The organism is Bradyrhizobium lablabi, from assembly GCF_018129385.1.
GTDB classification, from domain to species: Bacteria; Pseudomonadota; Alphaproteobacteria; order Rhizobiales; family Xanthobacteraceae; genus Bradyrhizobium; species Bradyrhizobium lablabi_C.
In genome coordinates, this window is record NZ_JAFCLN010000006.1 from 279,796 (window position 1) to 335,695 (window position 55,900).

Annotated in this window: 54 protein-coding genes and 2 pseudogenes (1 of these 56 cut by a window edge); 25 read left to right on the plus strand and 31 right to left on the minus strand. The window is 63.0% G+C overall.

What is annotated here, in order from left to right; translation table 11 throughout:
• The 10 genes from ureC to urtA form a co-directional block, all read right to left on the minus strand.
• Positions 1–1,157: the 5' portion of an urease subunit alpha gene (gene ureC, locus JQ628_RS15370; RefSeq protein ID WP_212223417.1), read on the minus strand. The gene continues 559 nt to the left of window position 1, outside the view; the window shows 1,157 of its 1,716 coding nt (coding positions 1–1,157); the start codon lies at positions 1,155–1,157; the stop codon falls past the left edge of the window.
• Between the two features lie 23 nt (positions 1,158–1,180).
• Positions 1,181–1,720: an HD domain-containing protein gene (locus JQ628_RS15375; RefSeq protein WP_212223418.1), complete on the minus strand. Its 540-nt coding sequence runs from the start codon at positions 1,718–1,720 to the stop codon at positions 1,181–1,183.
• 66 nt (positions 1,721–1,786) lie between these two features.
• The gene (locus JQ628_RS15380) at positions 1,787–2,092 is read right to left on the minus strand and encodes an urease subunit beta (protein WP_212223488.1); all 306 of its coding nucleotides are present in this window, start codon (positions 2,090–2,092) and stop codon (positions 1,787–1,789) included.
• Between the two features lie 170 nt (positions 2,093–2,262).
• Positions 2,263–2,565, minus strand: coding sequence for an urease subunit gamma (locus JQ628_RS15385; RefSeq protein WP_212223419.1), 303 nt, complete (start codon positions 2,563–2,565; stop codon positions 2,263–2,265).
• Positions 2,566–2,587: 22 nt separating this feature from the next.
• Positions 2,588–3,415 carry an urease accessory protein UreD gene (locus JQ628_RS15390; protein WP_212223420.1) on the minus strand — a complete coding sequence of 276 codons (828 nt, stop codon included), beginning with the start codon at positions 3,413–3,415 and terminating at the stop codon, positions 2,588–2,590.
• A 43-nt stretch (positions 3,416–3,458) separates the two neighbouring features.
• Positions 3,459–4,154, minus strand: coding sequence for an urea ABC transporter ATP-binding subunit UrtE (gene urtE / locus JQ628_RS15395; protein WP_212223421.1), 696 nt, complete (start codon positions 4,152–4,154; stop codon positions 3,459–3,461).
• Between the two features lie 156 nt (positions 4,155–4,310).
• On the minus strand, positions 4,311–5,072 hold the full coding sequence (gene urtD, locus JQ628_RS15400) for an urea ABC transporter ATP-binding protein UrtD (RefSeq protein ID WP_212223422.1): 762 nt from the start codon (positions 5,070–5,072) through the stop codon (positions 4,311–4,313).
• Between the two features lie 4 nt (positions 5,073–5,076).
• Positions 5,077–6,249 carry an urea ABC transporter permease subunit UrtC gene (gene urtC, locus JQ628_RS15405; protein ID WP_212223423.1) on the minus strand — a complete coding sequence of 391 codons (1,173 nt, stop codon included), beginning with the start codon at positions 6,247–6,249 and terminating at the stop codon, positions 5,077–5,079.
• On the minus strand, positions 6,246–7,859 hold the full coding sequence (gene urtB / locus JQ628_RS15410; protein ID WP_212223424.1) for an urea ABC transporter permease subunit UrtB: 1,614 nt from the start codon (positions 7,857–7,859) through the stop codon (positions 6,246–6,248). Before urtB ends, urtC begins: the two co-directional genes overlap by 4 nt.
• A 100-nt stretch (positions 7,860–7,959) precedes the next feature.
• On the minus strand, positions 7,960–9,243 hold the full coding sequence (gene urtA, locus JQ628_RS15415) for an urea ABC transporter substrate-binding protein (protein ID WP_212223425.1): 1,284 nt from the start codon (positions 9,241–9,243) through the stop codon (positions 7,960–7,962).
• Positions 9,244–9,820: 577 nt separating this feature from the next.
• Between urtA and JQ628_RS15420 the strand changes: the two genes are divergently transcribed.
• The 3 genes from JQ628_RS15420 to JQ628_RS15430 all read left to right on the plus strand — a co-directional run bounded on the left by JQ628_RS15420 (position 9,821) and on the right by JQ628_RS15430 (position 12,049).
• Positions 9,821–11,245, plus strand: coding sequence for a DEAD/DEAH box helicase (locus JQ628_RS15420; RefSeq protein ID WP_212223426.1), 1,425 nt, complete (start codon positions 9,821–9,823; stop codon positions 11,243–11,245).
• A gap of 24 nt (positions 11,246–11,269) precedes the next feature.
• Complete coding sequence (infA, locus tag JQ628_RS15425; RefSeq protein WP_212223427.1) at positions 11,270–11,563, plus strand: translation initiation factor IF-1; 294 nt, start codon at positions 11,270–11,272, stop codon at positions 11,561–11,563.
• Positions 11,564–11,836: 273 nt separating this feature from the next.
• Positions 11,837–12,049 (plus strand): cold-shock protein, encoded by a 213-nt coding sequence (locus tag JQ628_RS15430; protein ID WP_006612155.1) that lies wholly within the window; start codon positions 11,837–11,839, stop codon positions 12,047–12,049.
• 103 nt (positions 12,050–12,152) lie between these two features.
• Here the strand turns inward: JQ628_RS15430 and JQ628_RS15435 are convergent, their stop codons facing one another.
• Both JQ628_RS15435 and JQ628_RS15440 read right to left on the minus strand, forming a co-directional pair.
• Positions 12,153–12,698, minus strand: a complete 546-nt coding sequence (locus JQ628_RS15435) for a TadE/TadG family type IV pilus assembly protein (protein WP_249127914.1) — start codon at positions 12,696–12,698, stop codon at positions 12,153–12,155.
• Between the two features lie 78 nt (positions 12,699–12,776).
• Complete coding sequence (locus JQ628_RS15440; protein ID WP_249127916.1) at positions 12,777–13,259, minus strand: TadE family protein; 483 nt, start codon at positions 13,257–13,259, stop codon at positions 12,777–12,779.
• Between JQ628_RS15440 and JQ628_RS34515 the strand changes: the two genes are divergently transcribed.
• Positions 13,258–13,440 (plus strand): hypothetical protein, encoded by a 183-nt coding sequence (locus JQ628_RS34515; protein WP_249127918.1) that lies wholly within the window; start codon positions 13,258–13,260, stop codon positions 13,438–13,440. The two genes, JQ628_RS15440 and JQ628_RS34515, sit on opposite strands and share 2 nt — an antisense overlap.
• A gap of 77 nt (positions 13,441–13,517) precedes the next feature.
• On the opposite strand, the gene JQ628_RS15445 is transcribed toward JQ628_RS34515, so the two are convergent.
• Together JQ628_RS15445 and JQ628_RS15450 are read right to left on the minus strand one after the other, a co-directional pair.
• Positions 13,518–14,036 carry a pilus assembly protein N-terminal domain-containing protein gene (locus tag JQ628_RS15445; protein ID WP_212223430.1) on the minus strand — a complete coding sequence of 173 codons (519 nt, stop codon included), beginning with the start codon at positions 14,034–14,036 and terminating at the stop codon, positions 13,518–13,520.
• Between the two features lie 125 nt (positions 14,037–14,161).
• Positions 14,162–15,007: a sterol desaturase family protein gene (locus tag JQ628_RS15450; protein WP_212223431.1), complete on the minus strand. Its 846-nt coding sequence runs from the start codon at positions 15,005–15,007 to the stop codon at positions 14,162–14,164.
• 309 nt (positions 15,008–15,316) lie between these two features.
• On the opposite strand from JQ628_RS15450, the gene JQ628_RS15455 reads away from it, so the two are divergent.
• From JQ628_RS15455 to JQ628_RS15500, 11 genes are all read left to right on the plus strand, one after another.
• Complete coding sequence (locus tag JQ628_RS15455; RefSeq protein ID WP_212223432.1) at positions 15,317–15,481, plus strand: Flp family type IVb pilin; 165 nt, start codon at positions 15,317–15,319, stop codon at positions 15,479–15,481.
• 99 nt (positions 15,482–15,580) lie between these two features.
• Positions 15,581–15,712 (plus strand): hypothetical protein, encoded by a 132-nt coding sequence (locus JQ628_RS34730; RefSeq protein ID WP_283815798.1) that lies wholly within the window; start codon positions 15,581–15,583, stop codon positions 15,710–15,712.
• A 114-nt stretch (positions 15,713–15,826) separates the two neighbouring features.
• Entirely contained in the window at positions 15,827–15,973 is a 147-nt protein-coding gene (locus JQ628_RS15460; RefSeq protein WP_212223433.1) for a hypothetical protein, read from the plus strand.
• Positions 15,974–16,058: 85 nt separating this feature from the next.
• Positions 16,059–16,583 (plus strand): A24 family peptidase, encoded by a 525-nt coding sequence (locus JQ628_RS15465; RefSeq protein ID WP_212223434.1) that lies wholly within the window; start codon positions 16,059–16,061, stop codon positions 16,581–16,583.
• Positions 16,584–16,729: 146 nt separating this feature from the next.
• Positions 16,730–17,530, plus strand: coding sequence for a Flp pilus assembly protein CpaB (gene cpaB, locus JQ628_RS15470; RefSeq protein WP_212223435.1), 801 nt, complete (start codon positions 16,730–16,732; stop codon positions 17,528–17,530).
• 44 nt (positions 17,531–17,574) lie between these two features.
• A complete protein-coding gene (locus JQ628_RS15475) occupies positions 17,575–19,038 on the plus strand; it encodes a type II and III secretion system protein family protein (RefSeq protein WP_433996138.1) in 1,464 nt (487 codons plus the stop codon).
• A 14-nt stretch (positions 19,039–19,052) separates the two neighbouring features.
• Positions 19,053–19,799: a CpaD family pilus assembly protein gene (locus tag JQ628_RS15480; protein WP_212223436.1), complete on the plus strand. Its 747-nt coding sequence runs from the start codon at positions 19,053–19,055 to the stop codon at positions 19,797–19,799.
• On the plus strand, positions 19,796–21,067 hold the full coding sequence (locus tag JQ628_RS15485; protein ID WP_212223437.1) for an AAA family ATPase: 1,272 nt from the start codon (positions 19,796–19,798) through the stop codon (positions 21,065–21,067). The genes JQ628_RS15480 and JQ628_RS15485 overlap by 4 nt, the downstream gene beginning before the upstream one ends.
• Before the next feature lie 21 nt (positions 21,068–21,088).
• Positions 21,089–22,555, plus strand: a complete 1,467-nt coding sequence (locus tag JQ628_RS15490; RefSeq protein WP_212223438.1) for a CpaF family protein — start codon at positions 21,089–21,091, stop codon at positions 22,553–22,555.
• Between the two features lie 14 nt (positions 22,556–22,569).
• Complete coding sequence (locus JQ628_RS15495) at positions 22,570–23,826, plus strand: type II secretion system F family protein (protein ID WP_212223439.1); 1,257 nt, start codon at positions 22,570–22,572, stop codon at positions 23,824–23,826.
• 9 nt (positions 23,827–23,835) lie between these two features.
• Complete coding sequence (locus tag JQ628_RS15500; RefSeq protein WP_212223440.1) at positions 23,836–24,810, plus strand: type II secretion system F family protein; 975 nt, start codon at positions 23,836–23,838, stop codon at positions 24,808–24,810.
• A gap of 588 nt (positions 24,811–25,398) precedes the next feature.
• Here JQ628_RS15500 and JQ628_RS15505 read toward each other — a convergent pair.
• The 5 genes and pseudogenes from JQ628_RS15505 to JQ628_RS15525 all read right to left on the minus strand — a co-directional run.
• A pseudogene (locus JQ628_RS15505) lies at positions 25,399–25,848 on the minus strand (IS110 family transposase); the annotation flags it as partial.
• A 291-nt stretch (positions 25,849–26,139) separates the two neighbouring features.
• On the minus strand, positions 26,140–26,448 hold the full coding sequence (locus tag JQ628_RS15510; RefSeq protein WP_212223441.1) for a hypothetical protein: 309 nt from the start codon (positions 26,446–26,448) through the stop codon (positions 26,140–26,142).
• 22 nt (positions 26,449–26,470) lie between these two features.
• A complete protein-coding gene (locus JQ628_RS15515) occupies positions 26,471–27,133 on the minus strand; it encodes a hypothetical protein (protein WP_212223442.1) in 663 nt (220 codons plus the stop codon).
• 7 nt (positions 27,134–27,140) lie between these two features.
• Positions 27,141–27,677: a toxin-activating lysine-acyltransferase gene (locus JQ628_RS15520; protein ID WP_212223443.1), complete on the minus strand. Its 537-nt coding sequence runs from the start codon at positions 27,675–27,677 to the stop codon at positions 27,141–27,143.
• A 556-nt stretch (positions 27,678–28,233) separates the two neighbouring features.
• Positions 28,234–29,046 (minus strand): tetratricopeptide repeat protein, encoded by an 813-nt coding sequence (locus JQ628_RS15525; RefSeq protein WP_212223444.1) that lies wholly within the window; start codon positions 29,044–29,046, stop codon positions 28,234–28,236.
• A gap of 126 nt (positions 29,047–29,172) precedes the next feature.
• Between JQ628_RS15525 and JQ628_RS15530 the strand changes: the two genes are divergently transcribed.
• Positions 29,173–30,552 carry a leucyl aminopeptidase family protein gene (locus JQ628_RS15530; RefSeq protein ID WP_212223490.1) on the plus strand — a complete coding sequence of 460 codons (1,380 nt, stop codon included), beginning with the start codon at positions 29,173–29,175 and terminating at the stop codon, positions 30,550–30,552.
• Positions 30,545–31,390 (plus strand): C40 family peptidase, encoded by an 846-nt coding sequence (locus tag JQ628_RS15535; RefSeq protein ID WP_212223445.1) that lies wholly within the window; start codon positions 30,545–30,547, stop codon positions 31,388–31,390. The genes JQ628_RS15530 and JQ628_RS15535 overlap by 8 nt, the downstream gene beginning before the upstream one ends.
• A 141-nt stretch (positions 31,391–31,531) precedes the next feature.
• Here JQ628_RS15535 and JQ628_RS15540 read toward each other — a convergent pair whose 3' ends face one another.
• From JQ628_RS15540 to JQ628_RS15565, 6 genes are all read right to left on the minus strand, one after another.
• Entirely contained in the window at positions 31,532–33,157 is a 1,626-nt protein-coding gene (locus JQ628_RS15540; RefSeq protein WP_212223446.1) for an ABC transporter ATP-binding protein, read from the minus strand.
• Between the two features lie 3 nt (positions 33,158–33,160).
• Positions 33,161–34,345 (minus strand): ABC transporter permease, encoded by a 1,185-nt coding sequence (locus tag JQ628_RS15545; RefSeq protein ID WP_212223447.1) that lies wholly within the window; start codon positions 34,343–34,345, stop codon positions 33,161–33,163.
• Entirely contained in the window at positions 34,345–35,457 is a 1,113-nt protein-coding gene (locus JQ628_RS15550) for a microcin C ABC transporter permease YejB (protein ID WP_212223448.1), read from the minus strand. The genes JQ628_RS15545 and JQ628_RS15550 overlap by 1 nt, the downstream gene beginning before the upstream one ends.
• Entirely contained in the window at positions 35,457–37,340 is a 1,884-nt protein-coding gene (locus tag JQ628_RS15555) for an extracellular solute-binding protein (protein ID WP_212223449.1), read from the minus strand. Before JQ628_RS15555 ends, JQ628_RS15550 begins: the two co-directional genes overlap by 1 nt.
• A 14-nt stretch (positions 37,341–37,354) precedes the next feature.
• A complete protein-coding gene (locus JQ628_RS15560) occupies positions 37,355–39,205 on the minus strand; it encodes an extracellular solute-binding protein (protein WP_212223491.1) in 1,851 nt (616 codons plus the stop codon).
• Between the two features lie 296 nt (positions 39,206–39,501).
• Positions 39,502–40,053 carry a c-type cytochrome gene (locus tag JQ628_RS15565; protein WP_212223450.1) on the minus strand — a complete coding sequence of 184 codons (552 nt, stop codon included), beginning with the start codon at positions 40,051–40,053 and terminating at the stop codon, positions 39,502–39,504.
• A 211-nt stretch (positions 40,054–40,264) separates the two neighbouring features.
• Here JQ628_RS15565 and JQ628_RS15570 point away from each other — a divergent pair, with 211 nt between their 5' ends.
• Together JQ628_RS15570 and JQ628_RS15575 are read left to right on the plus strand one after the other, a co-directional pair.
• Complete coding sequence (locus tag JQ628_RS15570) at positions 40,265–41,005, plus strand: 3-deoxy-manno-octulosonate cytidylyltransferase (protein ID WP_212223451.1); 741 nt, start codon at positions 40,265–40,267, stop codon at positions 41,003–41,005.
• A 22-nt stretch (positions 41,006–41,027) separates the two neighbouring features.
• Positions 41,028–41,885 carry a prephenate dehydratase gene (locus JQ628_RS15575; protein ID WP_212223452.1) on the plus strand — a complete coding sequence of 286 codons (858 nt, stop codon included), beginning with the start codon at positions 41,028–41,030 and terminating at the stop codon, positions 41,883–41,885.
• Between the two features lie 149 nt (positions 41,886–42,034).
• Here JQ628_RS15575 and JQ628_RS15580 read toward each other — a convergent pair whose 3' ends face one another.
• Positions 42,035–43,054: an LLM class flavin-dependent oxidoreductase gene (locus JQ628_RS15580; RefSeq protein ID WP_212223453.1), complete on the minus strand. Its 1,020-nt coding sequence runs from the start codon at positions 43,052–43,054 to the stop codon at positions 42,035–42,037.
• Between the two features lie 381 nt (positions 43,055–43,435).
• On the opposite strand from JQ628_RS15580, the gene metF reads away from it, so the two are divergent.
• The 3 genes from metF to maiA all read left to right on the plus strand — a co-directional run bounded on the left by metF (position 43,436) and on the right by maiA (position 49,047).
• Entirely contained in the window at positions 43,436–44,350 is a 915-nt protein-coding gene (gene metF, locus JQ628_RS15585) for a methylenetetrahydrofolate reductase [NAD(P)H] (RefSeq protein ID WP_212223454.1), read from the plus strand.
• Between the two features lie 3 nt (positions 44,351–44,353).
• Positions 44,354–48,223, plus strand: coding sequence for a methionine synthase (gene metH / locus JQ628_RS15590; protein WP_212223455.1), 3,870 nt, complete (start codon positions 44,354–44,356; stop codon positions 48,221–48,223).
• Positions 48,224–48,381: 158 nt separating this feature from the next.
• The gene (gene maiA / locus JQ628_RS15595; RefSeq protein WP_212223456.1) at positions 48,382–49,047 is read left to right on the plus strand and encodes a maleylacetoacetate isomerase; all 666 of its coding nucleotides are present in this window, start codon (positions 48,382–48,384) and stop codon (positions 49,045–49,047) included.
• A 111-nt stretch (positions 49,048–49,158) separates the two neighbouring features.
• Here maiA and JQ628_RS15600 read toward each other — a convergent pair.
• Positions 49,159–49,424 (minus strand): annotated as a pseudogene (locus JQ628_RS15600) (glutathione S-transferase C-terminal domain-containing protein); the annotation flags it as partial.
• Between the two features lie 274 nt (positions 49,425–49,698).
• On the opposite strand from JQ628_RS15600, the gene JQ628_RS15605 reads away from it, so the two are divergent.
• The gene (locus JQ628_RS15605; protein ID WP_212223457.1) at positions 49,699–51,024 is read left to right on the plus strand and encodes an MFS transporter; all 1,326 of its coding nucleotides are present in this window, start codon (positions 49,699–49,701) and stop codon (positions 51,022–51,024) included.
• A 101-nt stretch (positions 51,025–51,125) separates the two neighbouring features.
• Here JQ628_RS15605 and JQ628_RS15610 read toward each other — a convergent pair whose 3' ends face one another.
• Positions 51,126–51,488, minus strand: a complete 363-nt coding sequence (locus tag JQ628_RS15610; RefSeq protein WP_212223492.1) for an SPW repeat domain-containing protein — start codon at positions 51,486–51,488, stop codon at positions 51,126–51,128.
• 148 nt (positions 51,489–51,636) lie between these two features.
• Positions 51,637–52,266 (minus strand): glutathione S-transferase family protein, encoded by a 630-nt coding sequence (locus JQ628_RS15615; RefSeq protein ID WP_212223458.1) that lies wholly within the window; start codon positions 52,264–52,266, stop codon positions 51,637–51,639.
• A 224-nt stretch (positions 52,267–52,490) separates the two neighbouring features.
• Here JQ628_RS15615 and JQ628_RS15620 point away from each other — a divergent pair, with 224 nt between their 5' ends.
• Both JQ628_RS15620 and JQ628_RS15625 read left to right on the plus strand, forming a co-directional pair.
• A complete protein-coding gene (locus tag JQ628_RS15620; RefSeq protein WP_212223459.1) occupies positions 52,491–52,934 on the plus strand; it encodes a hypothetical protein in 444 nt (147 codons plus the stop codon).
• Positions 52,935–52,946: 12 nt separating this feature from the next.
• Positions 52,947–53,363 (plus strand): DUF6636 domain-containing protein, encoded by a 417-nt coding sequence (locus JQ628_RS15625; RefSeq protein ID WP_212223460.1) that lies wholly within the window; start codon positions 52,947–52,949, stop codon positions 53,361–53,363.
• A gap of 130 nt (positions 53,364–53,493) precedes the next feature.
• On the opposite strand, the gene JQ628_RS15630 is transcribed toward JQ628_RS15625, so the two are convergent.
• On the minus strand, positions 53,494–54,087 hold the full coding sequence (locus JQ628_RS15630) for a GNAT family N-acetyltransferase (RefSeq protein ID WP_212223461.1): 594 nt from the start codon (positions 54,085–54,087) through the stop codon (positions 53,494–53,496).
• 121 nt (positions 54,088–54,208) lie between these two features.
• Entirely contained in the window at positions 54,209–55,711 is a 1,503-nt protein-coding gene (glpK, locus tag JQ628_RS15635; RefSeq protein ID WP_212223462.1) for a glycerol kinase GlpK, read from the minus strand.
• Positions 55,712–55,900: the final 189 nt, after the last annotated feature.

A 55,900-nucleotide genomic window follows, 5' to 3' on the forward strand; every position in this document is an offset into this window, starting at 1 on the left:
TGCTTCTTCATCTTGTCGGCGGTCTGCCACGTCCGGATGATGACTTCCCCGAGCCGGCCCATCGCCTGCGAGTCCGAGGACATCATCGAGAGCGCGCCGAGGTCATGCAGGATGTCTTCCGCGGCAATGGTCTCTTTCCGGATGCGGCTTTCGGCAAAAGCGAGGTCTTCGGCGATCGAGGGATCGAGGTGGTGGCACACCATCAGCATGTCCAGATGTTCGTCGATGGTGTTGCGGGTGAACGGCCGCGTCGGGTTGGTGGAGGACGGCAGCACGTTCTTCAGCCCGGCGATCTTGATGATATCAGGCGCGTGACCGCCGCCGGCGCCTTCGGTGTGGAAGGCATGGATGGTGCGGCCCTTGAACGCCTTCACCGTGTCCTCGACGAAGCCCGACTCATTCAGCGTATCCGAATGCAGCATCACCTGGACGTCGTGGTCATCAGCGACGGCGAGACAATTGTCGATCGCGGCCGGCGTGGTGCCCCAGTCCTCATGCAGTTTCAGCGCGCAGGCGCCGGCCTTGATCATCTCCACCAGGGCCGCGGGCCGCGCCGCGTTGCCTTTGCCCGAAATGCCGAGATTGACCGGAAAAGCGTCGAACGACTGGATCATCCGCCCCATATGCCAGGGGCCGGGCGTGCAGGTCGTGGCAAAGGTGCCGTGCGACGGGCCGGTGCCGCCGCCCAGCATCGAGGTGACGCCGCTCATCAGCGCGTGCTCGATCTGCTGCGGGCAGATGAAATGGATGTGGCTGTCGAACCCGCCGGCGGTGAGGATCTTTCCTTCGCCCGCGATCACGTCGGTGCCGGGGCCGATGATGATGGTGACGTTTGGCTGGATGTCGGGATTGCCGGCCTTGCCGATCGCGCTGATCATGCCCTCCTTGATCGCAACGTCGGCTTTCACGATGCCCCAGTGATCGACGATCAGCGCATTGGTGATGACGGTATCGGCCGCGCCCTGCCGGTTGGTCGCCTGCGACTGCCCCATGCCGTCGCGGATCACCTTGCCGCCGCCGAACTTCACCTCTTCGCCATAGGTGGTGAAATCCTTTTCGACCTCGATGATGAGATCGGTGTCGGCCAGCCGCACCTTGTCGCCGGTGGTCGGGCCGAACATGTCGGCATAGACGGAACGTTTGATTTTCACGGACATGACAGCCCCCCATTCCCCTGCGGTCAGAACGCGCTCTTCGCGCGTCTTACGGCTTCATCAAATTCGGCATCGAGTTTTGCATTGACGCCGCGGCAGCCCGCGACGACTTTTTCGGCCCATATCGTATAGGCGGCGAGATCGTTGCGCTCGTCCCCGCTCGGGTCGGGGACGATGCGCGCGCGGATATTGCTGATCTTGTCGGCGATCTTGATCAGCTTTGCGCCCGGCGATTTATGCGGCGCGTCCTCGATCTGCTTTTGCTGGCGTTGCGGCTTGGGCAGCGACATGTCGTCGGTCACCTCCACCACCAGCGCGGCAACGCGTTCGCTGAATTTTTGCGCCAGCTCCTCGCGCGTCGTGTCGGTGTCTTCGACCGTGTCGTGCAGCCAACCGGCTGCCACCAGCTCGGCATCCGCGCCATCCGTAACCGCGGCGAGGATGTTCGCGACCTCGGCGAGATGGTTGATATAGGGCTCGTTGCCGCGCCCCTTGCGCGCCATGCCGTTATGACGGCGCGCGGCGAGATCGGCGGCTTCGGAGACGAGGCGGATCGGTGGGAGCATGGCAACCTCCGTTTTTGCCTCAACGGCACCATTGCCTGCATCGTTCCTCATGTTGCGCCTTCGAAACTACAGCTTGCCCATGACGTCGCCGCGAAAGCCGTACACCGTGCGTTTTCCCGCGAGCGCGACCAGTTGCACGTCGCGGGTCTGGCCGGGTTCGAAGCGGACGGCGGTGCCGGCGGCGATGTCGAGGCGCATGCCGCGGGCTTTCTTGCGGTCGAATTTCAGGGCGGGGTTGGTCTCGAAGAAATGGTAGTGCGAGCCGACCTGGATCGGGCGGTCGCCGGTATTGGCGACCGTCAGCGTAATGGTCTTGCGGCCGGCATTGAGCTCGATCTCGCCGTCCTTGATGAAGCGTTCGCCGGGGATCATGTCTGTTACCTCGTATTGCCCTGTTTCCGTCATGGCCGGGCTTGTCCCGGCCATCCACGTCTAGCCGCACGCTCCGAAAGACGTGGATGCCCGGGACATAGGCGAGCGAAGCGACGCCGTCCTTCGGACGACTATGCCCGGGCACGACGGCGTTGATGATTGTGCGCCCCTCACCGGATCGGCTCGTGCACGGTGACCAGCTTGGTCCCGTCGGGGAACGTTGCCTCCACCTGGATGTCGTGGATCATCTCGGCAATCCCGTCCATCACCTGCGCGCGGGTCAGCACCTGCGCGCCGGCCTGCATCAGGTCCGCCACCGTGCGGCCGTCGCGGGCGCCCTCGACGATGAAGTCGGAAATGATCGCGATCGCCTCGGGATGGTTGAGCTTGACGCCGCGCTCGAGCCGGCGGCGCGCCACCATCGCGGCCATCGAGATCAGAAGCTTGTCCTTTTCGCGGGGGGAAAGATTCATGCGAGCACTCTGGTTGCGGGAATTAGTTCAGCCACAGGCGGGGCAGCGGCGAAGGCGAGGCGCGGCCGAGCACCGTCATCATGTCAGCGCGCAGCCGGGCGGCATCTTGGGCACAGAAGCGCGCCATTGCAAATCCGTTCCAGGCAGAGATGCCGACTTCCCCGCCGAATGACTCCGAGGCTTCGCGGATGCGCTCCACCAGGGCTTCGTCGCCGGGCACGACCAGCGCCGTGCCGATGGCGACGCCGCCATTTGCAACGGCCGGCTTTGCGAGCTTATCGCCGATATTGCCATCGAGCCGCACGGTCTCGGCAAACACCAGCCGGCCGCCGCGGCGCAGCCGCCAGCGGTCGATGAATTCGCCATTTTGCATGCGCTCGCCCATGGCGGAGCGGCCGAACACGACGATTTCGCACAGCAAAAGAGATGCGTCCTCGGCCAGATCGATGTCGATCCGCCGGCTGATCCGGGCGTGGTCGAACAGGATGGTTTCCTGCGGCAGCCAGCCGAGATGCGCGCCGCTTTGCGCCTTGAGGGCAATACTGAGCCGGGCGGCTTCGTCAGGCGCGCGGTAGACCTTTTCCGCCGCCGCCGTGGTCAGCGTCAGCCGCGCCCCCTCGCCTGCCGCTATCTCGATGTCGAAGCGGTCGCCGCCGGCAACACCTCCCGCGGTGTTGACGAACACCGCCGACAGACCCTCGGCTTCGGGAGATGGAAACCGCACGCGCAGTGAGCCGGATTCATGCAAGGCCCCGCGGCGGGTGACACCGCCCTCGCTTCGCACGTCGAAGCGCACGGCGCCGCGGGCGCGGTTGGCCGCAAAGATCGCCGAGGCCGCGCCTGACTGCATGTCTCCCCCGGAAAGCGCGGCCGAGGGCCGCGTCAAATGATGATCACAGAGCCATCTGGCGGCTGATCTCGCCGGGATCGAGGGTCGAGCGATCACAGGCGAATTTCACCGCGCCACGGTCCATGACCGCGAAATTGTCGCCGAGCTCGCAGGCAAAGTCGAGATATTGTTCGACCAGCACGATCGCGATATTGCCGAGGTTGCGAAGATAGGAGATCGCGCGGCCGATATCCTTGATGATCGAAGGCTGGATGCCCTCGGTCGGTTCGTCCAGCAGAAGCAGCTTTGGCCGCATCACCAGCGCCCGGCCGATCGCGAGTTGCTGCTGCTGGCCGCCGGAGAGGTCGCCGCCGCGGCGGCCCAGCATCGACGACAGCACCGGAAACAACGAAAACACGTCGTCCGGGATATTGCGGTCCTCGCGCTTCAGTGGGCCGAACCCGGTCTTCAAATTTTCTTCGACCGTGAGCAGCGGAAAGATCTCGCGGCCCTGCGGCACAAAACCGATACCCTTGCGGGCGCGCTCATAGGGTTTTAGCCCGGTGATGTCGGCGCCGTCGAAATTGATCGAGCCGGAGGCAATCGGATATTGCCCGACCAGCGCGCGCAGCAGCGAGGTCTTGCCGACACCGTTGCGGCCGAGCACGCAGGTGACCTTGCCGGGTTCGGCCGCAAGCGATACGCCGCGCAGCGCCTGCGCCGCGCCGTAATAGAGGTTGATGTTGTCGACCTTCAGCATGCGTCTACGCTCCGACGAATTGGATCGTCATGCCCCGTGAAGGCGGGGCATCCAGTACGCCGAGGCTGCGCGGCAAGAACTCATCTTCTCGGAATACTGGATCGTCCGCCTTCGCGGACGATGACAGCCTTGTTGGTGAAACGGTTGTAACGCTCATCAGCGCCCCAGATAGACTTCGATAACGCGTTCGTTCGACGAGACATCGTCGATGCTCCCTTCCGCCAGCACCGTGCCCTCGTGCAGGCAGGTGACCTTGACGCCGAGTTCGCGCACGAAGGTCATGTCGTGCTCGACCACCATGACGGTCTTTTCCTTGTTGATCTCCTTCAGGAGCTCGGCGGTCTGATGGGTCTCGACGTCGGTCATCCCGGCGACGGGCTCATCGACCAGCAGCAGTTTTGGATCCTGCGCCAGCAGCATGCCGATCTCCAGCCACTGCTTCTGGCCATGCGACAGGCTGCCGGCCATCTTGCGGCGGACGTCCTTCAAACGGATGGTTTCCAGCACGCGGTCGATGCGCTCGGATTCATCCTTGCTGCCGCGCCAGAACAGCGTGCCCTTGACGCTGTGGTCGACATTGAGCGCCAGCAGCAGATTGTCCTCGATGGTCTGGCTCTCGAACACCGTCGGCTTCTGGAATTTGCGGCCGATGCCGAGTTCGGCGATGCGGGTCTCGTCGAGACGCGTCAGGTCGGTGCTGCCGTCGAACAGCACGACACCCTCGTCCGGCTTGGTCTTGCCGGTGATGATGTCCATCATGGTGGTCTTGCCGGCGCCGTTCGGGCCGATGATGGCGCGCATCTCGCCGGGCTCCAGCGCCAGCGACAAATTGTTGATGGCGTGGAAGCCGTCGAACGAGACGTGCACGCCGTCGAGATACAGGATGGCGGAGGTGACGCGCGGGTCCATGACGTTCATGCGCCTACTCCGCCGGATTCGGTTTCGGCTCGATGCCGTCTTCGCGAGCGGCGCTTTCGTCCGCGTCCGAAATGCGCTGCGCCTTCCATGGCTCCCACCATGCGTTGAAGGTGCCGACGATGCCCTTTGGCAGCAGCAGCGTCACCAGGATGAACAGCGCACCCAGCATGAACAGCCAATAGGGCGCGAGCGGGCCCGAGGTGAAATAGGTCTTGGCGTAGTTGACGACGACCGCGCCGAGCGCGGCGCCGGTCAGCGTGCCGCGGCCGCCGACCGCGACCCAGATCACCGCCTCGATCGAGTTGCCCGGCGCGAATTCGGATGGATTGATGATGCCGACCTGCGGCACATAGAGCGCGCCGGCCACACCGGCCATGCAGGCCGACAGCGTGAACACGAACAACTTGTAGGATTCGACGCGATAGCCGAGGAAGCGGGTGCGGGATTCGGCATCGCGGATCGCGATCAGCAGTTTTCCGAGCTTTGAGGTCACCACCGCCCGGCAGATCAGGAAGGCCAGGATCAGCGAGAAACAGGAGAGCAGGAACAGCGCCACACGCGTGCCGTCCGCCTGCACGTTGAAGCCGAGGATGTCCTTGAAGTCGGTCAGGCCGTTGTTGCCGCCAAAGCCGAAATCGTTGCGAAAGAAGGCGAGCAGCAACGCGTAGGTCATCGCCTGCGTGATGATCGACAGATACACGCCGGTGACGCGGGAACGGAACGCCAGCCAACCGAAGCAGAAGGCGAGCAGGCCGGGCACCAGCAGCACCATCAGTGCGGCGAACCAGAACATGTCGAAGCCATGCCAGTACCAGGGCAGCTTCGGATAGTTCAGGAACACCATGAAGTCCGGCAGGATCGGATTGCCGTAAACGCCGCGGCTGCCGATCTGGCGCATCAAATACATGCCCATGGCGTAGCCGCCGAGCGCGAAGAAGGCGCCGTGACCGAGCGAGAGGATGCCGCAATAGCCCCAGATCAGGTCGATCGAGAGCGCGAGGATGGCGTAACAGACATATTTGCCGAACAGCGCGACCAGATAGGTCGGCACCTGGAAGAAGGAGCCGGCCGGCAGGAGGATGTTGGACAGCGAGATCAGGATGCCGAGGCCCGCGACCACCAGGATGAAGGTGGTTGCGGCGCGGTCGAGCGAACGGGTGAGGATGTGCTGCATCATGCTTCCACCGCCCGCCCCTTCAGCGCGAACAAGCCACGCGGACGTTTCTGGATGAACAGGATGATCAGCACCAGGATCGCGATCTTGCCGAGCACCGCGCCGGCCACCGGCTCCAGAAACTTGTTGGCGATGCCGAGGGTGAAGGCGCCGACCAGCGTGCCCCAGAGATTGCCGACGCCCCCGAACACCACGACCATAAAACTGTCGATGATGTAGCTCTGGCCGAGGTTCGGGCTGACGTTGTCGATCTGCGACAGTGCCACGCCAGCGATGCCCGCAATCCCGGAGCCGAGGCCGAAGGTCAGTGCATCGACCCGCGAGGTGGCGATGCCCATCGAGGCCGCCATGCGGCGGTTCTGGGTCACCGCACGCATCTCGAGGCCGAGTGCGGTGTAGCGGAGCATGGCGAGCAGGATGCCGAACACGGCCAGCGTGAAGACCAGGATCCAGAGCCGGTTATAGGTGATGGTGATCTGGCCGAGCTCGAAAGCGCCGCTCATCCAGGAGGGATTGCCGACTTCGCGGTTGGTCGGGCCGAAGGCGGTGCGCACCGCCTGTTGCAACACCAGCGACAGGCCCCAGGTCGCCAGCAGCGTTTCCAGCGGCCGACCGTAGAGGAAGCGGATGATGCCGCGCTCGATCGCCACCCCGATCGCGCCCGCGACCACGAAGGCAAGCGGCACCGCGATCAGCAGCGAGACGTCGAACAGGCCGGGATAGCGGGTGCGGATCACTTCCTGCACCACGAAGGTGGTGTAGGCTCCGATCATCACCATTTCGCCATGAGCCATGTTGATGACGCCCATCACGCCGAAGGTGATGGCAAGCCCGATCGCCGCCAGCAGCAGCACCGAGCCGAGCGAGATTCCATACCAGGCGTTCTGCACCATCGACCACATTGCGAGGTCGCTCTGGATCGAGGAGATCGCACCGGCCACCGCCGTCTTGATCAGCGGCGGCTGGTCGGGACCGAGGCTGGTCAGCAACGCCATCGCCTCCTGGTCGCCCTTGGCTTTGACTACCGCGATGGCGTCAAGCTTGTCGGCTTCGGAGACGTCGGGCTTGAACAGCAGGATCGCCGCGCGCGCCTCCGTGAAGGCGGCCTTTGCGGACCTGTTGGTTTCCTTGGCCAGCGCCTCCTCGACGACGGGCAGCGCGTTCGCGTCATGCGACTTGAAGACGGACTGCGCAGCCGCGATGCGTCGTGCAGGATCCGGCGATAGCAGGGTCAGGCTGCCGAGCGCGGCCTCCACCGCCCGGCGCAGGCGGTTGTTGAGGCGCACATCGGCCACGCCATCGGGCAGCTTGTCGACGGCAGCACCCGTCGCGGCATCGATGATCTTGCCGTCGGCCTGCTTGACGAAAACTTTTTTGCTTCCGGGATCGGCGACCAGCCGCCCCTCCTGGAGCGCGCTGATAATGGGAAGAGCCAGCGGATTGCCCGAGGCAGCGACCGCCTCGACCGCGGCTGCGGTGTCGGAGAAATCGTCGTTGGCGAATTTGGCGACCGCATCCTCGAACGGGCCTGCAAGTGCGGGCGCCGCGAAGGCCACGGTCAGGAGCAATGCAAGAACGGCCGCGCGAAGGCGGTCAATGATATTGGTCGACACTGGAATTCCCCGGCAGGAGACCTGGAGAAGGCGGCGGTATCGCCGCCCTCTCCGTTGTCGTCGGCACCTTGCGGGTGCGTTTCAGATCAGCAGCCTTCCATCAGGAGCCCTGACCGCCGCACTTGTTGGTCTTGGTGTTGTAGTTGCCGCACTTCTTCTCGACCCAGTCGCCGATCAGGTCCTTGGAGCCGTCGAGCTCCTTCGACCAGGCATCGCCGGCCACCAGGCCCGGGGTCTTCCACACCACGTCGAACTGGCCGTTGGCCTTGATCTCGCCGATGAACACCGGCTTGGTGATGTGATGGTTCGGCAGCATCTTCGAGGTGCCGCCGGTCAGGTTCTTGGCTTCGATGCCCGGAAGAGCGTCGATCACCTTGTCCGGATCGGTCGACTTCACCTTCTCGACCGCCTTGACCCACATGTCGAAGCCGATGACGTGCGCTTCCATCGGATCATTGGTCACGCGCTTCGGATTCTTGGTGTAGGCCTGCCAGGCCTTGATGAACTTCTCGTTCTCGGGGTCCTTGATCGACTGGAAGTAGTTCCAGGCAGCGAGGTGGCCAAGCAGCGGCTTGGTGTCGATGCCGGCGAGTTCTTCCTCGCCCACCGAGAACGCCACAACCGGGATGTCGGTCGCCTTGATGCCCTGGTTGCCGAGCTCCTTGTAGAAGGGAACGTTGGCGTCGCCATTGATGGTGGAGACAACAGCGGTCTTCTTGCCGGCCGAGCCGAACTTCTTGATGTCGGCCACGATCGTCTGCCAGTCACTGTGACCGAACGGCGTGTAGTTGATCATGATGTCTTCCTGCTTGACGCCCTTCGACTTCAAGTAGGCTTCCAGAATCTTGTTGGTGGTGCGCGGATAGACGTAGTCGGTGCCCGCCAGCACCCAGCGCTGCACCTTCTCGTCCTTCATCAGGTAATCGACGGCGGGGATCGCCTGCTGGTTCGGGGCAGCGCCGGTGTAGAACACGTTGCGCTCGCTCTCCTCACCCTCGTACTGCACGGGGTAGAACAGGATCGAGTTCAGCTCCTTGAATACCGGGAGCACAGACTTGCGCGACACCGAGGTCCAGCAGCCGAATACGACCGAGACCTTGTCCTTGGTGATGAGTTCGCGCGCCTTTTCGGCGAACAGCGGCCAGTTCGAAGCGGGGTCGACCACGACCGCCTCGAGCTTTTTGCCCATCACGCCGCCCTTCTTGTTCTGCTCCTCGATCAGGAAGAGGATGGTGTCCTTCAGCGTGGTTTCGCTGATGGCCATGGTGCCCGACAGCGAATGCAGCACGCCGACCTTGATGGTGTCCTGCGCCCTGGCGTCGCCAAACGCGGCCAAGCCCAGAACCAGGCCGGCAGTGGCCGCCAGCCAGCGACGGCGGGTCATCGTCGCTATTTCGTGAGTCAATTGAATAAGCATGAGGTGTCATCTCCCTGACGCAGGCGTTTGAACGCTGCGAAACGGCCCCACGGCCGCCTGCGGTTAACGGAATCGCAAGAACCGTGCCACGGTGCTGTGGTACGGTAAGCCGCTGACAGAGAAGGCGAATTTGTCGCAGCGCACCAAAAGAATGGGATTGATCGCCTATAAATCGAGCACAAAAAATGTATGCTTCGTTGGCAGACGGCCTAAATGATAGGCAAAATGTCACAATTGTCTAAAATTCTGGCACGCTTGGATGACTCAAAAAGAGGCCGTGCTGTACTGTGCATGGGGTTGTTTTCCAGTTTTTACCTTGAAAGCGCCGCCTTCCTGTTCCATATCAGCCGCGACCCGGTGAATCGTGTTTGCGCGAGCCGGAGTTAACCGCAAGCCGCGTGTTCTGAGCCCGTTTGACGGCCTCTGGCTTGCTTTTCAGCCAACACATCCGGCGCCCCCAACACGCGGGTGTCACTGACACACCCGCGCGCTCCCGGCTGATAACGCCGGGCGGCTCGTTGTTTTGATGGAAAGAACTGACCTTTTGACCTCCTTTCAGGATTTCGGCCTTGCCGATCCAATCTCGCGTGCGCTCAAGGAAGAGAACTACCTGACGCCCACGCCCATCCAGGCCCAAACCATTCCCCTCGCGCTTACCGGCCGTGACGTCGTCGGCATCGCCCAGACCGGCACCGGCAAGACTGCGGCGTTCGCGCTGCCGATCCTGCATCGCCTGCTCGAGCATCGCGTGCGGCCGCAGCCAAAAACCTGCCGCGTGCTGGTGCTCTCGCCGACCCGCGAATTGTCCGGCCAGATCCTCGACAGCTTCAATGCTTATGGACGCCACATCCGGTTGTCCTCCGCGCTCGCCATCGGCGGCGTGCCGATGGGCCGCCAGGTTCGTTCGGTAATGCAGGGCGTCGAGATCATGGTGGCCACACCCGGCCGCCTGCTCGATATGGTCCAGAGCAATGCGCTGAAGCTCAACTCCGTTGAATTCCTGGTGCTGGACGAAGCCGACCGCATGCTCGACATGGGCTTCATCAACGACATCCGCAAAATCGTGGCGAAGCTCCCGATCAAGCGGCAGACACTGTTCTTCTCGGCCACCATGCCGAAGGACATCGCCGACCTTGCCGAATCCATGCTGCGCGATCCCGCCCGCGTGGCGGTGACGCCGGTATCCTCGACCGCCGAGCGCGTCGAGCAGCGCATCATCCAGGTGGATTTTACGGCCAAGCCCGCGATCCTGGCCCAGCTTCTGAAGCAGGAGCCGGTCAACCGTGCGCTGGTGTTCACCCGCACCAAGCATGGTGCGGACAAGGTCGTGAAAGGCCTCGTCAAGGCCGGCATTCCGGCCGAGGCGATCCACGGCAACAAGTCGCAGAACCACCGCGAACGAACGCTGGTTGCGTTCCGCAACGGTGACATCCGCACGCTTGTCGCAACCGATATCGCGGCGCGCGGCATCGACGTCGATGGCATCACCCATGTGGTGAATTTCGACCTGCCCAACGTTCCCGAAACCTACGTCCACCGCATCGGCCGCACCGCGCGTGCCGGCGCCGATGGCGTCGCCATCTCGCTGATCGCGGGCGCCGAGGAAATGGGCTATCTGCGCGACATCGAACGGCTGATCCGCGTATCGCTGCCGCGCGAAGACCGCCGCACGCCGGGCAGCCGGGATGCAGCAGCTCCGGCCCCGCAGCATCGCGCCGGCCGGCCCGCGCCGCGTGTGCACGCCGCGCGACCGAATGAGAACTCGCCCGGATCGTCAAAAGGCCCTCGCCGACGCCGCCGTGGAGGTGGTAATCATGGCGTGCCGCAGGCGAACCGGCATGAGTCGGGACGCCCGCAGGGCGGCAAGGCTGACGGGATGAAGGCTGACGGGATACAGGGGGTCGCCTTTTTGCATCGCGAAAGCCGTCCCGCCCGTAAACCCAACCGCAACCAGCGACCCCAGCACTAGCCGTCGATCGACCTGGAGAGAAGCATGGCTAAAGAAGAGCTGATCCAGTTCGAAGGACTGGTCACCGAAATCCTGCCCGATGCCCGCTACCGCGTGCAGCTCGATGCCGGACACGAGATTGTCGCCTACACGGCCGGCAAGATGAAGAAGAACCGCATCAAGACGCTGGCCGGCGATCGCGTTACCGTCGAGATGTCGCCCTACGATCTCGAGAAGGGACGCCTGATCTTCCGTCACAAGGACGAACGTCCGGCGAGCGCGGGCCCGGCGCCACAACGCGGCGGACCGCAGCGCGGCGGCCAGTTCCGCCGCAGATAAGACACGTCGAAGCCGGCCGCGCATGGCAAAATCATGGCGATGCGCGGTCGTGCGTCTGCAACGGACGCACCCCCTAACGCAACAAAAATTCGCGCAGCTCAGGATTGTTTTGGAAGCTGCCTTCGAATAGAATAGCGGCTATCGATTTTCGGCCGGACGAGATTAGCACCACACCGGTACAGCCGGTTCAAACGCTGACGACCCTTCCAAAAATTCGATCTCACCAGCCCACGAAAGTGGGCTTCGACGCTTTATACCTGAAGGGACTACCCCGTGAGCATGGGAACTGTGAAGTGGTTCAACGCAACCAAGGGCTACGGCTTCATCCAGCCGGATGACGGCGGCAACGATGTGTTCGTGCACATCAGCGCAGTCGAACGCGCCGGCCTTGGAACGCTGCGTGAAGGCCAGAAGATCTCCTACGAGATCGTGGCCGATCGGCGTTCCGGCAAGTCTTCGGCCGACAATCTCCGCGCCGCCAACTAAGGCTGCCTGCGGCCATTGCCGTGGGACCTGAAATCGAATGTGACGAAAGGCCGTGCAGAAGCGCGGCCTTTTTTGTTTGAGCGGTCGAAAGAGCGGCTCGGCGTTACGCGCAGCTCGAAGTCTTGAAGACGACGGACGCCGACTGGCGAGGCCGCGTGTAAGTCTGTTCTTTCAGGTTGATGTTCGCCTTCATCACGTAGCCTATTCCCACGGGCACGTAGAGATACTCGACCTCTGCCATGATCAGATAGGTGCCTTTGACTTTCAAGCCGGCCGGAATGCTCACCGTGCTGTCATTGCCTCTCGGTGCCGATCCCTTGCTCCACTTGACCTTCGCGTCGAGATTGTCGTCGACGTACACTTGCGAGACGGTGGAAACGAGCGGCGTCGTCGAATAGGGCGCCATAATCGCCTTGCCGGTGGCCAGGAAGCCGTCGAGATCGGTCTGGGTCACACAGGACGATTGGGATGTCAGGTCCGAAAGCGTGCGGGCCACCAGCGTGACCTTGCGGTCGACGGCGATGCCCGACGAAAACTCGACCACGCCAAAGAACAGCGTCAGCATGATCGGCACGACCACGGAGAATTCCACCGCCGCGCTACCGCGCTCGTCGCGAAGAAGGCCGGCGATCGAGCGAACGTTCCGCATCAGCTTGATCCTCATGGCGTTGCACCTTGTCTGGAGCATCTTTTCCGAAAACCGGTTTCCACTTTTTTGGATCATGCTTTACGGCTCGACATGGAAGGCGGCAGTGGCGGCGAGCAGGCGTTTGCTGTCGCTGCCGCCGCGGCCGATATTGGCGATGTTGTAGCCGAGGCCGGTCACGTAAAGCGGATAGCGGTAGTAGGCGCGTGCCACGACGGTGGCGTTGCTGCCGGGCGACGGAAGCTGAAACGTGAAGCTCGAATTATCGTAATTGCCGCCGCTGATCGGATCATTGATCGTGATCGGCGTACCCTGGGGATAGGTTCTGACGTCGAACTCGATACCCTCGCATTTGAACAGGACGATGAGACGGGGGCAGATGTCATCCCTGAACTTCTGCATCTGCTGCTGCACGGAGAGCGCGCCGTTCGCGTCCTGGAACTGATGGGTAAAGATTAGCCGCGCCGAATCCTGCAAGCCGGTTTCCAGCACCTGGCCGGCGAAGAACACGATCGAGGTTTCGATGATTGCGAACAGCAGCGCGAAGAAGGGCGTTGCGACCATGGCGAATTCCACCGCGGCCGAACCGCGGCGGTCGCGCCTGAAGCGGCGGAACAACTTTCGGGTGATGGCGGCAGAACCAGCGGACGACGGCATCGAAAAGCCCCGGAACAGCGATGAACGACGGGCCAATCCTTACCGGAAACAGATTGTTGAAGTGTTTCGCGCAATCAACGCAAGGTGACCCGTGGCGCTAACCGGGCGTTAACCGTGCTGTGCAGCGGCCTGCTGCTATTCGATTCGCAGGCCGCTGACCGGCGCTCAGTTCTGTGACTTGCCGGAGGCTGTGGCGGCGCCGGTGGCGGTGCCGTTGAGGGTGCCGGCCTGTTCCAGCGCCGACTTGAAATAGTCGCTGCCGTCGCCCAGCGTGACCCGGCGCTGACAGATCGGCATACAGCTATAGGAATTGCGCTCGACGCCGCGATAGACCGTGATGAGCTGGTAGTCGCTCGGACCTTCGACCTGGATGATGCGGTCGACCACGATTTCGCCGGCCCGGTCGAGCGCGATGAAATTGGTCGCGCCATAGCCCTTGCCGGTAACGACCACGAGGCCGCCGGGTTGCAGCGTCACGTCGGCGATCATGGGATTTCCGACCACGATGGTGGCGACCTTGCCCGGAAGCTTTACGAGCTTGGCCTGATCGACAGCGACCGCGACGGTTTCAGGCGGGGGTATGGGTGCAGTCGAGGCCACGGCCGGCCACAATGAGGCTGCGAGAGCCAGAGCCAAGACTACAGACCGCGCCGAAGCGCGGTTACGCTGGGAATGATACGCCATACTCTACCCCGGGACGTTGACTTGCCGGCAAAAGCGATACGCAGCGGAACCGGCGCCCGACAGGGTTAACCTGACGCCAATGTGTGAAATAATCGCAAAGAGTCGAGGCAAAATGCCCGGCAATTCTACTGTTTTGCCGCGATGTGCTTGAACGGATAGGCCAACTGGCCGGCGATCTCGGTCGGGAAGGATTCCTGGTCGTCGACGCCGTAATTGTCGGGAAGCACGCCCTCCGGCATTCGCCAGGTGCCGAACAGGATATCCCAGATCGGAAACGTGCCGGCGAAATTGGTGTTGCCGCCCTCTTCCGGCGCGGTGTGGTGCCAGCGGTGAAACACCGGCGTCGCCAGCACGTATTTGAACGGGCCGAGCGTCCAGTTCAGGTTGGCGTGCACGAAGGCCGAGTGGAAGATATTGAACGGCGCGATCCAGATCATCGCGTCGGGCGAGATGCCGGCCATCAGCAGCACGACATCGACGCCGATGGTTCCGAGGATCAGATTCACCGGGTGAAAGCGCGCCGCCGAAATCCAGTCGACCTCTTCGGAGGAATGATGGATGGCATGGTATTTCCAGAAGCCGCCATTGTGGAACATGCGGTGCAGCCAGTACATCATGAAGTCGGCGAGCACCAGAAACAGGATGGCCTGTAGCCACAGCGGCAGCGTGGCCAGCGGACCGTGGCCGTTCTCATAGAACGCAATCAGTTCGTCAGCATCGTGTATCTTGAAAACGAGGCTTGCGCCGACCACCAGAAGACCGATCCGGAACACGCGCGCGAACAGCGGCACAAAGAACCAGTAGCAGATGTCGGTGACGAGTTCCTTCTTGCGCCACCACGGCTTGCCGGGATTGCAGGCCCAGAAATGCGTCAAGACGGAAAAGATCACGGCCAGCAGGATCGTAACAGGCACCACCTTGGCGATGGTCTGGCCGACCATCTCGACGACTTCCATAGGTAGATTAGACATATCCGCCTCATCCGATCCGGTACGCAACAAGCGTTATCCGTGCACGCTTAAGGAGCCATAAACAGCCGGCGCGCCCGCTGTACCCGTCCATTCCATCATAATGGCAATGCCGGAAAATTCTGCATTTTAGAAATGTCCTTAATGCCAAATTTACTGTGCTCAAGAACAGCGAGTTCGACCCGATTTTACGCGGACGAATTAACTGCGCCGAAATTGTCGCACCTTAGGGTGGCCGTATGGTCACGGTGCTGAGAACGCCGGCCAGACCTAACGTTAGTTCGACCAGCCACGTGTACAGGAGTTTACCTGATGAAGAACCTGATTGCTCGTTTCGTGAAGGATGAGTCCGGCGCTACCGCCATCGAATACGGCCTGATCGCCGCCGGCATTTCGCTGGCCATCATCGCCGTCGTCAACGGCGTCGGCAGCAACCTGAACACCAAGTTCACCTCGATCAACAGCTCGCTCAAGTAAGCGACTGTTGCGAGTTTCTATCAAAGGCCCCGGGTATTACCGGGGCCTTTCTGTTTCGGCAGGCGACCTGCCGAATGCTGCTTTCGGCGAGTTCCGGGTATGCGTATGCGTAAGGGCGAAGCCAGTTCGGCCGCTTCCGCGCGGGCCGATCGTTCCATCGAGCTTGTGTGCCTCGCGTTGATCGTGGCGCTGCTAACGCTGGCGCTCCGCATCGTCAGCATCGTGTCGTGATACGCTCGGGAACCCGGCGTTTCCTGCATTTGCGAGACGACTGGCAACCGCTCGGCAACGAAGTGCTGCTATGGCTGCGCCAAACGCAACCTTCGACCGGGTCGGGGTAAGGGCATGCGAGGCGTGGTAGCTTTTGCGATCATAACCGCCCTTCTGGGGGTGGTGGATGCGGCGTTCTTCAAGGGCCGCTACCTCAAGGACAGCCAGGACGCGCTCGTCGGTCTTGCGTCGCTGTCGACACAAATCGGCGGCCGCCGCTGAGCAGCGCCGTTTCCCGATCCTTCACCATTGCCCGTTAGGCTCGCAGCCGCGACCTCACGCATTCGCCGCCCGGGTGGGACCTCCAATGATCCTCGACATCGCACGCCTTCTCCTGTTCCCGGCCCTGATGGCGTTCGCTGCCGCCAGCGACCTCTTCACCATGACGATCTCGAACCGGATCTCGCTGGCGCTGGTGGCCGGATTTTTTGCGCTGGCGCTGCTGGGAGGCATGGCACCTTACGACATCGCCATGCATGCCGCGGCCGGCGTGATCGTGCTGGCGGTCGCTTTCGCCTGTTTCGCCATGGGCTGGGTCGGCGGCGGCGATGCCAAGGTGGCCGCGGCCGCCGCGCTCTGGTTCGGCTTTGGCCATTTGATGAATTACCTGCTTTACGCCTCGCTGTTCGGCGGCGCGCTGACCCTGCTGCTGCTACAGTTCCGGCAATGGCCACTGCCTTACGCGCTGGCCGGCCAGGCCTGGCTGATGCGGCTGCATGCCAAGGAAAGCGGAATCCCCTACGGCATCGCCCTCGCGATCGGCGCGCTGACGATCTATCCGGAGACAGAGTGGATCAAGGCGATCGACCTTGGCCATCTCGCCATCCGATAAGGGCGCAACACTGCGCAGGAATCCCGCCAAGTAACTCTGCGTTAAGGCAGTTTCCTCACGCTCCATTAACCATGCTTTGACGAATAGCTGGTCAACTCCCGTTACGGCGGCGGAAGCGTCGCGGCGTAATGTGGAAAGTGAAGCGTATGAATACCGCACGCATTGTGGTCCTTGCCATTGCCCTCGGCGCGGGTGGCATTGCCGCATATCTTGCCAGTGGGTCCGACAGCCCGCCGCCACAGCCCTCGCAGCCCGTCGCCCAGGTGCCGACCGTCGAGGTGCTGGTCGCGAAGTCCGACATCGGCCTCGGCCAGTCGGTCAAGACCGAGGATCTGCAATGGCAGACCTGGCCGGCCGCGGGCGCGAGCGGCACTTTCATCAAAAAGGGCGAGCGGCCCGAGGCCGCCACGCAGGTCACCGGCTCGATCGCGCGCGCCCCCTTTATCGCCGGTGAGCCGATCCGCGAAGCGAAGCTGGTCAAGGCGGACGGCTCCGGATTCATGGCCGCGATCCTGCCGACCGGCATGCGCGCGGTTTCGACGGAAATCTCGCCCGAAACCGGCGCCGGCGGCTTCATCCTGCCGAACGACCGGGTCGACGTGCTGCTGACCAAGCGCGAGAAGGCCGCCGACAGTCGCGGCGCCGAGATCGTCAATTCCGAAGTCATCCTGACCAACGTGCGCGTGCTCGCGATCGACCAGGCGCCCAAGGAGAAAGACGGCCAGAACGCCGTGGTCGGCAAGACCGTGACGCTGGAGCTGAGGCCGGAGCAGGCCGAGACGCTGGCCCGCTCGCGGCAGACCGGCACGCTCTCGCTGGCGCTGCGAAGCATCGCCGACGTCAACGCCCCCGAGATCCAGACCGACGATCCGCAGCGCTCAAGGCGCGGCGAAAGCGTCAATATTGTCCGTTACGGCGTCAACAGCCCAACGACGATGCAGAAGTGACCGAAAGGACCGAAGCGATGCAATGCAGGGGGAAGCGACCGACGATGCGGGCCTTGGCGGCCCGCGCCCTGTCGTTCTCGGCGGTCGCCGCACTGATGTTCAATCAGACCGTGATGCCGGTGCTGGCGGGCGATTATCGCACCGGCGCGCCAATGGTTGCCGACGGCCAGATGAACGCGCGCTTCCTTTCGCTCGGCGTCGGCAAGTCTGTCGTCATCGACCTGCCGCGCGACATCAAGGATGTGCTGGTTGCCGACCCAAAGATCGCCAATGCGGTGGTCCGCTCGGCGCAGCGCGCCTACATCATCGGCGCGGCGGTCGGCCAGACCAACATCGTGTTCTTCGATTCCGCCGGCCAGCAGATCGCGGCCTATGACATCGCGGTCAAGCGCGACCTCAATGGCGTGCGCGCCGCGCTGAAGCAGACGATGCCGAACGCCGACATCCAGATCGACGGCATGGGCGACGGCGTCGTGCTGAGCGGCTCGGCCGCGAGCCCGATCGAGGCGCAGCAGGCCGGCGATATCGCCGCCCGCCTCGCGGGCGGCGCCGACAAGGTGGTCAACTCGATCGTGGTGCGCGGCCGCGACCAGGTCATGCTGAAGGTCACCGTCGCCGAAATGGCGCGAACCATCATCAAGCAGCTCGGCATCGACATGTCGGCCAACCTGAACTACGGCACCTCGGTCGTTAACTTCACCAACAGCAACCCGTTCACGGCCTATGGCCGCCCGCTGGTTGCCCAGAACGGCATCGTTGGCAGTTTCGGCAGCGGCGCAGCCAGCGGTGCACCGTCGATCCAGGCCACCATCCGCGCGATGGAAAGCGCCGGCGTGGTGCGCACGCTTGCCGAACCGAACCTGACCGCGATCTCTGGCGAATCAGCGACGTTCATCGCGGGCGGCGAATTCCCGATTCCCGCCGGCTATTCCTGCGACCCGATCACGCACATCTGTACCACGCAGATCAGCTTCAAGAAGTTCGGCATTTCGCTCAACTTCACGCCCGTGGTGCTGAGCGAAGGCCGCATCAGCCTGCGCGTGATGAGCGAAGTATCGGAGCTGTCGAACGACAACTCGCTGATCATCACGCAATCGGTGACCGCGAACCAGAACAACTCGGTGACCATTCCCTCGATCAAGGTGCGCCGCGCCGAAACCACGCTGGAAATTCCCTCCGGCGGCTCGATGGCGATGGCCGGTCTGATCGCCGACCAGACCAAGCAGGCCATCAACGGACTGCCGGGCCTGACCCAACTGCCGATTCTGGGCGCGCTGTTCCGGAGCCGCGACTTCATCAACAGCCAGACCGAACTGGTCCTGCTGGTGACTCCCTACATCGTGCGCGCCGCGACGCCGAAAGACCTGTCGCGCCCTGACGACGGTTTCGCCAACTCCACCGATCCGCAGGCCGATCTGCTCGGCAGCATCAATCGCATTTACGGGGTTCCGGGCCGTGTCGAGCCGGGCCGGAATTACCGTGGCCAATACGGCTTTATCACCGACTGAGGCGGGATGAGACAATGACGACCAAAGCCAAATCATCCACCGGCCGCACCGCCGCGCTTCGCATCGGGCTCGCGCTGACAGGCCTCGCCGTCGTGCTCGGCGCCTGCAAGCACATCGACGATCCCTCGCCGGTCGCGTTCGCGCCCGAAGATTACCGGCTGCGCCATCCGATCGCCGTCACCGAGATCGACCGCGAGATCGTGGTCTTCGTTGGCAACAACCGCGGCGGCCTTGCCGCCCAGCAACGCGCCGATGTGATCGGGCTGGCGCAGACCTGGTTGCGCGAGGGCACGGGCGCGATCAACGTCGACGTGCCGGTCGACACGCCCAACGCGCGCGCCGCGGCGGATTCGGCGCGCGAGATCCAGGCGCTGTTCGCAGCCGCCGGACTGCCGCCGCGGGCCTACACCGTGCGCCACTACAGGCCGGAAGATCCGCGTCACATGCCGGCGATCCGGCTGAAATACCCGCGTATCGCAGCGACCGCCGGTCCGTGTGGATTGTGGCCCGACGACATCGGCCCCGGCTACAAGAACAAGACCTATTACGACAACACGCAATACTACAATTTCGGCTGCGCCGTGCAGCGCAACTTCGCGGCGATGATCGAAAATCCGTCGGATCTCACGCAGGCGCGTCCCGAGACGCCGGCCTATACGGCGCGGCGCACCGCAGCGTTCGACAAGTATCGCAAGGCAACCCCGACCACGACCACCTATCCCGAGGCCGACAAGGCCAAGCTAAGCAGTGTAGGCCAATGATCAGCTACGCGCGCCAGAATTCGGAAGCCGAGCCGGAGACGGCCTCGCCGCCTGTCGCCGACGAGCACATCGCGCCATCGCCGCGGGTGTCCGTGCAGGCATTTTGCGAGACAGTCGAGACCGCGGCTGCCGTGCAGTCGGCCGGCGAGGATCGCCGCCTCGGCAAGGCTCATCTGAAGATCCAGATGGGCGGCATGGCCGCCGCCATCGAGGCCTATCGCGCCGCGCCGACGCCGAACGTGATCATCCTGGAGGCCGAAGGCCGTGGCAACATTCTCGCAGGCCTCGACCAGCTTGCCAGCGTGTGCGACGCCGGCACCCGCGTGATCGTGATCGGCCGGATCAACGACGTGATGCTGTACCGCGAACTGGTGCGCCGAGGCGTCAGCGATTATGTGCTGGCGCCGGTCAACGCGATCGACGTGGTGCGTTCGGTCTGCAATCTGTTTTCCGCGCCTGAAGCCAAGGCGGTCGGCCGTATCATCGCCGTGGTCGGCGCCAAGGGCGGCGTCGGCGCCTCGACCATCGCGCACAACGTCGCCTGGGCGATTGCCCGGGATCTCGCGCTCGATTCCGTGGTCGCCGATCTCGACCTCGCGTTCGGCACCGCCGGCCTCGACTACAACCAGGACCCGGCGCAGGGCATCGCGGATGCCGTGTTCTCTCCGGATCGCATCGATACCGCTTTCGTCGACCGCCTGCTGTCGAAATGCACCGATCATCTCAGCCTGCTGGCGGCGCCGGCGACGCTCGACCGGGTCTATGATTTCGGCGCCGACGCCTTCGATTCGATCTTCGATACGCTGCGCACCACGATGCCCTGCATCGTGCTCGACGTGCCGCATCAATGGTCGGGCTGGACCAGACGCGCCCTGGTCGCCGCGGACGATATTTTGATCGTCGCCGCTCCCGATCTGGCGAGCCTGCGTAACACCAAGAACCTGGTCGACCTGTTGAAGGGGCAGCGCCCGAACGACCGCGCGCCGCTCTATTGCCTGAACCAGGTCGGCATCCCGAAACGGCCGGAGATCGCCGCCGCCGAATTCGCCAAGGCGATCGAGAGCCAGCCGATCGCAACCATCCCGTTCGACCCGCAGATATTCGGCGCCGCCGCCAATAACGGCCAGATGATCGCGGAAATCTCCGCCAATCATCGCACCACCGAGATGTTCCTACAGATCGCGCAGCGGCTGACCGGCCGCGGCGAGACCAAGAGGCCGAAAGGTTCGTTCCTGTCACCCCTGATCGAGAAGCTGCGGGGCAAGTAGTCGCCCGCATGGAGTGCCGTCGTGTTTGGTAAGCGTAGCGGAACAGATACGGATCCACGGTCGGCAAAGCCGGCCGCTGCCATGCCGGCGGCCTCGCCCGGCATGGCGCCTTCGCGCGAGGTTGCCCCGGCGGTCGCCTCCCCGTCCATCTCGCCGGTCAAATCAGCGCCGCCGCCGGCGCCCGTGATCGAAACCCGGCGTTCGGACAATTATTACCAGGTCAAGGCGACGATCTTCGGCGCCCTGATCGAGGCGATCGACCTTGCCCAGCTCGCAAAACTCGACAGCGAGTCGGCGCGCGAGGAAATCCGCGACATCGTCAACGAGATCATCGCGATCAAGAACATCGTGATGTCGATCGCCGAGCAGGAAGAGCTGCTCGACGACATCTGCAACGACGTGCTCGGCTACGGCCCGCTGGAGCCGCTGCTGTCCCGCGACGACATCGCCGACATCATGGTCAACGGCGCCGGCACCGTCTACATCGAAGTCGCCGGCAAGATCCAGCGCACCGGCATCCGCTTCCGCGACAACCAGCAACTGCTCAACATCTGCCAGCGCATCGTCAGCCAGGTCGGCCGCCGCGTCGACGAATCTTCGCCGATCTGCGACGCGCGCCTTGCCGACGGCTCGCGCGTCAACGCGATCGTTCCGCCGCTGGCGATCGACGGCCCCGCGCTCACCATCCGAAAATTCAAGAAGGACAAGCTGACGCTCGAGCAGTTGGTCAAGTTCGGCGCGATCACGCCCGAAGGCGCCGAGATCCTCCAGATCATCGGCCGCGTCCGCTGCAACGTGCTGATCTCCGGCGGTACCGGCTCCGGCAAGACCACGCTGCTGAACTGCCTGACCAACTATATCGAGCACGACGAGCGCATCATCACCTGCGAAGACGCCGCCGAGCTTCAATTGCAGCAGCCGCACGTGGTGCGGCTGGAAACGCGGCCGCCCAACATCGAAGGCGAAGGTCAGGTCACCATGCGCGAGCTGGTGCGCAACTGCCTGCGTATGCGCCCCGAACGCATCATCGTCGGCGAAGTCCGCGGACCGGAGGCATTCGACCTGCTACAGGCGATGAATACCGGCCACGACGGCTCGATGGGCACGCTGCACGCCAACAATCCGCGCGAAGCGCTGTCGCGCTGCGAATCCATGATCACGATGGGCGGCTTCTCGCTGCCGTCGCGCACCATCCGCGAGATGATCTGCGCCTCGATCGACGTCATCATTCAGGCCGCGCGCCTGCGCGACGGCTCCCGCCGCATCACCCACATCACCGAGGTGATCGGCATGGAAGGCGACACCATCATCACCCAGGACATCTTCCTGTACGACATCGTCGGCGAGGACGCCAACGGCAAGATCATCGGCCGCCACCGCTCCACCGGCATCGGCCGGCCGAAATTCTGGGAACGCGCGCGCTACTACAATGAGGAAAAGCGCCTCGGCGCGGCGCTCGACGCGTCCGAAGTCAAGGCCGAGACATAAGGGGCGAGATCAACATGCAGACGCTCGCATTGGCCTTTCTCGCCGCCGTCGCCGTCGGCGGCATAGCCTGGGTGTTCATCTATCCGCTGCTGTCGGGAGAGAAGCAGGCGGAAGCCCGGCGCGTCGCTGTCGCAAAACCCGAGCCGCCGGCGCGGCGGGCCGAGGCGAAGAACCAGCGCTCGCGCCGCGAGCAGGTCGAAGGTTCGCTGCGCGAGCTCGAGGCACGAGCCGCCAAGGACTCCAAGGTCTCGCTGGAAACCCGTCTCACCCAGGCGGGACTGAGCTGGTCGCCGCAGAAGTTCATGGTCATTTCCGCGATCCTGGGCGCCATCGCGTTCGCGGCGGCGCTCGTGCCGGCGCTGACCAAAATTACATCTTCCGGGACCGCTCCGGTCATGGTGGATGCCGAATCGACCCGAAAATCCATCGAGCTCGCCCCCGGCGGCGCGCTCGTAATCGACATGCGCCGCGAAGTCAGGAGCGTTCGGACGGACCATGCGAAAATTGCCAACGTAAGCCTGCGTTCGGGACAGCAAATCTACGTCACGGCCGTGGGCGAGGGCAAAACCTCCATCGTGGCGGTCGGCCCCTCGGGTCAGACCGTGGCAACCTACGATATCTTCATCGCCTCCGGGTCGCTGTTTGGCAGCGTCCTCGCGGCAATCGGCATGGCCTTCGCCGCAGGCTTCGGCTTGCCGCGCTGGCTCCTGAAATTCCTGAAGAAGCGCCGGGAAGAAGCCTTCCTGAAGGCCCTGCCGGACGCCGTCGACGTCATCGTACGCGGCATCAAGGCCGGTCTGCCGCTGTTCGAATCCATCAAGGTGGTCGCCAACGAGGCGCCCGAGCCGCTGCGCAGCGAGTTCATCGCGATCATCGAGACCCAGGCGGTCGGCATGCCGCTCGGCGATGCCTGCGCGCGTCTCTATGAACGGATGCCGGTGCCGGAGGCGAATTTCTTCGGCATCGTGATTGCGATCCAGCAAAAATCCGGCGGCAACCTCTCCGAAGCGCTCGGCAACCTCTCGAAAGTGCTGCGCGATCGCAAGAAGATGAAAGAGAAGATCCAGGCGATGTCGATGGAAGCCAAGGCTTCCGCCGGCATCATCGGCGCGCTGCCGCCGATCGTCATGGTGCTCGTCTATCTCACCACGCCCGACTACATCTCGCTGCTGTGGACCCACCCAACCGGCCAGCTCATGCTGGTCGGCTGCGTCATCTGGATGTCGATCGGCGTCATGGTGATGAAGAAAATGATCAACTTCGACTTCTGACGGTGCATCATGGTTGATTTTCTTGTCGCCAAACTCCACGACATCCGCTTCATGACGATGCTGCTCGCCGCCATCGCGGCGAGCCTGACCGCCTATACGCTGGTGATGCCGCTGTTCGCCGGCGAAAACCTCAACAAGCGAATGAAGGCGGTGGCGAGCGAGCGCGAACGGCTCCGCCAGCGCGAGCGCGAGCGGCTCGCCAAGAGCGAGAAGGTATCGCTGCGCCAGACGCCGAAGCAGTTGGTTTCCAAGGTGGTGGACGATTTCAACCTCACCAAATGGCTGGCGCAGGAAGCCGCTCGCGACAAGCTGGTGATGGCGGGCTATCGCGGCCAGGCCCCCTACGTCACCTTCCTGTTCGCCCGCGCCGTCGCGCCGATCGTGCTGTTCATCGGCGCCATCCTTTATGTTTTCGTGATCTCCCATCTGGAGAAATCGCTGCCGATCAAGATCGGCATCTGCGTCGGCGCGGCCTATCTCGGGCTGCAGGCGCCGATGATTTTCCTGAAGAATGCGATCAGCAAGCGGCAGCTCCAGATCAAGCGCGCCTTCCCGGACGCGCTCGACCTGCTGCTGATCTGTATCGAGTCCGGCATGTCGGTCGAAGTCGCCTTCCGCAAGGTGGCGACCGAGATCGTCAAGCAATCGGTCGCGCTGTCGGAGGAATTTGCCCTGACCACCGCCGAGCTGTCCTATTTGCAGGACCGCAAGATGGCCTACGAGAATCTGGCGGCACGCACCGGACTCGAGGGCGTGAAATCGGTCTGTCTCGCCTTGATGCAGTCGGAACGCTACGGCACGCCGCTCGGCCAGAGTCTGCGCGTGATGGCGCAGGAAAACCGCGACATGCGCATGAACGAGGCCGAGAAGAAGGCGGCCGCCTTGCCGCCCAAGCTGACCGTGCCGATGATCCTGTTCTTCCTGCCGGTGCTGTTCGTCGTCATCCTCGGGCCGACCGGCATCAAGGTTGCGGAGATGCAGTGAGGCCTGGCGTCGGCGCCAGAGGCCGCAACCGTGGTCGCGGAGATGCAGTGAGGCGGGCGTTGCCGACGAAAGCGGCGCGCCGGTATTCATGTCAAACGAAGGTCCATTACCTGAGCGGCTGATCACGACTGGATGTGAGGCCGCGATCTCGCGGCATGATTTGCCCGAGCTTTTCCAGATTCGTTGTCCCTCTTCAAAAACAGAGGGCGCAGGGAATGCCGGGTGCGCGCTGCACCCGAGGTCTCGTGTGCCTTGCTTGCGCAAAAAGAATTGCACACGAGCATACAGGTGATAGGTGAGTGCGATGATCGGACCGACCGCCGGGACCGATGTCAGCAACCGCGCCTGTATGTCGGATCGCACCATCTTGCGCGTCTGCTTCTCGAAAGCCTTGAACTCCTTCAGCAGTACCTCGCGCACCGCGAGCAACGAATCGGCGATCGCATCGAGATGCGGGTGGTCTGAGACGAGTTGCCTGATCCGGCCGGCAAACTCCCGTTCCGTCGCCTTGCCGACTTTGAGACCGAAACCCCGCAGGATCCCGCGCAGGCTGTTCTCCGTGTCGCGAAGCTTCGATTGCACCAGTTTGCGCGCCGTCAGCGTCGCCCGCGTCTCTTGCGCGCTCAACGATTTGCAATGCACCGGCCGGAACCAGCCCAGCCGCATCAGTTGCGCGATCCCGCGCGCATCGTTGCGATCGGACTTTACCGGCATGGCCTTGAACGCATCGCGCACATGCCGTGTCTCCAGCAGTTCCACGGCAAGCCCGGCCGCCTTCATCGTCGCAAACAGCCATTGCGACAGCGGCCCGGCCTCCAGCCCAATCCGATCAAGGCCGAAGCCAAGCGAACCCAACCAGGCGATCAACGGCTCCGGTTCGCTGATAACCTTGGCCTCGCGCAAAATCTTGCCGTTGGCGTCAACAACGCACACGCTCGAGCATTCCAATGATACGTCGATTCCGGCATAGTGGTGCATGGTCGTCTCTCCTCGATGCTTGGAGCGAGGCTCATCCCTCGATTCCGTAACACCATCCATGTGAGGGACGACCGCCCACCTTCCCAGCGAGCCACGCGAAGCGCGCCTACCAACAGCGCCGTAGCGAGCGGGGCTCGCTGGGAAGGTGGGACCAGGCGCCCGTTACCCCATCTACGGGCTGGCCACATTCCTCGTTCCACCGAGACGTGCGCGCGGGAATTTTCCCGGAAGATTGGGCTGGCGACATTGGGACGCAAGGCGAGTTCGGCGAGCGCAGCTAGACCGTAGGGCGGGTTAGCGGAGCGTAACCCGCCGAACCGTTGAAACAAAGATGGCGGATTACGCCTTCGGCTAATCCGCCCTACGGGCTAGAGCAATAGAACGTTCGCCGTTGTCGTTACCCGGCGAAAGACCCGTGACCGGCTGAGATATCCGAGCCGAGTTCGCGGTTATCCAGCCATCGATGAAGGCGTCTTTCGGGTACGGATTGGCTTGATTGACGCTTACAGTTGCCTCTCCCTTCACCGTATCGGTGATGACAAGCGTCGTATTCGGCCTCAATAACCCATTGAAAAGTCTTGTTGCGACATCGAGATTCCCATTCGATGCATTCCACAAATTGCCCAGAACGGTATTATCAACGAAAACAAAATTTGCCATGTGATGACAATCCAATTGACGATCAAGATTCCCCGTTAGGCGTCGGATGATAGATTTCGGAAAACTCGCTTTCGAAGCTATTTGGGATTAGAATTGTCCCTAACTTTACTCTCCGAACTACCTCGAAGCACAATTGCTGGAATGCGAGGAAGCTCAGGTCGAATGGATGCGCATTGCAATCACCAAACACGCTTTCCTTGAGCTTTCTAAAATCAATTAAGCTTCGACCATAGGCATCAATCGCTGCAAGCAGCCTCTTGTCCGCGAGAACTTTTCCAATATCTTCTTCGTCGAACTGCCGCCTGAACAAGTCGAGCACAACTTTCTTGACCTCAGGGCGGCGCAATTCCTCAAACATCAAGAAGTCCCTGGATGAGAAGAGCTTTACGGCTTCAGAGTCTTTGTGTCCTTTCTGGTCATAAGTTGCGCTCAGACTAGAGCGAAGAACGTCGGGCACTTTGATCCGACCATCCGAAATTCTCTCGGCGACTTCGTGCAGCAACCGGACGTAACCCAAGATTTCAAGCGTCTTTGGATAGTATGGCCTGGCTTCGACCGCGCGAACGATTGCTTCGCCGAGTGGGATTAGACCCAACGAATAGGCGTGGGCGGCGGCCAGAAAGCGAGGTCGAGCGGCAAAGCTCCTTAAGTCGGATTCGGTATAGAGCAATTCGGGCTCGGTCATGTTGCAATCACTTATCGAGTGTTGCTGGGATCGCGAACCCCACCTGCCCCCGCATCTCCGCCTCGCCCCCGAACGGCGCCACCACGTCCACAATCCGCATGTTCGCCCCGCTCTTCCATTCCACCGCGGTCAGCCTGACATCACCCGCATCGATTCGCTTCGCCACGATGTCATCCGCCAGCGCCCACAGCGCGACGCCGACCGGCTGCTCGCCCTTGTAGAACAGGCGGAACTGCTTCAGGAGAATCGCCGGCATCACCAGCCATTCGAGATCGCCGAGCGCGAGCTGTTTGTGGCGCGGGCTTTGCGTCATCAGCCAGGTGATCTCGCCGAGCACCTGCGCCACCGTCTTCGGCGGCGGTTCGCCTTGGACTTGAGCCTGCGGCTGCGCCGCGGCGCTATTGGCCGCGTTCGGCGCTACGCCGAATTCCGCCAGCGCCGCCTTCAGCGCGGCTTCGCCGAGCGCGGGTTGTTCGGCGCGCTTGGCGGCCGCTGCCTTGTTCATCCGCTTCGTCCCCTTGGCGCTGTTCTTGCTGTCCGGCATCTGCTGCTCTCCGCTTGCACTTGCCGGATAGTAGAACCGCTTTCTCCATGCACGGATTGTAGGGCGGGTTAGGTGAAGCCGTAACCCGCCGAATGTTCGGGGTGAAAAAGATGGCGGATTACGCCTTCGGCTAATCCGCCCTACAGGCGGCACCGGCGAAAATTCCGCCGTGATGCTGCGCCGCTTGCGATCGCCCACCCCTGCGGATGCGAGCCTAGACAAGCGGGCGATGGCGGCGCAAGTGAAAAGTTGATGACATGCACCGGGACAGCTTTTGGGTGTTTCGCTTGGCACGGCAACGGCGATCACGCCAATCGAGCGGAACAGGCGTGCACAACAACACTCATTTGTTGTGACGGGTCCCGGCTCTGCGTTGCACCGTCAGGAGACGCTGCAACGCGTCTGGGACACGAGCGCTATGTCAGCACACTGACCGTCATACTCGTGCGGGCGGGCGATCGAGTACGCCGCGGCTTCTCGGTTCTATCGCTGGCGTCTCTGGAATACTGGATCCCCGCTTTCGCGGGGATGACGGCCGAGGTTGCCTGGAGAGAGATCAGTCCGCCTGGTCGAACGCGACCACCGGCGGCTTGCCGTTGCGCGCAGCGGTGCGCGGGTTTTCCTTGCGGCTGAGCATCTCTTTCAGATAGGCGACGTTGGCGGCCGCCTCGTCGGCCGGCAGATCGCCCTTCGCGATGCTCTCGGCTTCCGCAAAACGGCCCTGTAGACCGATGGCGAGCGCCAGGTTTTGCCGCACGCGCGCATCCGCCCGGCCGGTGGCCTGGGCCTGACGCAGGGTTTCTTCCGCCTTCGGCAGGTTCTTGGAGAGCACGTAGGACAGGCCGAGATTGGACAGCACCGACGGCTCGTTGGGAGCGATCGCCAGCGCGCTCGCATAATAGCGCCGCGCCTCCTCGTGGCGGCCCATCTGGTCGAGCGCGGTGCCTTGCACCGAGAGGATGCGCCAGTCCGGATTATCGGGCGAATGGGCGCGGCCCAGCACGTCAAAGGCCTGCTGGAAATTGCCGACGTCGACGAGCGCGCGGCCGTAACCCGCCAGCATCTGCTTGTTGGTGGGGTGCGCGATCGAGCCCTGCTCGAGCACGGCGACCGCCTGCGCGCGCTGGCCGGTGGCGCGTAGCGCAAGGCCATAGCGCAGCGCGGCGTCGGCATCCTTGGGGTTGGCGCGGTAGCGCTCGCCATAGGCCTCCGCGGCGCGGCGCGGATCGGCATCGGAAGCCGGCTCGGCTCTCGCAGTCAGCGCGCTCTTGACGTCGGTCATGGTCTGGCAGCCGCCAAGGCTCGCGGCCAGGAGGGCCGCCAGGGCCGCAGAGCCAAGGAACCGGGCAAGGCTGGACTGACGACGCATGGCACCTTAACTCACGTGGTTCGGACGGATGGGCTTGCCGAATGCGTCAGCAATAGACTGTTAACCCTAATGTCTGGTTAATGGGCGTCCCGCGTCCGTCTGCCATTGAAGAGTCAAGTGAACCGCATGCCCTCCGTGTTCGAGACCGCCCCCAACGCCACCGCCATCCCCATCACCTTTGCGACCAAATCGACATGGGAGGCGATTACAGCGGGACTGCCCGCGCCGGCACGACAGTTCGCTCAGGCCAACGGCTTTTCGGCAAAGCCCGGCAAGTACCTGATCCTGCCGGCCGCCGACGGCCAGATCGCGCAGGTGATTTTCGGGATTGAGGACGAGGGCAGCAAATCGCGCGACCTGTTTCGGGCCGGCAGCCTGCCCGGCCTGCTGCCGGCCGGAATCTACCGCTTTGCCAATGCGCCGCATGATGCGCGTCTTGCCGCGCTGGCGTTCGCGCTCGGCAGCTATCGGTTCGGCCGCTACCGCAAGGCGGACGCGGCGGACGTGCGGCTGGTGCCGCCCGACGGCGTCGATGCCGCGGAACTTGTACGCATCTCGGAAGCTGCGTTCCTGGCGCGCGATCTCATCAACACGCCGTCAAACGACATGGGACCGGCGGAACTGGAGGCCGCCGCGCGCGATGTTGCCGCGCGTTTTGGCGCCAGTTCTGTCTGCGTCACGGGCGAGGAGCTTGCGAAGAATTTTCCGCTGATCCATGCGGTCGGCATGGCCTCCAGCCGCGCGCCGCGGCTGATCGATTTTTCCTGGGGCGATCCGGCCCATCCGAAAGTGACGCTGGTCGGCAAGGGCGTCTGTTTCGATACCGGCGGACTGGACCTGAAACCTTCCAGCGGCATGCTGCTGATGAAGAAGGATATGGGCGGCGCCGCCAATGTGCTGGCGCTGGCACAGATGGTGATGGATGCGAAGCTGAAGGTGCGCCTGCGTGTGCTGATCCCGGCAGTGGAGAATGCGGTGGCCGGCAATGCGTTCCGGCCGATGGATGTCTTCAAGTCGCGCAAGGGACTGACGGTGGAGATCGGTAACACCGACGCAGAAGGGCGCCTGATCCTCGCCGACGCGCTGGCGCTCGCGGACGAAGAGAAGCCGGAACTCCTGGTCGATCTCGGTACGCTCACGGGCGCCGCGCGAGTGGCGCTGGGCCCGGACCTGCCGCCGTTCTACACCAATGACGAAACGCTCGCGGCCGACGTTGCGCGCCTCGCGCGACAGGAGAACGATCCGCTGTGGCGGATGCCGCTGTGGCCGCCCTATGATTCATGGCTCGATTCGAAAGTCGCCAACATCAACAACGCGCCGTCCGGCGGCTTTGCCGGCTCAATCACCTGCGCGCTGTTCCTACAGCGCTTTGTCGAGGCCGCCAAAAGCTGGCTGCATGTCGACATCTACGGCTGGACGCCCTCCGCAAAGCCCGCGCGCCCCGAGGGCGGCGAATGCCAGGCCGCGCGCGCGATCTACCAACTCTTGAGCGAACGCTATGGATGACCCCCGCCTCACGCCTGCGCGCGGCGATCTCGCCGCCAAATATCTCGAAGGCAAGGTGAAAGCCGCGCGCTTTGTCGAGGGCGCCGAGTTCGAGGTGATCGACGCAATCGCCCCGGTGCGCCGCGCGCCGGCCTCCGATGCCGAGCAGTTGACGCAAGCCTTGAGGGGCGAGCGCGTCACCATCTACGATCGCAATGGCGAAGGCTTTGTGTGGGGACAATTGGTCAGCGACGGCTATGTCGGCTGGCTGCCGGATAGTGCGCTGGCAAAGCCCGCATCCGCGCCGACGCACAAGGTCACCGCGCTGCGAACCCTCGCGTTTCCCGGCCCTTCGATCAAGCTGCCGCCATTGGACGCGCTGCCTTTTGGCGCACGGGTGGCGGTCGCGCGCGAGGACGGCGCCTTCGCCGTCACCCGCGACGGCCATTATTTGCCGCGCCGGCATCTTGGCGCGCTCGATGCGCATGCGCCGGACTTCGTCGCGGTCGCCGAACGCTTCGCCGGCACGCCCTATCTGTGGGGCGGCAAGAGCAGCCTTGGCATCGATTGCTCGGGCCTGGTGCAGATCGCGCTCAGTGCAGCCGGCACCGGCTGCCCGCGCGACAGCGATATGCAGTGCGACGGGCTGGGCCGGGAATTGACGGCCGCCGAGGCGAAGAACCTGCAGCGCGGCGACCTGATCTTCTGGAAAGGCCACGTTGCGATCGCCCGCGACGCCGTCACGATCGTACACGCCAACGCGCATCACATGGCAACCGTGATCGAGAACACAAAGGATGCGATGGCGCGGATCAAGGCCGCGGGCAGCGAGGTGACCGCGATCAAGCGGCTTGTCTGAGCCGGACGAACAGCGGGGCTACATCCTTCGAGACGGCGCTTCGCGCCTCCTCAGGATAAGGTCTTGAAGCGTAGTGCCGTGCTGCCAGACCCTCATGGTGAGGAGCGCGGCAAGGCCGCGCGTCTCGAACCACGAGGCCAATCAGGTCGCCACCGTTCCCGTCGGGGCCGCCTCGATGCGGAACGCGGCGGCAAACAACGCGCGGGTGTAGTCGCTCTTCGGATTCTTGAACAGCTCCGAGGCTGGCCCCTCTTCCACTACCTTGCCGTGGCGCATCACGATCAGATGGCTCGCGAGCGAGGCGACCACGCGCAAATCGTGCGAGATGAACATGTAGGTGAGGTCGCGCTTGCGCTGCAATTCGCGCAGCAGGTCGACCATCTGGGCTTGGAACAGCATGTCGAGCGCACTGGTCGGCTCGTCCAGCACGACGAAATTCGGCTCCAGCACCACCGCGCGCGCGATCGAGATGCGCTGGCGCTGGCCGCCGGAGAATTCGTGCGGATAGCGGAAGCGCGTCGCCGGATCGAGGCCGACGTCACTCAGCGCCTTGACGACGCGGCCCTCACGCTCCTCATAGGACAGAGCGGGTTGATGCACGCTGAGACCCTCAGCGACGATGTCGCCGACCGACATGCGCGGGCTGAGCGAGCCGAAGGGGTCCTGGAACACGATCTGCATGTCGCGCCGGAACGGCCGCATGTCCTTGAAGCGCAGTCCCTGGATATCCTTGCCGAGGAATACGATCGGCCCGTTGGAGGAGATCAGCCGCATCAGCGCCAGTCCGAGCGTCGTCTTGCCGGAACCGGATTCGCCGACCACGCCCAGCGTCTCGCCCTGGCGAACTGCGACGCTGACGCCATCCACCGCCTTGATGTGCCCGACGGTGGAGCGAAGCAAACCTCGCTTGATTGGGAACCAGACCTTGAGGTCATCGGCCTTCATCACCACAGGCGCATTCGGCTGCGGCGGCGCCGGGTCAGGCTTCGGCTCGGCCGCCAGCAGCGCGCGCGTGTAGGCATGCTTTGGCGTCTTGAAAACCTGCTCGACGGGACCCTGCTCGACGATCTTGCCGTTGTTCATGACGCAGACGACATCGGCGATACGGCGGACGATGCCGAGATCATGGGTGATGAACAACAGGCTCATGCCAAGCCGCTGACGGATGTCGGCGAGCAGCGCCAGGATCTGCGCTTGCACGGTGACGTCGAGCGCGGTGGTCGGCTCGTCCGCGATCAACAAATCCGGCTCGTTGGCGAGCGCCATCGCGATCATCACGCGCTGGCGCTGGCCGCCGGACAATTGATGCGGATAGCTTTGCAGCCGCGTTTCTGGATCGGGGATACCGACCTGCGTCAACAATTCGAGCGTCCGCGCCCGCGCCATCGATCCACTGACGCCCTGGTGCAGCGAAAGGATCTCGCCGATCTGCGCCTCGATGGTGTGGAGCGGGTTGAGCGAGGTCATCGGCTCCTGGAAGATGATCGAGATGTCGTTGCCGCGGATCTCGCGCATCTCGCGTTCGGAGGCATTGAGCAGCTCGCGGCCCTTGAAATGGATCGTGCCGGAGGGATGCGATGCATTAGGGTAGGGCAGCAGTTTCAGCACCGACAGCGCGCTGACCGACTTGCCCGAACCGGATTCGCCGACCAGAGCCACGCACTCGCCGCGCTTGATCGAAAACGAGATTCGGTCGACCGCAGACGTCGAGCCGAACGCGACCGAGAGGTCGCGAACATCGAGCAGGGGCTGGTTGATGGCGTCCATGCGCTACCCCTGCCGGAACGTCTTGCGCGGATCGAACGCGTCGCGCACGGCCTCGCCGATGAAGATCAGCAGCGACAGCATGATGGCGACAGCGAAGAACCCGGTGAAGCCGAGCCATGGCGCCTGCACATTGGCCTTGCCCTGCGCCAGCAATTCGCCGAGCGACGGCGATCCCGGCGGCAGGCCGAAGCCGAGGAAGTCGAGCGCGGTCAGCGTCATCACCGAAGACGACACGATGAACGGCAGGAAGGTCATGGTGGCGACCATCGCGTTCGGCAGCAGATGGCGGAACATGATCACGGAATTGGACACGCCGAGCGCCCGTGCCGCCTGGATGTATTCGAAGTTGCGCCCACGCAAAAATTCCGCGCGCACGAGGCCGACGAGAGAAGTCCAGGAGAACAGCAGCAGGATGCCAAGCAGGACGAAGAAGCCGGGCACCAGCACCGACGACAGGATCAGGAGCAGGTAGAGCGAGGGAATCGCGCCCCAGATTTCGATCACGCGCTGGAAGATGAGATCGGTCCAGCCGCCGAAATAGCCCTGCACGCCGCCCGCGACGACACCGATGATCGAGGACAGGATGGTCAGGGTCAGACCGAACAGCACCGAGATGCGGAAGCCGTAGATCAGCCGCGCCACCACATCGCGGCCCTGATCGTCAGTGCCGAGCCAGTTGTATTCGAGGTCGCGGCAGCTCTTCAGGCCCTTCTTTTCCAGTACGGGCTTGCACTGCTCCTCCGTCAACATCCAGGTCGGCTTCGACGGCGCCGGCGTCGGCAAATCCAGATTGTGCGTGGAATAGGAATAGCGGATCGGCGGCCAGATGATCCAGCCGCCCTTGTCCGCGATCAGCTTTTGCAAGTACGGGTCACGATAGTCGGCCGCGGTCTCGAAATCGCCCCCAAAGGTGGTCTCGGAATAGCTGATGAAGGCCGGCCAGTAGAGCCTTCCGTCATACTTGACCATGAATGGTCTGTCGTTGGCGATCAGCTCCGCAAACAGCGAGATCAGGAACAGCGCCAGAAATATCCAGAGCGACCAGTAGCCGCGGCGATTTGCCTTGAAGTTCTGCCAACGCCGCTTGTTGAGCGGCGACATCGCAAGCGGACGGGGCGTGACCGGCACAACGGTGCCGAGCGGCGATTGCGTCGAGGCTTCGATCGGTTGCGGTGCGAGCGTTGTCATCAGACCTCCCTCGCCTCGAAATCGATTCTTGGATCGATCCACATATAGGTGAGGTCGGAGATCAGGCCCACCACAAGGCCAACAAGCGAGAAGATGAACAAGGTGCCGAACACAACCGGATAGTCGCGGTTGAGCACGCTCTCGAAGCCAAGAAGCCCCAGTCCGTCGAGCGAGAAAATGGTCTCGATCAACAGCGAGCCCGAGAAGAACGCGTGGACGAACGCGCCGGGAAAACCTGCGATCACGATCAGCATGGCGTTGCGGAAGATGTGGCCGTAAAGCACCTGCCGTTCGCTGCAGCCCTTGGCGCGCGCCGTCATCACATATTGCTTCCTGATCTCGTCGAGGAACGAGTTCTTGGTCAGCAGCGTCATGGTGGCGAAGGCGCCCAGGCCCATGGCAATCAAAGGCAGCGTGATGTGCCAGAAATAGTCGATGATCTTCCAGTACCAGGGAAATTGCGACCAGCCGTCGGATGTGAGACCGCGCAACGGAAACCAGTTGAAGAAAGAACCGCCGGCAAAGAGGATGATCAGCAGGATCGCGAACAGGAAGCCGGGTATCGCGAAGCCGACGATGATCACGGCCGAAGTCCAGGTATCGAAACGCGAGCCGTCCTTGACCGCTTTGCGGATGCCGAGCGGGATCGAGATCAGATAGGTCAGCAGCGTCAGCCACAAGCCCAGCGAGATCGAGACCGGCAGCTTCTCCTTGATGAGCTGGAGGACGGTGGTGTCGCGGAAATAGCTCTTGCCGAAGTCGAAGCGAGCAAAATTCCACACCATCAGCGCAAAGCGCTCCGGCGCCGGCTTGTCGAAACCGAACTGCTTTTCCAGATTCTTGATAAAGTCCGGATCGAGGCCCTGCGCACCGCGGTACTTGGAGTTTACGGCATCGGCCGATGCGCCGGCCTGCGGTGTACGGCCGGCGAAATCGCCGCTCGAAGAACCCGAGATGCGGGAGGAGCCGCCGGTATCGGCACCCGAGAGCTGCGCGATGACACGCTCGACCGGACCACCCGGCGCGAACTGCACGACCACGAAGGAAACGAACAGGATACCCAGCAGCGTCGGGAACATCAGGAGGATGCGTCGAGCGATGTAGGCGGCCATTACTGCTTCGCCTGCTCGAGTTTGCGGGCTTTGGCGGCGTCATACCACCAGATGACGCGCTCGCCGGAGCCCGATGGATCGATCTGGTACCGCGGCAGGTCCTTCGGACGATCGAACATGTCCCAATAGGCCAATCGATGGGTCTTGTTGTACCACTGCGGCACCCAGTAGCGGCCGGCGCGGAAGACGCGGTCAAAGGCATGGCAGGCGACGGTGAGTTCGGCACGCCTCTCGGCGGCAATGATCTTTTCGATCAAAGCATCGATGGCCGGATTTTCGATGCCGGCGAGATTGTACGAGCCCTTGGTCTTGGCCGAGGACGAGGAGAAGTAGGCGCGCATCGAGTCGCCGGGCGTGGTCGACATCGAGAAGCGCGTGATGGTCATGTCGAAATCGAAATCTTCCACCCGCGCGCGGTACTGCACCGCATCGACCATGCGCGGGCTGGCCTCGATGCCGAGCGTGCCGAGATTCTTGATGTAGGGCGCGTGATGCGGATTGAGCGACGGCTCCTCGTAGAGGAATTCGATGCGGAACACTTCGCCGCTCGGCGTCATCCGCTTGCCGTCCTTGATGACGAAGCCGGCCTCGTTGAGCAATTGCTGCGCCTTGCGCAGCATGTTGCGGTCCTGGCCTGAGCCGTCCGAAACCGGCGGCACGTAGGGCTGGCCGAACACTTCGTCGGGAACCTGGCCGCGGAACGGCTCCAGCAGCTTCAGCTCCTCCGGCGAGGGCGGCCCCTCCGCCATCATGTCCGAATTCTGGAACGGCGAATGCGTACGCGCATAGGCGTCGTACATGATGGTCTTGTTGGTCCATTCGAAATCGAAGGCGTTGATCAGCGCCTCGCGCACGCGCGGATCCTTGAACTTGTCGCGGCGGGTGTTGATGAACCAGCCCTGCGCGCCTGACGGCCTTTCGTCCGGCACCTGCTCGCGCTTGACCCGGCCGTCCTTGATGGCCGGGAAATCGTAACGCGTCGCCCAGATGCGCGCGGTGAACTCCTCGCGGAACAGATAGTTCTTGCCGGTGAAACCTTCAAAAGCGACGTCGCGATCGCGATAGAACTCGTAACGAACCAGATCGTAGTTGAAGTAGCCGCGGCAGACCGGAAGGTTTGCACCCCACCAATCCTTGACGCGTTCGTACTCGATATAGCGATTGACCTCGAATTTTCCGACCCTGTAGGGGCCCGAGCCCAGCGGCGTGTCGAGCGTCGATTCATCGAACGGTCGCGTCTCATAATATTTCTTTGAGAAGATCGGCAGGCTCGCAACATAAAGCGGCACGTCCCGTGCACGCTTCTCGGCGAAGGTGACGATCACGGTTGCTTCATCAACAACCTCAGCGCCTTTCACATCCCGCATTTGTACCTGGACCAGCGGATGGCCCTTGGCCTTCAGTGTGTTGATGGACCAGGCTACGTCATGTGCCGTGATCTTCGTGCCATCGTGAAATCTGACCTCGGGACGCAGCGTGAAGCGATAGGCGAGTTTATCGGCCGAAATCCGGACCGACTTCGCGACCAGCCCATACATCGCATCGGGCTCGTCGCCTGCACGCACCATCAACGCCGAGAAAGTCAGATCCATTCCCTGCGCGCCCTCGCCTTTCAGGATATAGGCGTTGAGCGAATTGAAGGTCTGATAGGACTGGTTATAGGCGCGGGTCGATGGAATGGTCGAGAACACGCCGCCCTTCGGCGCCCCCACATTCACATAGTCGAAATTCTTGAAGTCCGCGGGATACTTCAAGTCACCGAACGCCGAGATGCCGTGCACCTCGGTGTCCGCCTCCTCTGCGGCACGCAGCGGCCCAAGCCGCAAAACGCTCAGCGCGCCTGCGCCAAGGCCGAGGACATGCCGGCGGGAGAATTGCGCCATGCGCGGAAATTCCTTCAAGAGCGCTTGCCGATACGGGCGGCCTTCTCCGCATCGTTCCACCAGAGCGACGGAAGACCGGAGCGGCCATATTTGGGCATCGGCTCGGCATGGCTGAACCGATCCCAGCGGGCATAGCGCGAAAAGCCGTAGGTGAATTGCGGCACGAGATAGAAGTTCCACAGCAGGACGCGATCGAGCGCCCGCGAAGCCGCCACCAGCCCCTCGCGATCGGTCGCGAAGATGACCTTCTCGATCAGCGCATCGACGGCCGGATTCTTGATGCCGAGCGTGTTGCGCGAGCCCGGCTGATCGGCCGCCTGCGAGCCCCAGAATTCACGCTGCTCGTTGCCGGGTGACAGCGACTGGCCCCACTGATCGATGATCATGTCGAAGTCGAAGCTGCGGATGCGATTCTGATATTGCGCATCGTCGACGACCCGGATCGAAGTGCTGACTCCGATGCGCTCAAGCGACGGCTTGTAGAACAGCGCAATACGTTCGGCCGAGGGATCCTGTACGAGGATTTCAACCGTGACCGGTTTACCCGCCGTGTCGACCAGCTTGCGCTCCTTCACCTCGAAGCCGGCTTCTTTCAGCAGCCTGGCCGCTTCGCGCAGATTGCTGCGGACATTTTCCGGATTGCCGCCGACCGGGTTGGCATAGGCCGTCGTGAACACCTCCGGCGGCACCTTGTCGCGCAGCGGCTCCAGCAGCGCCAGTTCCTGTCCCTTCGGCAAGCCGGAGCAGGCGAGCTCGGTGCCTTCGAAATAGCTATTGATACGTTTGTACTGGCTGTAGAAGAGCTGCTTGTTCATCTCCTCGAAATCGAACGCGTAGTTGAAGGCACGCCGTACCCTCGCGTCCCTGAACTGCTCCCGCCGGTTGTTGATGGCAAATGCCTGCATCCGGCCGGAATCGTTGATCGGAAATTCTTCCTTGACGACGCGTTTGTCGGTGACCGCCGGGAAGTCATACGCCGTCGCCCATTGCTTGGCGGAATTCTCGGCGATCCAGTCGGCCTGATCGGCCTTGAACGCCTCCAGCGCAACCAGGTTGTCGCGGAAAAACTCGAAGCGCAACTCGTCAAAATTGTTCTGCCCGACGCGCACCGGCAGCTTGGCACCCCAGTAATCCTTCACGCGCTCCAGCGTGACCGAGCGACCCGCGACGAAATCCTTGATTCGGTAGGGACCCGAGCCCAGCGGCTTCTCCAGCGTGGTCTGCGAGATATCGCGCTTGCGGCCCTGCTCGTCGGTACCTTCCCACCAATGCTTGGGAAGTACCGGAATTTCGCCGACGATGGTTGGCAATTCGCGATTGCCCGGCATGTCGAAGGTGAACTTGATGTCGCGCTCGCCGCTCTTTTCGGATTTCACGACGTGGCGATAATAGGCGGCGTAAAACGGGCTCAGTTTCTTGAGCGTCTCCAGCGAAAAGATCACGTCTTCCGGCGTCACCGGCTTGCCGTCGTGCCAGCGCGCTTCCTTGTTGAGGCGATAGATCACCCAGGAGAAATCGTCGGGATGGGCGGCCGCTTCCGCGAGCAGGCCGTACTGTGTGACGACCTCGTCCAGCGATTTCGCCATCAGCGTTTCGTAAATCTGGGTCGCCGCTGGCGCGAGATTACCCTTGATGCCGGCAACGGCGATGTTGAAGTTATCGAAGGTGCCGATCGAGATCATCCGTGCCACGCCACCCTTGGGCGCATCCGGATTGACATAGTCGTAGCGCTTGAAATCGGCGGGATACTTGATGTCGCCGAACAGCGACAATGCGTGCCGCCAGGCCGGTTCGTTGCCGGCACCTTGCGCCTTTGCGGTCTCGAGTACGGGAAACGCTGTTGCCAGACCGAGGGCGGGAGCCATGGCGGCCACGGCGCCGCCTTGCAGGAGATGTCGTCGGGTAATCGTCAAATCAGAATTCCTGTTGCTGTTGCACGCCCCGGAATCTTGGTCCTTCAGCCCCGCGCTTGAAGCCCACTATAAGGCAGGTATTCGACCGATTATGTTGCTTTTTCCTCATCTTGCCAGTCCGGGAACCTTATTGCTGCGGCGAAACGTCCCGATAACAACAATGCGATCCCCCTGGACATGATCCCCATAGGCAAACGGCCAGGCATGGCCTGGCCGTTCAACAAAATAGGTGCGGGACTGTCCAATAACTACTTGGACGCCGTCGGCAGCGGCTGCGGATGCTCTGACATCGAATTGAGGTAGGCGATCACGTCGGCGCGCTCGCTGTCCTTTGAGATACCTGCAAAGCCCATCGCGGTGCCAGGGATAAATGCCTTCGGATTGGTCAGGAACTTGTTGAGATCGTCAAAGGTCCATTCGCCGCCCTTGGCCTTCATCGCGGCCGAGAAATTGAAGCCGGCTTTGCCCTCGCCCTTCTTCTCGCCGACGATGCCGAAGAGGTTCGGGCCGACGCGGTTCGGGCCGCCCTTCTCGAAGGTGTGGCAGGCGGCGCACTTCTTGGCGGCAGCCGCGCCCTTCTCAACCGAGGCAGTCTGGAGCAGCTTTTCGATCGGCTCGGACGGCGCCGCGGCCGCAGCACCTGCGCCACCCGCCGCAGTTTCCTTCACCGCGATCTCAAAACCCGGCTTTTCCGGCATTTTGGGCGTGAAGACCGCCTGGGCTGCGAAGCTGGTGACCAGCACGAAGAGGCAGGTGCCGAGAATCGCGCCGAGAATTTTATTGAGTTCGAAGGAGTCCATTTCGGATCAGGCTCCAGGCCGGAAAAGACGACTGTAAGGCCGGAGAAACGGCCGCGGGGGCCTCAGGAATCGGGCTTTCGCGCCGCACCCTCGGCAGGGGTTGAGATATCGGTTTGCCCCGTCTCTGGCAACCCGGTAAAAGGCGCCCGCCTTCGTTCGATCCTCACTATTTTTGCGCCTGTTTTTGACCCAAACGCCGCCCCCTATCCCGATGACTGCAAATCGCGCGCTGGTGCTGATTCCGGCCCGCATGGCCGCGACCCGCCTGCCCGGCAAACCACTGCTCGATATCGCGGGTCTACCCATGATCGTGCATGTGCTGCGCCGGGCGGAAGCGGCTGGTATCGGCCGGGTGGCGGTGGCGACCGACACGCCGGAAATCGCCGCCGCCGTGCAGGCGCATGGCGGGGAAGCGGTGATGACCCGTGCCGACCACCCTTCCGGCTCCGACCGGATTTTTGAGGCCGTGGAGATCCTCGATCCCGGCCGCAAGATCGAAATCGTGGTCAATCTACAGGGCGACTTTCCGACCATTTCGCCGGGTAACATCCGGGACGTGCTGCCGCCGCTGGCCGATCCCGCCGTCGACATCGCAACGCTGGCGGCCGAAATCCACACCGAGGAAGAGGCGCTCAATCCCAACGTGGTGAAGGCGGTGGGCTCGCCGATCGGCGGCCGGCGCCTGCGGGCGCTCTATTTCACCCGTGCGACCGCACCAACCGGGGACGGTCCGCGCTATCACCATATCGGGCTCTATGCCTATCGCCGCGCCGCACTGGAGCGCTTTGTGGCGCTGCCGCCTTCGCCGCTGGAGAAGCAGGAAAAGCTCGAGCAGCTCCGCGCGCTGGAGGCCGGAATGCGGATCGACGTGACGATCGTGGATACTGTTCCGCGCGGGGTCGACACGCCGGCCGACCTCGAAACTGCCCGCCGGATACTGGCAAATAGCTGAAGCGCTGTTACAAGGCCCCTCCATGACCAAGAAACTGAAAGTCGCGTTCCAGGGCGAACCGGGCGCCAATTCGCACATCGCCATCGCCGAAGCCTATCCGGACGCCGAGCCGATGCCCTGCGCCACCTTCGAGGATGCGCTGTCGGCGATCTCCTCCGGCGAGGCCGATCTCGGCATGATCCCGATCGAGAATTCGGTCGCCGGCCGCGTAGCCGACATCCACCATCTCCTGCCGGCGTCGGGCCTTCACATCGTCGGCGAATGGTTCTTGCCGATCCGCCATCAATTGATGGCGGTGAAGGGCGTGAAGCTGTCGGACATCAAGACGGTGGAGAGCCATGTCCATGCGCTCGGCCAGTGCCGGCGCATCATCCGCAAGCTCGGTATCAAGCCGATCGTGGCGGCCGACACCGCCGGCAGCGCGCGCGATGTTTCCGAGCGCGGCGACAAAACCGTCGCCGCGATCGCCTCGCGGCTGGCGGCGAATATCTACGGGCTCGACATCCTAGCCGAGGACGTCGAGGACGAGGCGCACAACACCACGCGCTTCGTGGTGCTGGCGCGCGCGCCGAACTGGGCCAAGCAAGGATCGGGACCGCTGGTCACCACTTTTGTTTTCCGGGTGCGCAACCTCCCGGCCGCGCTCTACAAGGCACTCGGCGGCTTTGCCACCAACGGCGTTAACATGACCAAGCTGGAAAGCTACATGGTCGACGGCGAGTTCTTTGCGACGCAGTTTTATGCCGATGTCGACGGCCATCCCGATGACACCGGGCTCGCATTCGCACTGGAGGAGCTGAAGTTCTTCTCGCGCGAGTTTCGCATCGTCGGCGTGTATCCCGGCCATCCGTTCCGCGCGACGTTCAGCAACGGGAATTAGTTTCCGCAAAACCGTCCGCCCGTCGTCCCGGCGAAAGCCGGGACCCATACCGCGTGATCTCGCGAGTTTGGGCGATTGGAGTTGATACTTTCTCTCACCAATTGATCGCGGTGGTTATGGGTCCCGGCTCAAGGCCGGGACGACAGCGATTATGCCGCGGCTTTCTTGGCCAACCCGAACGCATCCGCCAGCAAATCGTACGACTTCTTCCGCGCTTCGTGATCATACACCGCGGTAATCACCATCAGTTCGTCCGCCTGGCTTGCCGCGATCATCGGCTGCAGCTTCTGCATCACGGTGGCCGGGCTGCCGACGAACAGGCGCGAGCGGTTGCGCATGACCGAGGCGCGCTCCGCGTCGGTGTAGGGATAGGCCAAGGCCTCTTCCACGCTCGGCAGCGGCAGGAATTGGCCGCGGTCGCGCCGCAGGCGGTTGAGGTCCATCGAGCTTGCAAGCTTCTCGGCTTCCGCATCTGTTTCGGCGGCGACCACGGCGACGGCCAGAATGGAATGCGGCGTCTGGCGCCAACCCGACGGCTTGAAATGCTTCTTGTAGGTCGTCATCGCATCGATGGCGTCGTGCATCGCAAAGTGATGCGCGAACGCAAAGCCCATCCCGACCTGCGCGGCGAGCTCTGAAGAATAGTCGCTGGAGCCGAGCAGCCAGATCGGCGGCAGCGGGGAATCGTCGGGCATTGCCACCACATTGTTGTAGGGATGGCCGGCCGGGAAATCGCGCGTCTCCCAGAGCGTGAGCTCATGCAGCCGTTCGAGGAAATCATCGCCCTCGCGGCGGTCGAGGCGGCTGCGCAGCGCGTAGGCGGTGGCGCCGTCGGTGCCGGGCGCGCGGCCGAGGCCAAGATCGATGCGGCCGGGAAACAGCGCCTCCAGCATCTTGAAGCGCTCGGCCACCACCAGCGGCGCATGGTTGGGCAGCATCACGCCGCCGGAGCCGACGCGGATGTTTTGGGTGACGGCCGCGATCTGGCCGATCATCAGGTCCGGCGCGGGGCTCGCGACGGAGGCAAGGTTGTGGTGCTCAGCGAGCCAGTAGCGGACATAGCCGAGCCCATCGACATGGCGGGCCAGATCGATGCTGTTGCGCAGCGCCGCCGCCGGCCTGGTGCCGGTGGTGACGACGGAGAGGTCGAGAACGGAGAGCGGGATCATCGCGATAAACTAGTGTGAGCGCCGCCCCACACAAAGACCTGTGCCGTGCAGATCAGGGGCGCGCGCGGAAAGCCTGAGACGGCGGCAGGTCGATCCGTTGGGTGGGACTGATTATGATGAATTTGTTAAATACACCATCTGCCCACTCACGGAGAGTCGATTGCGAATTCTATCAACACATTGAAATATAATACATATATAACCATGAAGATTGCCTATAATTCTTCCCAACGAAAGAAATGTAGGGTCACAAAATCGATCCATATACACATATTGGGCAACTTCCCAAACCCGATGGGCTGTCGGGGCGACCCCGTTTGGCTTATTTTGGTGTCCACGCGATAGGCCGTTGTCCGCATTTTCCGGAGATTTTCGAGCGTCATGACCGAGTTTGCCGTCCCCGCGCCTGATGGGCAGCGCGTGCTCAAATCCCCAAAAATCTCCTTCGAGTTCTTCCCGCCCAAGACCGAGGAGATGGAGAAGAACCTGTGGGAGACCATCAAGCGGCTGGCGCCGCTGGCCCCCAATTTCGTCTCGGTGACCTACGGCGCCGGCGGCTCGACCCGTGAGCGCACCCATTCGACCATCGCCCGCATTCTGGGCGAAACCGACTTGCTGCCGGCCGCGCACCTCACCTGCGTCGGCGCCTCGCGCGGCGAGATCGACGAGATCGTCGGCCGCTACCATGACATCGGCGTTCGCCACATCGTGGCGCTGCGCGGCGACCCGCCGGGCGGCATCGGCACGCCCTACTCGACGCATCCGGACGGCTATCAGACCTCCGCTGAACTCGTTGCGGGCATCAAGAAGCAGCATGCAGATATCGAGATTTCGGTGTCGGCCTATCCGGAAAAACATCCCGAGAGCCGCGACATCGATGCCGACATCGACATGCTCAAGGCCAAGGTCGATGCCGGCGCGACGCGGGCGATCACCCAAGTGTTCTTCGATAACGAGCTTTACCTGCGCTATCTCGACCGCGTCCGCGCGCGCGGCATCACGATCCCGATCGTGCCCGGCATCATGCCGATGCACAATTTCAAGCAGGCGCGCAATTTCGTGACGCGTGCCGGCACCACGGTGCCGGACTGGCTTGCGGAAAAATTCGAAGGCCTCGACGACGATGCCGAGACCAGGAAGCTGGTGGCCGCGACGGTAGCCGCCGGGCAGGTGCAGAAGCTGGCGAAATTCGGTGTCGACACCTTCCACTTCTACACCATGAACCGCGCCGACCTCGTGTTCGCGATCAGCCATTTGCTCGGCATCCGCCCGAAGGGCGCACAGAAAGCCGCTTGATTCATGACCGTACCCGTTTCTCCCAAGCGCTCTGCGCTTTTGGCGGCCGCCCGCGAACGCATTCTGGTGCTCGACGGCGCCATGGGCACCATGATCCAGGGCCTGCAGTTCGACGAAGCCGCCTTCCGCGGCGAACGCTTTGCCGACTTTCACCGAGACGTGCGCGGCAACAACGATCTTCTGATCCTGACGCAGCCGAAGGCGATCGAGGACATCCACGCCGCTTATTTGCGCGCCGGCGCCGATATCGTCGCCACCAACACGTTCTCCTCGACCTCGATCGCGCAGGCCGACTACGACATGTCGGACCTTGCCTATGAGCTCAACCGCGACGGCGCGAAGCTCGCGCGTGCGGCGGCCGAGCGCGTGTCGGCCGAGGACGGCAAGCCGCGCTTCGTGGCGGGCGCGCTCGGCCCCACCAACCGCACCGCCTCGATCTCGCCCGATGTGGCCAATCCCGGCTACCGCGCCGTTACCTTCGACGATCTGCGCAAGGCCTATGGCGAGCAGGTCAACGGCCTCCTCGACGGCGGCGCCGACCTGCTGCTGGTTGAAACCATCTTCGATACGCTGAATGCCAAGGCGGCGCTCTACGCGATCGCCGAAATCACCGAAGCGCGCGGCATCGACGTGCCCGTGATGATCTCCGGCACCATCACCGACAAGTCCGGCCGCCTGCTCTCGGGCCAGTTGCCGGAAGCCTTCTGGAATTCGGTCCGGCACGCCAAGCCGATCACCATCGGCTTCAACTGCGCCCTCGGCGCCGAAGATCTGCGCGCGCATATTGCCGATATCGGCCGCGTCGCCGATACGCTGGTGTGCGCCTATCCGAATGCCGGCTTGCCCAACGAATTCGGCCAGTATGACGAGACCCCGGAATATATGGCGCGGCTCATCGGCGAATTCGCCGAATCCGGCCTCGTCAACATCGTCGGCGGCTGCTGCGGCACCACGCCGGAGCACATCGCGGCGATTGCCGCCGCGGTTGCCCCGCACAAGCCGCGCATCGTTCCCGCGATCGAGCCGCGCCTGCGTCTGTCCGGCCTCGAGCCGTTCGAGCTGACGCCCGCCATCCCCTTCGTCAATGTCGGCGAGCGCACCAACGTCACGGGCTCGGCGAAATTCCGCAAGCTGATCACCGCGGGCGATTACACCGCCGCGCTTCAGGTGGCGCGCGACCAGGTCGAGAATGGCGCCCAGATCATCGACGTCAACATGGACGAGGGCCTGCTCGATTCCGAAGCGGCGATGGTGACGTTCCTCAATCTCGTCGCCGCGGAGCCGGATATCGCGCGCGTCCCTGTGATGGTCGATTCCTCGAAATTCAACGTGATCGAGGCCGGCCTGAAGTGCCTTCAGGGCAAGCCGGTGGTGAACTCGATCTCGATGAAGGAAGGCGAGGAGAAATTCATCCACGAGGCGAAGATCGCCCAACGCCACGGCGCGGCCGTGGTGGTGATGGCGTTCGACGAAAAGGGCCAGGCCGATACGTTCGAGCGCAAGACCGAAATCTGCAAGCGCGCCTATGACATCCTGACCGGGCGGCTCGGCTTCCCGGCGGAAGACATCATCTTCGATCCGAACATCTTCGCGATCGCGACCGGCCTCGAAGAGCACAACAATTACGGCGTCGATTTCATCGAAGCCACGCGCTGGATCCGGCAAAACCTGCCGGGCGCGCACATCTCCGGCGGCGTCTCCAATCTGTCGTTCTCGTTCCGCGGCAACGAGCCGGTGCGCGAGGCCATGCACTCGGTGTTCCTGTATCACGCCATCAAGGCCGGCATGGACATGGGCATCGTCAATGCCGGGCAGATGATCGTCTATGACGACATCGATCCGGAGTTGCGGCAGGTGTGCGAGGACGTCATCCTCAACCGCGATCCCGGCGCGTCCGAGCGGCTCTTGGCGCTGGCGGAAAAATTCCGCGGCAAGGAGAAGCAGACCAAGGAAGCCGATCTGGCCTGGCGCGAATGGCCGGTCGAGAAGCGGCTGTCCCACGCGCTGGTGCACGGCATCACCGAATTCATCGAGGAAGACACCGAGGCCGCGCGGCAGAACGCGGACCGTCCGCTCAGCGTGATCGAAGGCCCGCTGATGGCCGGCATGAACGTGGTTGGCGATCTCTTCGGCGACGGCAAGATGTTTTTGCCGCAGGTGGTGAAGTCGGCCCGCGTGATGAAGCAGGCGGTCGCCTATCTGATGCCGTTCATGGAAGAGGAGAAGGCGCGCAACCTTGCCAATGGCGGAGCCGACAGCGGACGCAGCGCGGCCGGCAAGATCGTGCTCGCCACCGTCAAGGGCGACGTCCACGACATCGGCAAGAACATCGTCGGCATCGTACTTCAGTGCAACAATTTCGAGGTGATCGATCTCGGCGTGATGGTGCCGGCGGCAAAAATCATCGAGACCGCCAAGGCGGAAGGCGCCGACATCATCGGCCTGTCCGGCCTGATCACGCCCTCGCTGGACGAGATGAGCTTTCTCGCCGGCGAGATGGAGCGCAACGGCATGAAGATGCCGCTCCTGATCGGCGGGGCCACCACCAGCCGCGTCCACACCGCCGTCAAGATCGACCCGAACTATCGCGGCGGACCGGTGGTGCATGTCAACGACGCCAGCCGCGCCGTCGGCGTCGCCTCCTCGCTGCTGTCGCCGGAGAAGCGCGAGGCCTACGCGGCCGACATTCGCACCGAATATGCCAAGATTTCCGCGGCGCATTTCCGGGCCCAGGCCGACAAGAAGCGGCTGAAGCTGGCGGATGCGCGCGCCAACGCCACCAAGGTCGATTTCGCCAAGACGCCGAAGAAACCGGCCTTCCTCGGGGTGCGCAGTTTTGACGACTATGACCTTGCGGAGCTTGCGCAGTACATCGACTGGACTCCATTCTTCCAGACTTGGGAGCTGACCGGGCGTTTTCCGGCCATCCTCGACGATCCCAAGGTCGGCGAAGTTGCGCGCTCGCTCTATGATGATGCACGCAAGATGCTCGATCGCATCGTTGCCGAGAAATGGTTCAAGGCGCGCGCCACCATCGGTTTCTGGCCGGCCAACGCGGACGGCGACGATATTGCCGTCTATGCCGACGATACGCGGAAGGAGAAGATCGCGACCTTCCACACGCTGCGCCAACAGCTCGAGAAGCGCGAAGGCCGCTTCAATTCGGCGCTGTCGGATTTCATTGCGCCTGCCGCCAGCGGCGTGCCTGACTATGTCGGCGCCTTCGTCGTCACCGCGGGGATCGGCGAGGATGCGGTGGCGGATCGCTTCAAGAACGCCAATGACGACTATTCCTCGATCCTGTGCAAGGCGCTGGCCGATCGCCTCGCGGAAGCCTTTGCCGAGCGGATGCATCAGCGTGTGCGCAAGGAGTTTTGGGGCTACGCGCCGGACGAGGCGCTGTCGTCGGATGAACTGATCCTGGAAAAATATGCCGGCATCCGTCCGGCGCCCGGCTATCCCGCTCAGCCCGATCACACCGAGAAGAAGACGCTGTTCGCGCTGCTCGATGCCGAGAGGAATTCGGGCGTGAAGCTGACCGAGAGCTTTGCGATGTGGCCGGGCTCGTCGGTGTCGGGGCTCTACTTCAGCCATCCCGAAAGCTTCTATTTCGGCGTCGGCAAGATCGAGCGCGATCAGGTCGAGGACTACGCCGCGCGCAAGGGTATGACGGTCGCGGAGACCGAGCGCTGGCTGGCGCCGGTGCTGAACTACATCCCGTCGCAGGATCAATCCGCGCCCGATCGCGCGGTGAAGGAGGCGATGCCGACGGCAGCTCCCGCCGCGGTGCCGGCGAACGATGTGGCTTCGCATCCCCCGGGATGCAATTGCGCGGTGCATCTGGCGTATCGCAAGAAGGCGGCGCGGGGTTAGCCCTTTCTTCCCTTCTCCCCTTGTGGGAGAAGGTGGCGCGCGCAGCGCGCCGGATGAGGGGTCTCTATCCGCGGAGACAGACCCCTCACCCGTCCGCGATGCTTCGCATCGCGTCCACCCTCTCCCACAAGGGGAGAGGGGAAGAAAGCGGGTGCCCCATGAAATTCTTCTCCTTCTGGCGATCGCTGGCGAGCTTTCGTGTTCGCATCGCGCTCAATCTGAAAAACATTCCGGCCGAGGTGATCTTCGTCGATCTCGATGCCGATGCGCACCACACCGACGACTACCGCCGCATCAATCCGCAGATGGCGCTGCCGGCGCTGGTGGAGGACGACGGCACCACGCTGTTCCAGTCGCTCGCCATCCTCGAATATCTCGAGGAAAGATACCCGACGCCGCCGCTGCTGCCTTCCGACACCGCCGGCCGGGCACGCGTACGTGCGCTGGCGCTGATGGTCGCCTGCGAGGGCCATCCTCTGCTGACGCCGCGGGTGCGGCGTTATCTCGATCGCGAGCTCAATCTGCGCGACGAGCAGCAGGCGGCATGGCGGCGTCACTGGACCATCGAGACCATGACTTCGCTGGAAGGCCATCTCGCTGGCTACAAGGACACCGGCAAGTTCTGTCATGGCGATACGCCGACTTTTGCCGACATCTGCATGGTCGGCCATGTCCATGCCGCGAACACCCAGCAGATCGCGCTGACGCGCTGGCCGACGGTGAAGCGCATTTTCGAGACTGCGATGGCGCTGCCGGAATTTGCCAAGGCGTCGCCGCTGGTGCAGCCGGATACGCCGGAGGCGATGCGGGTGAAGGCCAGCTAGCTGGCGGAAACTCGCGGGGCAGAAGTAAAATGTCGAAAACAACCCCATACACAGTAGCGCAAGGGCGAATTTACGGTATCATTGCACCTCCATCTACCGGCTAGGCTCAGCTTAATCGCCGCTCGGCGACGCAAGCGGCTGCACGGATCTCCATGAACAGCAGCAATGCCTCACATCGCACCGCATGGGCCGTCAGCGCAGGATAGCGCGCCGCCGCAAACAGCGCCGGATGCGCCTCGCCGGTGAGGCGCAGCACGCAGGCGACCGCGACATCGGCATGCCCGATGCGCTCGCCGAAGAAGTACGGCGGCTTCACCGCGGCACGTTCCTTCCAGCACGTCGAGCACACCTGATATCTGCGCCTGATTCAGCTCGACTAAGCCAAAAGTCGGATAAGGTGGCTGGCCGTTAGGGATTACATTGCTTTCCCCGCTTTCGCACCCGGACAGACGGGAAGGATGCAGCGGTGGCTCGCGGCGCCAAAGGCCGTTGGAGCTCTCCTCGCGGGTGATTCAAAAATTCCCCCCGAGGCCAGGCGTTGCGGACGCAATCGCAATTGGCGTCTGTAACGCCGTGCATGAACTGTGCTCCGCGAGAAGGTGAAGCGCTGAAAAATGCGCGGGCAACGCCTTGAAATAACAGGAGCAGCACATGGCAATGCAAATCCCAAGGGATTTCCGCCGCGTGATTGTCGCCGCGTCGGTGGGAAACGTCATCGAATGGTATGATTTCTATATCTTCGGCAGCCTGGCCGCGGTTTTGTCGGTCAAGTTCTTTGAACAAACCCACCCGGTCGCAGCTCTGCTGAGCACGATTGCGCTGTTCACCGCAGGGTTCCTGATCCGTCCGCTGGGGGCGTTCCTCTTTGGCTGGATGGGCGACCGGGTCGGCCGCAAGTATACGTTCCTTGTTACGCTTACTGGAATGGGGGTTGGCACGGGGGCGATCGGACTGATCCCGACCTACGAGTCGATCGGGTTGACCGCGGCGTTCGTTCTGTTCGGCTTGCGGATGATCCAGGGTCTGTGCCTCGGCGGCGAGTATGGCGGCGCCATCACCTACGTCGCCGAGCATGTGCCGGACGAACGCCGCGGTTTCTACACCGGGTGGCTGCAGACCTCGCCGACCCTCGGAATCGTGGTGTCGCTGGCCGTGATCATCGCGACACGTGAGTATTTCGGAAATCAGGCATTTAACGAATGGGCATGGCGCGTTCCGTTCCTGGTTTCCTTCCTGCTGGTGGCCATCGCGATCTACATCCGCCTCCAGCTCCAGGAGACCCCTATCTTCCAGGCGATCAAGGCCAAAGGACAGATGACCCGGAATCCCTGGAAGGAGGCATTCCTCAGCTCCAACATCAAATACGTTGGGATCGCCTGCATTGTGGTGATCGGGCAAGGAGTGGTCTGGTACAGCGGCCAGTTCTGGGCACTGTACTTCCTCCAGCAGGTTTCCAAGGTGGACGCGCTGACGTCGGCCTACATCGTGGGAGCCGCGCTGCTCATTGCAACGCCGAGCTTGATCTTTTTTGGCTGGCTGTCCGACATCATCGGCCGCAAGCCGGTGATCCTGGGAGGCATGTTGCTCGCCGCGATCACCTACTATCCGCTGTATTTGTGGTTGGGAACGGTCACTCAGCCGGGCAACATCAACTATCCGGTGGCGGTCTTCATCATCTTCATCCTCGTTTGCTATGTCGGGATGGTGTATGGGCCGATCGGGGCGTTTCTGGCCGAATTCTTCCCCGGCAGGATCAGATACACGTCAGTGTCGGTGCCGTATCACATCGGCAACGGCTGGGGTGGCGGCCTGGTGCCGTTCATCACCTCGGCGGCTTTCGCCGCCACCGGCAGCATCGGCTACGCGCTGATCTACCCGATCGCGGTTCCCGCCGTATGCTTCGTGCTCGCCGTATTCCTGATGCCCGAAACCCGAAAGATCAGCATCTGGCAGCCAATAGAGCCCAAGGCAGCATGAGCGGCTCGCGTGCGGGGCCATCGGACCCCGCACACTATTATCTCGCGGCTCAGCAGGCCTCTGCTCCCACCGCGAGCAGATAACGATTCAGGCAACAGCCTTCAGTTGGCCGGGTGATGCCAGCGATCGTGCCACCAGGCGGTGAAATCGCGATCGGTCATCAGTTCCCAGACTGCAAACAGGATCACCAGTAGGCCCGACACCACACTATTTGCCGTGGCCCATCCCTGCTCATAACCGACCGTCCAGGGTGCCGCGACCAGAGCCAGACCGAGGAGAAGCTCTCCCCATTCCTCCAGATAGGACGGAATGAGAAATCCCTCCACGGCAAACAGAATGACGCACAGTCCAAGCACGATGGTTATCCAGAGAGCCGCCCCGTCGAAGCCAAGGGCGAACGGCGACAAGACCAGCCATATGCCTAACAACAGGCTGGCAATGTCTTGCCAATGCTGAATGCGCATGATGCTCACCTCCCTCCTTTTTTCCCATGTGGTCATGCGCGACGCGCCCCGAAAGGCGCGGATCGTCGCAGGGAATGCAGGGAATCAAGAGAGCGTGCAGCAGCTGTTCAACGTCGCGCGAGTCTCCACGGAGCACGGCGATGAGCGCTCACCCGCTCGGCGGCGCCAGCGGCTGCACGATCTCCTGAAACGGCGGCAGCGCTTCGCAGCGGGCCGCATGGGCCGTCAGCGCCGGATAGCGTGCGGCCGCAAACAGCGCCGGATGCGCCTCGCCGGTGAAGCGCAGCACGCAGGCAACCGCGATATCGGCATGACCGATGCGCTCGCCGAGGAAGTATGACGTCTTCACCGCGGCGCGCTCCTGCTCCAGCACCTCCAGCACGCCCGATATCTGCGCCTGGCAGCGTTCGATCCAGAGCTCCAGCCGCTCCTTGCGCAGCACGCGCTCATAGAGAAGGCTGACCGCCTTGTCGCCGAGCCCGGTCGCCAGCGCGATGATACGCAACTGCTTGCGGCGCTCCGCGCCCTTCGCCGGCAGCATCGCCTTCTCCGGCCCGACCGTCTCGTCGAGATAATCGAGGATCGCGGCGCTCTCGATCAGTGCCTCGCCCGTGTCCAGCACCAGCGTCGGCACCCGCCGCAATGGATTATATGGCGCGATGGCGACGGCATCGCCAAAGGTCGACCACGGCTTGTGTTCGTAGGCGATGCCGTAGAGCCGCAGCGCAATCGCGGTACGGCGGACGAACGGGGAGTCGTATTGGCCGATCAGGAACATCTACAAAATACCTGCGATGGTGTTGGGCGCGCAGCTTGCCAGAGATTTGCGGCAGCGCAAGCACGCACCGTTCGTCAGGCTTGACCCGGCCATGCATCTTCTGATGATGGACGGGGTCCCGATCCACATGAGGGCAAGGGCCGCATTGCGGAGAACGATTAATGCAGTTGAAGTATTTTAGACCTCTCCTGGCAGCGATTTTCATTATTCCTTCAATTCGCGCCATGGCGGCGGACACGGACACGCATATCCAGGCGACGTTCACCGCCGATTACGACAGAATCCGGCCCGATCCCTATCGGGGCATTCACCTCAAGAACACGCTGGAGGTCACGTTATCAGGCGTCAACGAGGTGAAGGAGACGAATACGAGAGAGGCGGGCAATTTGAGCGACAATCAAAAGGGCCTGAAGATCCTCGGACAGAAATCGCCCGATGGCGGCAGCTCATGGACCGTTGCCGGCCCCAACCGGCTGGAACGCGTCGTCGACCAGCCGCAAAGCACCGTCACGATGACGATCGAAGTCACCGACAAGTCTTGCAAGTTCGACGTGCAGTTCAAGCTGAAGCCCGGCTTCAAGGAATACATGTTCAGGCAGATCCGCAACGGAAAGATGGGTTACTTTACCGAGCCGAAGGTCGGCTCCACGACCTGCTCGATCAAGTGAGGCAGCCTGGCGATGCGCTACCTCGTCATGCTCCCTGCGCTGTCCTTGCTGGCACTTGCCTCCCCGGCGCAAGCACAGAGCGGCCCGACCGGCTTCCAGTCGCCGTCCAAGAACATCGCCTGCCAGTATTTCGACTATGACAGGCAGAATGCGCTCCGTTGCGACATCATGGAGGCGACGGTGACGGCACGGCGCCCGCGCGATTGCGATCTCGAATGGGGCAAGGCCTTTGAGATGAGGGCCAAGGGAAGTGCCGAGCGGCTGTGTTACGGCGACACGGTGACGGACCCGCGCCTGCCGGTGCTGGCCTATGGCGAAGTGTGGCAGCGTGGCGGGTTCACGTGCAAATCGGAGCAAACCGGCGTGACGTGCTTCAATGCGGACCGCCGGGGATTTTCGCTGTCACGCGCGAAGCAGGAAGTGTTTTGAGGGTGCCTCAACAATATCTCGTCATACTCCGCGAAGGCGGAGTATCCAGTACGCCGAGACCTTTCGATTCTATCACTAACAGCGGTGGAATACTGGATCACCCGCCTGCGCGGGTGATGACGGCAGGGGCCTAATCGATAACAGGCACATGCTTCGCCACACCGCGGGGCGCGGTGCCGTCGAGCCGCGGATCGTCTTCCACTTCAACCTGCCGCCTGAACGGACGAAAGCCGGCGCGCTGGTAGAACGGCAGCGCGGCCGGATGATCGAGGGTGCAGGTGTGCAGCCAGAGCCGCGTGATCGGCCGCGACCACGAAAGCTGCAGCGCATGTTGCATCAGCCAGTGCGCGGCGCCGGTGCCGACGAGTTTTGCGGTGACGCCGAAGAAGACGATCTCGCAATTGCCGGCCTCGCGAAAATCGAACTCCAGCAGGCCCTCCTCGCGATCTTCGTGTACGAGCGCATGGATTTCGACCTGCGGCGCTTCGATGATCGAGGCTAGCTTGTCGTCAGCCATCCGGATGCGCGACGCCCACAGCCACTCTTCGCCGACGCGCTTGAGGAGGCCGCGATACCAAGCGAGATCGGGACGATCGACATGTCGCAGCGTCCACGGGCCTGATGGCGCCGACTCGCGCGCCGGGCGCTCGGTCATTTCGAGATGCGTGACGACGGCGGCGATCTTGCCGGCAGGGACGTCGGAGTAGCCGTCGGGGAGGATCATTGGTGCACCCTCTCTAGTCGTCATTGCGAGCAAAGCGAAGCAATCCAGCTTCTTTCGCCGCAAACAAGAAAGCTGGATTGCTTCGTCGCTTCGCTCCTCGCAATGACGACGTGGCAGAAAGCTACCCTTCCGCCTCATCACTCGCGAGCACGCCCTTCACCGCCCTCGCCCAGCCCTTCAGCTTCTTCTCGCGCGTCGCCTTGCTCATCGCGGGCTTGAAGCGGTGCTCCAGCCGCCAGTTGTCGGCGAATTTTTCCGGCTCGGGATAGACGCCGGCGTGGAGGCCGGCGAGGTACGCGGCGCCCAGCGCGGTGGTTTCCTGGATCATGGGGCGGTCGACGGGGGCGTCGAGCAGATCGGCGAGGCGCTGCATGGTCCAGTCGGAGGCGGTCATGCCGCCGTCGACGCGGAGCACGTTGGCGGCTTTTTCGCCGGGCCAGTCGGCGCGCATGGCTTCGCGCAGGTCCCAGGTCTGGTAGCAGACGCTCTCCAGCGCGGCGTGGGCGAGCTCGGCGGGGCCGGTGTTGCGCGTGAGGCCGAACAGCGCGCCGCGCACGTTCGGATTCCAGTACGGCGCGCCCATGCCGACGAAAGCCGGCACGAGGTAGACGCTCTGCATGGAGTCGGACTTGTCCGCCAGCGGGCCGGTCTCGGCGGCCTGCTTGATGATCCCCAGGCCGTCGCGCAGCCATTGCACGGCGGAGCCGGCAACGAAGATCGAGCCTTCCAGCGCGTAGGTGCGCCTTCCCCCGAGCTGATAGGCGATAGTGGTGAGCAGCTTGTTCTTCGAAACGACCGGCGTCGTGCCGGTGTTGAGCAGCGCAAAGCAGCCGGTGCCGTAGGTCGATTTGATCATGCCGGGCTCAAAGCAGGCCTGGCCGATGGTGGCGGCCTGCTGGTCACCGGCGATGCCTGCGATCTTGATGCCGCCGCCGAACAGATCGGGCGCGCTGTCGCCGAAATGGGCGGAAGAGTCCTTTACCTCCGGGAGCATCGAGCGCGGCACGCGCAGTATTTTCAGCAATTCATCGTCCCATTCCCCGCTGTGGATGTTGAACAGCAGCGTGCGCGAGGCGTTGGTGGCGTCGGTCGCATGCACCTGGCCGCCGGTGAGGCGCCACAGCAGATAGCAATCGACGGTGCCGAACATCAGTTCGCCGCGCTCGGCGCGTTCGCGCGCGCCGGGGACGTGGTCGAGGATCCATGCGACTTTCGTGCCGGAGAAATAGGGGTCGATGATCAGGCCAGTCTTTTTGGTGATCGTGGGCTCGTGGCCTTCGGCCTTCAGTTTGGCGCAGATGTCTGATGTGCGGCGGTCCTGCCAGACGATGGCGCGGTGCACGGCCTTTCCCGTCGCGCGGTCCCACACCACGGTGGTCTCGCGCTGGTTGGTGATGCCGATCGCGGCGATGTCCTTTGCGGTGAGGCCGGCCTTCGTCATCACTTCGCGGCAGGTTGCGATCGTCGAGGTCCAGATGTCCTCCGGCTCGTGCTCGACCCAGCCGGAGGCCGGAAAGTGCTGCGGGAACTCGGCTTGCGCGGTCGCCGCGATCGAGATGTCGCCACGGAATACGATGGCGCGCGAGGATGTGGTGCCCTGATCGATGGCGAGGACGAAAGACATGGGCGCTCCCGGGAGGTTTTTGATTGGCGGGGAGGACAGCGGATTGGAGATGGTTCGTCAATACACGCGCGCGCTGCTCTTATCCCGCCCCCTTGTGGGGCGGGTGGCGCGAGGTCCTGACCGGCTACATAGGTAACAGATTAGACCGGGGACATAGGTAACAGGTCAACTGATCAGCGAGGAGGACCT

Bases quoted from the DNA above. Each gene is read 5' to 3' on its own strand.
- JQ628_RS15375 (WP_212223418.1), bottom strand. From the start codon at position 1,720: ATGCTCCCACCGATCCGCCTCGTCTCCGAAGCCGCCGATCTCGCCGCG.
- JQ628_RS15380 (WP_212223488.1), bottom strand. From the start codon at position 2,092: ATGATCCCCGGCGAACGCTTCATCAAGGACGGCGAGATCGAGCTCAAT.
- JQ628_RS15385 (WP_212223419.1), bottom strand. From the start codon at position 2,565: ATGAATCTTTCCCCCCGCGAAAAGGACAAGCTTCTGATCTCGATGGCC.
- JQ628_RS15390 (WP_212223420.1), bottom strand. From the start codon at position 3,415: ATGCAGTCAGGCGCGGCCTCGGCGATCTTTGCGGCCAACCGCGCCCGC.
- urtE (WP_212223421.1), bottom strand. From the start codon at position 4,154: ATGCTGAAGGTCGACAACATCAACCTCTATTACGGCGCGGCGCAGGCG.
- urtD (WP_212223422.1), bottom strand. From the start codon at position 5,072: ATGAACGTCATGGACCCGCGCGTCACCTCCGCCATCCTGTATCTCGAC.
- urtC (WP_212223423.1), bottom strand. From the start codon at position 6,249: ATGATGCAGCACATCCTCACCCGTTCGCTCGACCGCGCCGCAACCACC.
- urtA (WP_212223425.1), bottom strand. From the start codon at position 9,243: ATGACCCGCCGTCGCTGGCTGGCGGCCACTGCCGGCCTGGTTCTGGGC.
- infA (WP_212223427.1), top strand. From the start codon at position 11,270: ATGGCTAAAGAAGAGCTGATCCAGTTCGAAGGACTGGTCACCGAAATC.
- JQ628_RS15435 (WP_249127914.1), bottom strand. From the start codon at position 12,698: ATGCGGAACGTTCGCTCGATCGCCGGCCTTCTTCGCGACGAGCGCGGT.
- JQ628_RS34515 (WP_249127918.1), top strand. From the start codon at position 13,258: ATGGCGAATTCCACCGCGGCCGAACCGCGGCGGTCGCGCCTGAAGCGG.
- JQ628_RS15440 (WP_249127916.1), bottom strand. From the start codon at position 13,259: ATGGTCGCAACGCCCTTCTTCGCGCTGCTGTTCGCAATCATCGAAACC.
- JQ628_RS15445 (WP_212223430.1), bottom strand. From the start codon at position 14,036: ATGGCGTATCATTCCCAGCGTAACCGCGCTTCGGCGCGGTCTGTAGTC.
- JQ628_RS15450 (WP_212223431.1), bottom strand. From the start codon at position 15,007: ATGTCTAATCTACCTATGGAAGTCGTCGAGATGGTCGGCCAGACCATC.
- JQ628_RS15455 (WP_212223432.1), top strand. From the start codon at position 15,317: ATGAAGAACCTGATTGCTCGTTTCGTGAAGGATGAGTCCGGCGCTACC.
- JQ628_RS34730 (WP_283815798.1), top strand. From the start codon at position 15,581: ATGCGTATGCGTAAGGGCGAAGCCAGTTCGGCCGCTTCCGCGCGGGCC.
- JQ628_RS15460 (WP_212223433.1), top strand. From the start codon at position 15,827: ATGCGAGGCGTGGTAGCTTTTGCGATCATAACCGCCCTTCTGGGGGTG.
- JQ628_RS15465 (WP_212223434.1), top strand. From the start codon at position 16,059: ATGATCCTCGACATCGCACGCCTTCTCCTGTTCCCGGCCCTGATGGCG.
- cpaB (WP_212223435.1), top strand. From the start codon at position 16,730: ATGAATACCGCACGCATTGTGGTCCTTGCCATTGCCCTCGGCGCGGGT.
- JQ628_RS15475 (WP_433996138.1), top strand. From the start codon at position 17,575: ATGCGGGCCTTGGCGGCCCGCGCCCTGTCGTTCTCGGCGGTCGCCGCA.
- JQ628_RS15480 (WP_212223436.1), top strand. From the start codon at position 19,053: ATGACGACCAAAGCCAAATCATCCACCGGCCGCACCGCCGCGCTTCGC.
- JQ628_RS15485 (WP_212223437.1), top strand. From the start codon at position 19,796: ATGATCAGCTACGCGCGCCAGAATTCGGAAGCCGAGCCGGAGACGGCC.
- JQ628_RS15495 (WP_212223439.1), top strand. From the start codon at position 22,570: ATGCAGACGCTCGCATTGGCCTTTCTCGCCGCCGTCGCCGTCGGCGGC.
- JQ628_RS15500 (WP_212223440.1), top strand. From the start codon at position 23,836: ATGGTTGATTTTCTTGTCGCCAAACTCCACGACATCCGCTTCATGACG.
- JQ628_RS15510 (WP_212223441.1), bottom strand. From the start codon at position 26,448: ATGGCAAATTTTGTTTTCGTTGATAATACCGTTCTGGGCAATTTGTGG.
- JQ628_RS15515 (WP_212223442.1), bottom strand. From the start codon at position 27,133: ATGACCGAGCCCGAATTGCTCTATACCGAATCCGACTTAAGGAGCTTT.
- JQ628_RS15520 (WP_212223443.1), bottom strand. From the start codon at position 27,677: ATGCCGGACAGCAAGAACAGCGCCAAGGGGACGAAGCGGATGAACAAG.
- JQ628_RS15525 (WP_212223444.1), bottom strand. From the start codon at position 29,046: ATGCGTCGTCAGTCCAGCCTTGCCCGGTTCCTTGGCTCTGCGGCCCTG.
- JQ628_RS15530 (WP_212223490.1), top strand. From the start codon at position 29,173: ATGCCCTCCGTGTTCGAGACCGCCCCCAACGCCACCGCCATCCCCATC.
- JQ628_RS15535 (WP_212223445.1), top strand. From the start codon at position 30,545: ATGGATGACCCCCGCCTCACGCCTGCGCGCGGCGATCTCGCCGCCAAA.
- JQ628_RS15540 (WP_212223446.1), bottom strand. From the start codon at position 33,157: ATGGACGCCATCAACCAGCCCCTGCTCGATGTTCGCGACCTCTCGGTC.
- JQ628_RS15545 (WP_212223447.1), bottom strand. From the start codon at position 34,345: ATGACAACGCTCGCACCGCAACCGATCGAAGCCTCGACGCAATCGCCG.
- JQ628_RS15550 (WP_212223448.1), bottom strand. From the start codon at position 35,457: ATGGCCGCCTACATCGCTCGACGCATCCTCCTGATGTTCCCGACGCTG.
- JQ628_RS15555 (WP_212223449.1), bottom strand. From the start codon at position 37,340: ATGGCGCAATTCTCCCGCCGGCATGTCCTCGGCCTTGGCGCAGGCGCG.
- JQ628_RS15560 (WP_212223491.1), bottom strand. From the start codon at position 39,205: ATGGCTCCCGCCCTCGGTCTGGCAACAGCGTTTCCCGTACTCGAGACC.
- JQ628_RS15565 (WP_212223450.1), bottom strand. From the start codon at position 40,053: ATGGACTCCTTCGAACTCAATAAAATTCTCGGCGCGATTCTCGGCACC.
- JQ628_RS15570 (WP_212223451.1), top strand. From the start codon at position 40,265: ATGACTGCAAATCGCGCGCTGGTGCTGATTCCGGCCCGCATGGCCGCG.
- JQ628_RS15575 (WP_212223452.1), top strand. From the start codon at position 41,028: ATGACCAAGAAACTGAAAGTCGCGTTCCAGGGCGAACCGGGCGCCAAT.
- JQ628_RS15580 (WP_212223453.1), bottom strand. From the start codon at position 43,054: ATGATCCCGCTCTCCGTTCTCGACCTCTCCGTCGTCACCACCGGCACC.
- metF (WP_212223454.1), top strand. From the start codon at position 43,436: ATGACCGAGTTTGCCGTCCCCGCGCCTGATGGGCAGCGCGTGCTCAAA.
- metH (WP_212223455.1), top strand. From the start codon at position 44,354: ATGACCGTACCCGTTTCTCCCAAGCGCTCTGCGCTTTTGGCGGCCGCC.
- maiA (WP_212223456.1), top strand. From the start codon at position 48,382: ATGAAATTCTTCTCCTTCTGGCGATCGCTGGCGAGCTTTCGTGTTCGC.
- JQ628_RS15605 (WP_212223457.1), top strand. From the start codon at position 49,699: ATGGCAATGCAAATCCCAAGGGATTTCCGCCGCGTGATTGTCGCCGCG.
- JQ628_RS15610 (WP_212223492.1), bottom strand. From the start codon at position 51,488: ATGCGCATTCAGCATTGGCAAGACATTGCCAGCCTGTTGTTAGGCATA.
- JQ628_RS15615 (WP_212223458.1), bottom strand. From the start codon at position 52,266: ATGTTCCTGATCGGCCAATACGACTCCCCGTTCGTCCGCCGTACCGCG.
- JQ628_RS15620 (WP_212223459.1), top strand. From the start codon at position 52,491: ATGGCGGCGGACACGGACACGCATATCCAGGCGACGTTCACCGCCGAT.
- JQ628_RS15625 (WP_212223460.1), top strand. From the start codon at position 52,947: ATGCGCTACCTCGTCATGCTCCCTGCGCTGTCCTTGCTGGCACTTGCC.
- JQ628_RS15630 (WP_212223461.1), bottom strand. From the start codon at position 54,087: ATGATCCTCCCCGACGGCTACTCCGACGTCCCTGCCGGCAAGATCGCC.
- glpK (WP_212223462.1), bottom strand. From the start codon at position 55,711: ATGTCTTTCGTCCTCGCCATCGATCAGGGCACCACATCCTCGCGCGCC.